This is a genomic window from Novosphingobium sp. HNCC26BN242, assembly GCF_057180525.1.
This window is the reverse complement of record NZ_JBXUGM010000001.1, coordinates 171,959-225,111: the sequence shown is the minus strand read 5'-3', so window position 1 is coordinate 225,111 and position 53,153 is coordinate 171,959. Positions and strand designations below refer to the sequence as shown.

The following is a 53,153-nucleotide window of genomic DNA, read 5'->3' as shown; positions in this document are numbered from 1 at the left end:
CAATCGAGCCATGGCGCAGCTCAAACCAGGCCGAGCGGCGCGATTTGCCGACGATCAGCTGCGTTGCGCGCGCTTCGGCAGCAAACTGCTTCAACCCCGCCAACACTGATTGTGCAGGCACGGTAGATATCTGCGCACCCAGTTGCGTGGCCAGATGCATCGTGGCGGCAAGGCTGCTGTTTTCAGCGTCACTGAACGCTGCACTGCGCGGCGTTTCGATGTGTACGGCGGTCAATGGCGCGCGAAGCGCATCGGCAAGCCGCTTGGCCGCGCGCACAAGTTCGTCCCCACCGGGCTGTTCGCTGATCGCCACGACCAGCCTGTCGCTAACCGCATAAGTCCCGCCAACCGCATTCGCCCGCATGTAGTCGAGCATCTGCGCATCGACCGCCTGCGCTGCCCGACGCAACGCCAGTTCACGAAGGGCGGAAAGATTGGACTTCGAAAAGAAATGGCCCAGCGCGCGTGATGCTTCGTCGGGCACATAGACCTTGCCCTCGCGCAGACGCTCGATCAGCTCGTCCGGCGGGATATCGACGATTTCAAGATCGGCATTTTCGATCACCCGGTCAGGCAGCGTTTCGCGCACACGGACCCTACTGAACGAGGCGATCAGATCGTTCAGGCTTTCAAGGTGTTGGATATTGAGCGTCGAATAGACGTCGATCCCGGCTTCGAGCAGTTCTTCGACATCCTGATAGCGCTTGTCGTGGCGGCTGCCCGGGGCGTTCGTGTGCGCCAGTTCATCAACCAGCACGATACGCGGCCTACGCTCCAGAATGGCGTCGATGTCCATCTCTGCCAGTTCATGCCCCTGATAGACGATCCGCTTGGGCGCAATGATCTCGAAGCCATGAACTTTGGCAGCCGTTTCGCGGCGGCCATGCGTTTCCACCACGCCAATCACCACATCCAGACCTGCATCGCGCCGCGCTGCGCCATCGCTCAGCATTTCATAGGTTTTGCCAACACCGGGTGCCGCCCCAAGGAATACCTTGAGGCGGCCTTTGCCTTCACGGGCAGCAACGCGCAAAAGCGCCTGTGGATCGGGCCGGACGTCGTTCATTCCGCCAAGTTTGCACCTGACGATGTCACGCTGTCGAGAGCAAGGTTCAGTTCAAGCACGTTGACGCGCCTCTCACCCAGAAAACCCGCCAGAGGTCCTTCGGTGTGTTCGGCCACCAGCTTGCGCACAACATCTTCGTGAAGCCCTCGCGCCTTGGCAACGCGGCTCAACTGAAAAAGAGCCGCCTCGGAGCTGATATGAGGGTCAAGCCCCGAGGCGGAAGTGGTCACCAGGTCAGGTGGGACAGGAACTCCCGGTGATGTCTGCAAAGCGGTGCGGCCAGCTGAAACGATATCGGCAGCGACGCGGTCGGCCAGCACTTTGCTGGCTGGCCCAAGGTTTGACCCGGCCGATGCCATCGCGTCATAACCCTTGCCCGCTGCCGAAGGGCGTCCGTGGAAATAGGCGTCCGACGCGAAGCCTTGGCCGATCAGGCGCGAGCCAATGATCTGCCCGCCGCGTTCGATCAGGCTGCCGTTTGCCGCTGTCGGAAGCAGCATCTGCGCCACGCCAGTGATGGCCAGAGGGTAGGCAATGCCCAGCAGCAGGGCGAACAGAGCGGTAAGCACCAGCGCGGGGCGAAGGGCTGCGCCAATATCCTTGGTCATGTCAGTTGATCCTCAAACGAGGTGGAGGCTGGCAACGGCAAGGTCGATTGCCTTGATGCCAATGAAGGGAGCGATCAGGCCGCCAAGGCCATAAACCGCCAGGTTGCGCGCCAGCATCGGGCCGGCACCCATCGGCTTGTAAGCCACGCCTTTCAGCGCAAGCGGCACAAGCGCCGGGATGATCAGCGCATTGAAGATGATCGCCGAAAGGATGGCGCTTTCGGGCGAGGCCAGCCCCATCACGTTGAGCACCTCAAGCTGCGGATAGAGCGCGAGGAACATCGCCGGAATGATCGCAAAGTATTTGGCAACATCGTTGGCGACCGAGAACGTGGTCATCGCGCCGCGCGTCATCAGCAGCTGTTTGCCAAGGCCTACGATCTCGATCAGCTTGGTCGGATCACTGTCGAGATCGACCATGTTGCCCGCCTCGCGCGCGGCCTGCGTGCCGGTATTCATGGCCACGCCAACATCGGCCTGCGCCAGCGCCGGGGCATCGTTAGTGCCATCGCCGCACATCGCCACCAGCTTGCCGCCCTGCTGCTCCTTGCGGATCAGTTCCAGCTTGTCCTCGGGTGTGGCCTCGGCGAGGAAGTCATCGACCCCGGCTTCGGCGGCAATGGCAGCGGCGGTCAGCGGGTTGTCGCCAGTGATCATCACGGTGCGGATGCCCATGCGGCGCAGCTCGGCAAAGCGAGCGCGGACACCGGCCTTGATCACATCCTTCAGCGCAATCACGCCCAGCAGGCGGCCATCCTTGGCCACGGCCAGTGGCGTCTGTCCGGCACGGGCAATCTCTTCCGATATGCGGCGAAGATCGGCGGCCTGCGGACCTTTGGCTGCGTCAGGATTGGCGCGCAGGATCGCATCGACAGCACCCTTTTGCACCAGTCCTGCACCACTCAGAACACCGGAAATGCGGGTCTGGGCGGTAAAGGGTATGATTTGCGCATCTTTTGGCAGGGCCTGCATCGCAACACCGTGCTTCTCGCGCGCCAGCACCACGACCGAGCGTCCTTCGGGCGTTTCGTCGGCAAGGCTGGCCATCATCGCAGCCTCTGCCAGCGTGTTGATCGACACACCGCTCAGTGCGCGAAAATCGCTGGCTTGCCGGTCACCGATGGTAATCGTGCCGGTCTTGTCGAGTAGCAGCACATCAACGTCACCAGCCGCCTCCACCGCGCGGCCCGATTTGGCCAGCACGTTGAAGCGGACAAGCCGGTCCATCCCGGCAATACCGATGGCCGAAAGCAGCGCGGCAATAGTCGTGGGGATCAGCGTGATCAGCAGCGCGGCCAGAATGGCCACCGGGATGCTACCGCCCGCGTAGCTGGCAAAGGCCGGAATCGTCGCCACCGCGATCAGGAAAATGATCGTGAGGCCTACCAGCAGGATCGTCAGCGCGATCTCGTTCGGCGTCTTCTGGCGTTCCGCGCCTTCGACCAGCGCGATCATCCGGTCCAGAAAGCCCTGCCCCGGCTCCTGCGTGATGCGGACCCGGATGGAATCCGAAATAACGCGCGTGCCTGCGGTCACAGCCGACCGGTCACCGCCTGCTTCGCGGATCACGGGCGCGCTTTCGCCGGTAATGGCGGCCTCGTTGACCGAGGCGACGCCTGCAATCACTTCACCGTCCGCCGGGATCAGATCACCGGTTTCGACCAGCACTTCATCCCCACTCCGCAATTGCGAAGCGGGAACCGTGCGGCCGTCGGGCAGCTTGGCTGAAAGCTCGCTCTTGGTCGCGCGCAGCGATGCCGCCTGCGCTCGCCCGCGCCCTTCGGCCAGCGCTTCGGCAAACGTGCCGAACAGCACCGTCAGCCACAGCCAGACGATAAGCTGCACTTGAAAGCCCAACGGCAACGGTTCAGCGCCGATCGCCAGCAGGATGGTAAGCAGCAGCGCCACTACCGCCGTGGTGAACAGCACCGGGTTTTTCACCAGGGCGCGGGGCGCAAGTTTGCGGAAGGCGTCACGGCAGGCTGGCACAACCAGCGCAGCCGAAAACATCGAGGTAGGTGTGCTCATGGCAACAGCCCCTTTTTAGAATTGCTGGCCGGAGATCATCGCGAGATGATCGGCAATGGGCCCCAGCGCGAGGCTGGGCAGGAACGTGAGTCCGCCAACGATCAGGATGATGCCGACCAGCAGGCCAATCCACAGCGGGCCCGTGGTGGGGAAAGAACCAGCGGACTCGGGAATTTGCTTTTTGGCGGCAAGGCTTCCGGCAATCGCCAGGGCAGGCACGATCATGAAGAAGCGCCCGATCCACATCGCCATGCCCAGCAGAGCGTTGTAGAACGGCGTGCCAGCGGTCAGCCCGGCAAAGGCAGAGCCATTGTTCCCCGCTGCCGATGAGAACGCATAGAGGATTTCCGAAAACCCATGCGGCCCCTTGTTCAACGGGCCGGCCAGCCCGGCAGGCAGCACGCTGGCAATCGCGGTAAACCCAAGGATACACAGCGGCAGAACCGCAATGGCCAGCACCGCCAGCTTCACTTCGCGCGATTCGATCTTCTTGCCGACATACTCAGGCGTGCGGCCAACCATCAGTCCGGCGATGAACACAGCCAGCAATGCGAACAACAAAAAGCCATAGATACCCGCGCCAACTCCACCGACGATGACCTCGCCAAGTTGCATGTTGAACATCGGGATCATGCCGCCCAGCGCGGTAAAGCTGTCGTGCATGGCGTTCACCGCACCACATGATGCAGCGGTGGTGACGACAGAGAACAGCGCGCTGGCAGCGATGCCGAAGCGGACTTCCTTGCCTTCCATGTTGCCACCGGCAACGCCCAGTTGATGCAGGATCGGATTGCCCGCAGCTTCCTGCCAGTAGGTGATGCTGACACCCGCCACAAACAGCACCATCATGGCAGATAGGATGGCCCAGCCTTGGCGCGTATTGCCCACGGCCTTGCCAAAGCAAAAGGTCAGGCCCGAACCGATTGCGAAGATCGAGAGCATCTGCACCAGATTGGTCAGCGCGGTCGGGTTTTCGAACGGGTGCGCGCTGTTGGCGTTGAAAAAGCCGCCGCCATTGGTGCCCAGCATCTTGATCGCTTCCTGACTCGCGACAGGGCCAAGCGCGATTGTCTGCGTCAGGCCTTCCAGCGTTGTCGCATCGATGCTGGTCGCCAGCGTCTGCGGCACCCCATTCGCCACCAGAAACAGTGCATAGATCACGCAAGCTGGCAGCAGCAGATACAGCGTCACGCGCGTGCAATCGGTCCAGAAGTTGCCAATGGAGCCGGTCTCACGCCGTGCAAAACCGCGAAACAGCGCAAAGGCCACGGCGATGCCGGTCGCGGCAGACAGGAAGTTGTGAATCGTCAGGCCCAGCATCTGGCTCAGGTTGCTCAGCGTGCTTTCGCCACCATACCATTGCCAGTTGGTGTTGGTCACAAAGGCAATGGCCGTATTCATCGCACCATCGCTGCCGACACCGGCCAGCCCGCGCGGGTTCATCGGCAGGACATGCTGCAAGCGCAACAAGGCATAGGTAAACAGCGTGAGCACCACCTGAAACACCAACAAGTGCAGCGCATAAGTGCGCCACGATTGCTCGGCCGCAGGATCAATCCCGGCAAGGCGATAGAATCCGCGCTCAACCGGTCCGAACACACGATGCATGATCGTGCGGCGCCCCTCATATAGCGCGAACAGATAAGTCCCGACTGGCTTGGCCAGCGCAATCGTCAGTCCGGTAAAAAGGAGGATCAACATCCAACCCTGAATGGTCATGGTTCTTCTCCGATCAGAACCGTTCGGGCCGCACGAGTACGGCCACGAGATAGACGAGCAAGCCTGCGGCAGTCAGTCCGGCGAGCAGAAGCGAAATGGTCATGCGGCCTCCTCAGGCTTTTTCACACAGCCGCACGAAGGCGAGTGTGAGCAGGAAAAGCACGCCAAGCAGAGCGAGCCAGGCAAGATCCGGCATCGGACGGTTCCTTTCAGGAAATCAGGGATCGTGTGGGAATCGGGACCCAACGCAACAGACCGGGCCCTTCGATGGTGAACGCAAGGCCGCAGGTCAGCGCCACAAACGCAACGGCGCAAAGGCCGAATTCCACGACCGTGGGTTCGTGTGACGGTGGCGTGGTCACTTGACGGTGCACCAGCAGCATGACCCTTCCGCATGCCGCCAGCAGCGCGATGCCTAGCGTTCTCAGGCCCAGTTCCGCCGACCAGCAGCGCTGGCCTCGTCGCAAGCGTTCAAAAACAGATGACATTACAAGCGCTCCCGCAGCAATCGCGGCCAGACACCTGCGCCTTCATCACGTTAAGATTCCACGGGGAATTTGCCCGGTCGCATAAAGATTCCGTAAAGTTCGTGGCAGCCGCGCGCACGCGCCTGTCCATCAGCCGCGTGATCGAACTGGGCAGTCAGGTTGAAATCAGAACTGAAGCAATCGATACTGACGCTTCAAAGACCTGACCTGCAGCGCAAACTGGCAGCATCCAGCAGTCTGACTGCGCACAAGAAATCCAGCTTTTCTTGAAGTGAGGGTAAACCCCCCGGCCGCAAACATGCGCCGGACCTTGCCTGGCAGATAGGCGGCCGGTAAAGCCGCCCGGCCTCTCACCGGCTTTTTGCGGCTAAAGGCCTGTTGGCGGGAACTGGCCGATGTTCCACCATGCCGCTTCCGTCAGGCAGCGGGTTCAATCGAGGCAAGGATGCTGCTCGCAGCCGTTACCGGTGCGTTCCTGTCCACCCGCTCCGAATAACGGTCCACAAGTTGCTCGGCATGAGGCCGCAGGAGAACGGTAAAGCGCACCAATTCTTCCACAACATCGACGATCCGATCATAGTAGCTCGATGGCTTCATCCGGCCTGCTTCGTCGAATTCCTCATAAGCTTTGGCGACGCTCGACTGGTTGGGAATGGTGAACATTCGCATCCAACGGCCGAGAATGCGCAAGGTATTGACGCTGTTGAAGCTTTGCGAACCTGCGCTGACCTGCATAACCGCAAGAGCGCGGCCTTGTGTGGGACGCATCCCTTTATAGGCCAAAGGCAGATGATCGATCTGGGTTTTCATGATCCCTGTAATCTGGCCGTGACGTTCGGGACTGCACCAAACCTGCGCTTCTGACCACAGCGAATGCGCGCGCAGTTCGGCCACGGCGGGGTGGTCATCATCTTTGACCTGATCGGGCAGCGGCAGGTCGCGCGGATCAAAGATGCGCGTTTCGCAGCCAAAGAACTGCAGGAGGCGTGCAGCTTCCTCGACGACAAGCCGCGAATAGGACCGTTCGCGCAAGGAGCCATAGAGCAGCAAGACGCGGGGCGGCGGATCAATTGCGCCAAGGCCAGAGGCCGGGCTGTGGTGGGCATATTCCGCCTTCAGAGCGGGCAGATGATCCGGGTCCACCAATGAGCGAAGGCGCTCGAAAGTCATGCCGGTCATGCCTCCGTCCCGTGTGCTGGCACGCTGTCCGGGAACCAGCGTCGTCCGAACCAGAAGGCGACATTGACCAGCAAGATCAGCACCGGAACTTCCACCAACGGGCCGATCACGGCGGCGAAGGCTACCGGCGAGGCCAGCCCGAACGCTGCAATAGCCACTGCAATCGCCAGCTCGAAATTGTTGCCCGCTGCGGTGAACGCCACTGCGGTGCTACGCGGATAGTCACTGGCGATCAGCTTGCCCATGAAGAAACTGATCGAGAACTGGACCACGAAATAGATCGTCAGCGGAATGGCGATACGAATGGTGTCGCCCGGCAGCGTGACGATCTCGCTTCCCTTTAGGCTGAACATGGCAACGATGGTGAACAGCAGCGCGATCAGCGTGATCGGGCCGATTCTGGGGAGGAAGCTGCCCTCGTACCAGTCGTTACCCTTGGCCTTGGCCAACCATTTGCGGGTGAGGAACCCGGCGAGGAAGGGAGCCCCGAGATAGATCAGCACGGCCTGGGCAATCGTCCAGAAGCTGACATCAATCACGCTGCTTTCCAACCCGAACAGCGGCGGCAGAAAAGCGAGGAAGAACCATGCGTAGACGCTGAAAAACAGAATCTGGAAGATCGAGTTGAACGCCACCAGCGCCGCGACATACTGGTTGTCACCCTTGGCCAGCTGATTCCAGACGATGACCATCGCAATACAGCGCGCAAGGCCGATCAGGATCAGGCCAGTCATGTATTCCGGCTTGTCCGAGAGGAAGATCACCGCCAGCGCGAACATCAACACCGGACCGATGATCCAGTTCTGTATCAACGAGATCACCAGCACGCGCTTGTCATCAAACACGCGTGGCAATTCTTCATACCGCACGCGCGCAAGCGGCGGATACATCATCAGGATCAGGCCGATGGCGATGGGAATGTTGGTGCTGCCCCACGACAGGCTGTCGATGGCCGCAGGCAGACCCTCGAACGTCGATCCCAGCCCGACGCCCAGCGCCATCGCGAGGAAGATCCACAAGGTCAGATAGCGATCAACGAACGACAGGCGTTCGCGCTTGGGCTGGGCTGTCATGAGTGTTCCTGCTTCAGCCAGCGACGCGATTGCCGGCGGCATCGACCACCTGTTCGCCGTCTTCCTTGGCAAAGGCGCCGCGCTGGTGCGCCGGGATCAGATCCAGCACTTCTTCCGAAGGGCGGCACAGCTTCACGCCAAGCGGCGAGACCACCAGCGGGCGGTTGATCAGGATCGGATGGCCCATCATCGCGTCGATCAACTGCGCATCGGTGAGATCGGGATTATCCAGCCCCAGGTCGGCGAACGGCGTGCCCTTTTCGCGCAGCAGCGCGCGCGGTGAGATGCCCGCGCGTTCGATCAGGCTTTCCAGCAAGGCACGCGATGGCGGTGTCTTCAGATATTCCACAACATGCGGCTCGATCCCGGCATTGCGGATCATGGCCAGCGCATTGCGCGACGTGCCGCATTCGGGGTTGTGATAGATCACGATGTCGGTGGTCATGGGTTTTCTCCAGCGCTTGCTTCGACGCTCGCTCCGGCACTGTAAGCCTTAAACCTGCCAGCACCGGGCTTGCTTATCACCGCTTCGCCCACAGTTACGCAGGCGCTGTTGTCGTTGCAAAGCAACAGGACACTGTAGGTCTTGTCAGCCATTTGGAACCTCAGGAATCGTGGGTTTGGGATGGGTTGCAGACCAGATCAGCCAGCAGATCGCCGCACATTTCTGGTGCCCCCTGGCAGCAGTCCTGCATCAGGAACATGAGCAGGCGGCGCATTCCAGGATAGTCGGCGCGGTAATGGATCAAGCGACTTTCGCGTGTCGACTGGACCAGCCCGGCGCGCTCCAGCGTAGCAAGGTGATGCGACATGGTGGATGGCGGCACGCCCTGATGTTCGGCGATGGCGCCTGCGATCATGCCCTCGGGACCGGTTTGAACCAGCATGCGGAACACCGAAAGCCGGGTTTCATGCGCCAGTGCGCCAAGCGCATCGACGGCCCAGACTTGCACATTGATTTCGTCCATCCATCCACCTTTCGAGAAAGATGGAAATATCTTCTTGAATGATCAAGTCAATCGACATTTCGAAAATCGTCAAATCATGAGGCGGCGTTCACCACTTTCAAATCGCATATGCGGATGAAGGCATTTAGGTGAGTTCTGGCGAACACCAGCGGCCAGCAAGCCGCAGCAACAACCCGAAATCAGTAGCTTTTTGAAGGTCTCGGCGGACGCTGGCGGACGTCGAAATGGAGCGGTGAAGGAAATCGATCCACGCTCGTAGCGCCCTGGCGCGGAGAGCCACAAGAATTCGAAGGTTCCCCGAAAGCGAACACTCGATCAATCTTCACAACACACTTGAATACATTGGAGCGGGTGAAGGGAATCGAACCCTCGTATTCAGCTTGGGAATGTTACCGATTGACAAAAATGACGGGTTTGCGTGGTCAAAACGATGCAAAAAGCCCTGTTATTGGAAGAAATGTTGGAAGGCTATGGATCATAGCAGCCAGCGCCAAGTCTTGCCTTTGCGCACATTGTCGACCGTTTGCCATGATACGTTCAGAAGCCGTGCGATGTCAGCGGTCGGCATGTCGCTGGTGCGAATGAAGCACGCCTGTTCTTCGTTCAACTTGGTATTTCCGGGCTGCATGCTGCCAAGCGATGCAGCAGCTTCATCCAGAGTCATGGCGGCGCGCTTTTGCATGCCTGCGCGCTCCTTGCCCCACATGTCCTGCATATTTTCAGTGTGCGTTCCCCAGCTTAAATGTCGCGGGTTTACGCACCGCGGATTGTCGCACGAGTGCATCGCTACATGGATCGGACTAGGGCGGGGTCGATTGTCGATTGCCAATGCAACATGCGTTGCTGGCGCTTTCCACTTCGAGCGCTTGGTGCCCCCGCCGATTTGTCCGTAGCCGCCTGTGGTGCGTGCGCCTTTCCAGTTCCAGCACGTATCCTCGCCGCGCCTATCAACCTTTGCCCAATAACGCTCCAGAACCCGGAGGATCATCCGGCTTGCTCCTGGCGGTGTGCTTCTTCGCTGGCGGTGCGCAGGGTGGATATGGCGATTGCGCGGGCAGCTCTTGCCGTGGTGCGGGGCATGTAGGTTTTAAGGATCTTCTGGGTTTCGTCGATATCGTGGCCGGTGACGCCTGCGATCAGGTGGGCGTCCATGCCGAGTTCGCCCAAGTAGACTACGCAGGTGCGGCGCAAGTCTCTGAACTGGATCTGGTCCAGCTCTTCGGCAAGATCTGCATTGCCTTCGCTGCGGGCGATGGCGGCGGCCCAATCGCGGATTTCGGCGAAGTCACGCTGGAAGCGGGTTTGACCGGCCTTGCCGTGGTAAGTGGCAATTGCGCCTGCATTGGTGCGGCGGGTGTCATCGAGCAGGATCGTGGTGGCGCCAGCGGCGCGGGCGCTTTCGATGTTGTTCTCTATCGCCCAGCGGACATTGCCGACAACGGGGACCGCGACCCATGCCTTGGTCTTTTGCTGGCGAATGCGCAGGCCGCGCACGATCCCGTCCGGTGCTATCGCTTGCAGCGTGCGGTAATCCTCTGGCTGCATGTCGTGCGGCTGCAGGATTACATACTGGCTTTGGCTGGCGGCAAGGTAATCTTCCTCGCGCTGGCCGGTGGCGAAGCCGAGCATGATGGCCAGCGCCATCGAGGGCATGCCCATATCGTAGGCGCTGAAAATCATGGCTTCGCGCGCGGGCGGGCTCCACACCTGTTCGCGCGGCGGCGGCGCGGCGAGATTGAAATTGCCGAAGGGGTTGCTGCCCTTGGCAATGATGTCCTCGCTCTCTGCAAAGCTGAACACCTGACGGCCGAGTTTCAGCGCCTGGTGCGCGGCGTGGTGGCCGATGCCCTGTTTCGGGTCCATCATCGCGTTCTTGAGCGCTTTCACGCGCTGGGGCGTGATGTAGGCGATGGGGAACGGCCCGGCCCATGCTTCGAGCTTCTTCAAGCTGGTGCGATAGGTGCGCGCGGTGGATTCGGCGATCAGGCGCTGGCCGTTGGGCTTCTTCCCCTCGATCACTTCCTTTTCATAGCGCTGCAGCAGGTGGCCGAAGGTGCCGAGCTTTTCGCGCTTTTTCACATCGCGCGGGCGTGCGCCGCCTGATTTCCATGCCTCGACTTCATCGTTGCGCCTTTCGGCGGCCTTGATGGCGGCGGACATATCCTTGCCCAGGGCAACGGCTTTCCATCCGGCCTTGGCCAAAGTGCTGCTGGGTTGCCAGTACCAGCTGGTGATACCGGCCCTGTTCGGTTTGCCAACCAGGCAGGGGATGCGGATCTGGGCCATGGGTTAGTCCTTAAGGCCGAGTTTGCGGGCCATGGCATCGACCTGTGCCTTGGGGATGCGCTTTCCGACCGATTGCTTGCCATCGTGCATCGGCGGGGCGTTGGCCTCGTTCAGGTTGCTGGCGAAGGCGGGGGAGAGTTTGCGTTCCAGCGCGCGGCATTCATCGGCGTGGGCGATCAGGGCCTTGGCCATGTCTTCCAGAATGCCCGCGTGCAGGCGGCGTTCTCCGGCGATGTACATGCGGACACTGCGGGAGCTGATGCCAAGAACGCGGGAGGTTTCCTCGTTGCCGCCGAGAAGCTGGGCGGCGCGCGCAAAGTATTGGCGTTGGGTTTTCGTGTCCATCGGACGGTCCTTTCTGACCATGTGCCCGGCCGATTGCCTGGGCGGTGGTGAGTTTGACTCGATGGTGGGCGGCGGTCAAGAGTCCGCCGCCCGGTAGGTGGGTCCGTTTTTGCTTTCTCGATTGCGAGAGCAAAAAGGGACCCGGAGTGTCAGCTTAGCAAATGGTGCTGAGTGCCGTGGCCGTCGATCGCGCGCGCTCCATCGGTGGCAGGGACGATTTCACGAACGTGCGGGATCTTTACCACTTTGCCGCTTTGCCAGTCTGCGCCGGTCACTGTGATGAAAGCGCCGCTGCGCTTGGCGGACCAGTTTTTGAGGGTTTCGTGCATTGGATACTCCATTCCTCGATGCCCGGTGCCGCCGGGCGCGGATAGCTGGACCCCGGATCAAGTCCGGGGTGACGATGAATTAGGTAGCCATCAAGCGGCGCATGGCGCAGCCGCGCCAGCTGGCCAGCAGCTGGGCGCTGGTGTTGCAGGTGGCCTGCCCGGTGATGCCTGCGCATTTGAACTGGTTGGTGCCGCTGGCGTAGCGAAGGACTGCGCCGTGGTCCTGAACCAGCTCATCGATGATTTCGGACGGAGAATGCCCGGCCTGAATCAGGCCCAGCACGAAATTGTAAAGTGGTTCCAAGCGCGCGCGGGCTTTGGGGGTGAGTGGTTTCAAAGGGCGAGCTCCTTCTGGTCGGCCGGCATGTAGCCTCTCGCTTGCATGACGGTGTGGTAGTGGTCCTGCCATTCGGCTTGCGCTTCGGCTTCGGCGGCGGTGGCGGGGGTGACGTTGAAGAGGATGCGCAGGCCGTTGCGGGCGTGCCAGTCCCAGCCATCGTCCATGAAATCGGCGATGGCAGAGAGGCGGCGGGTGGCCTTGTCGGCTTCGGCCTGTTCGAGTTTGCCGCGGGCAACCCAATCGGGATAGACGCGGGCGCGGTATTCGAGTTCGCGCGCGATGGCGGCGCGGCGCTGGTGCCAGGTGAAGCCGTGCTGTGCAGGCTGTGGCAGGCGAGTGGCGAGGAAGCGGCCCCAGCGGGTCATGTCCTCGATCAGGGCGTCGATCAGGGCGATCTGGTAATCAGCCTCTGGTTGCGTCATCTTGCCCAGCTGCACCTGGTGCGGATAAGTGCGCGTGCGGGCGGCGCGTTCGCGGCGCAGCTCGTCAAGCGCATCGGGCACGCGCACTTCGGGGTAGCGGGTGGAGAGTTCGGGGGTGACAGGACTTGTCATCCCTTTTCGTCCAGATATTCAAGCTCCCATGTCGGGTGGTAAAGGTTGGAAAAGCTATCTCCATCCATGCGGATGCGCAGGCGCGCGCCGTCTGCGCCGGTGATGGTTCCCAGCTTTGGCTTGCCACGTTTGGTGCAATCGCCCGTGTATTTGACGCGCTGGCCGCGATTGGCTGGAACATCGTAATAGTCGCGGATGTAGCGTAGGGTCATTAATCGATCCCCAGCGCGGCTTTGTAGGTTTCGAGGACCGCTTCCATTTCGCGGCGATCGTCGGGCTTCATTTTCCGCAGGCGGACGATCTGGCGCAGGATCTTGGCGTCGTAGCCGGTTGCGTGGGCTTCGCGGTAGATATCCTTGATGTCATCGCCGATGCCCTTTTTCTCCTCCTCCAGGCGCTCGATGCGTTCGATCAGCAGGCGCAGGCGGTCATCGGCGTTGCCGTTGCTGTAGGAATTGTCGCCGATGCCAGCGGACAGGCGCGGCGTGACAGGTTCAAACTCGCGCGTGCTCATTGGCGCGGGCCTTTGCGGTTGCGCAGGGATGCGAGGGGGACGCGGGTGATGGTGGGTTGGCCGGTGGGGCCGCCCTTGATCCATTCCACTGTGTCGGAAGAAGAAGCTGGACCCCGGATCAAGTCCGGGGTGAAGGTGGTGGGTGTCTCGACTTCGCTCGACACGAACGCAACGGGGGTGGTCATGCTGGTGCGCCTTCACGTTCCGCGATGAAGGCTGCCAGTTTGGCTTCGTCGTGCTCGAAGAAAATGAAGTCGCCATCTGGCTCCGTCGCGGCGATGCCGTGGCCCATGCCGCGCGCAGTGTCTCCTGCAATTTGCAGCTCGGCGCAGCTTTCGAGCTTGAACCGTGCGCCATCAATCGACCATTCAAAGCCCATGATGCCGCAGCCGATTACATTGATCGAATGGGCAGACTCCTGCGATTTGAACAGGCTCACGGCCTCGTCAACGGTGAGTAAAATCTGGGGCTGTTCACTCACAGCAAGGATCCTTTCGGTTCGGGGAAAAGGTGGGAATAGTCGGGGTAATCGCCTTCGCGTTCCAGCGCGCGGCGGGTGCCGGGTTTTAGCCAGCGTTTGCGGGTGTCGTGCTGCCCCGGAATCCAGATCATCCAGACGTAGCTGGTGGCGCTGCTGACTTTGCGGGGGTCGCCTTTTTCGTCCAGGTTGAACGGATCGGGCTTTCCGGCCTGTATCAGGCGGCCTTTGAGCATGGGGACACGTTCGCAGAAGACCAGCTCGTACGCGGGGCGATCTTCATCGGTGAAAAGGCTGGTGTAGCGTTCTGCGCCTTCGGCGAAGCTGCTGCGCACGAGCATGGCGACACCGCGCCGGGCGCGTTCGATGGCTTTTTGCACGAACCAATCGCCGATGCCGAAGGGCGGGTTGGTGATGATCCAATCGAATTCACCGTGACTTGGGCCATCGATCAGGAAATCGCAGATGCCGTGATCGGGCGTGTAGCGCACCACATCGGTGGCGTGGACGTGGGCGAAGTATTCGCGCAAGGGCTTTGCCATGTGCAGTTCGCCGCAGGCCGGTTCCCACACGCGCTGGATTTCCAGCGGCTCTGCCAGGTGCGCGGCCAGCCATTCGCACAAGGCGCGCGTGGCCCATGGCGGGGTGGGGAAATAGTCCAGCGCATCGCGCGGTTCGGCGCGTTGCTGCATGACGGCGCTTGATCGATTTTGGGGGCTGCGGTTGGGGCCGGTCATTTGGTGTCGCCATTGGTGGCGATCAGGCGGCCGCATTCGTCTGCAAAGTCGATCAGCAGGGCGGCGGCGAACATCGCGTGTTCTCGCTTTTTCGTCAGGAGCGTGTGATTTTCGGCACGGCGCGCTTCAAGGGTGCCGACGTGGAGGCGGCGCTCCCAATCCCATGCGGCATTCCATTGATCGGCATATTCTTCGATCAGATCGAGCACTTCGTGCTGGGTTGGCGTGACGCCTTGGCGAAGATCGGTCATTTGGTGCCTCAAGAAGCCAAGCCCCGTGTCAAGCACGGGGCGACGGGGATGTTAGAGGGATTGCCGGATGAGGTAGGCGAGGCTGGCCAGCGAGATGGCGGCGCAGATGGTCATCCAGCCCCAGGCGAAGTGGCGATCGATGTCGTTCACGCGCGGATCGGGGGCGTCGGGCCAGTCGTAATCGGGCACATCGAGCGGGAAGTCTTCGGACCAGTCGGGGCCAGATTGCGCCGGGGCTGGTTCCGCATTTTCGGAAGCGCTGTGCGCCAGTTGCAGGTAGTTTTCGCGGTAGGGGTTGGCCATAATTCAGCCTTTCTTTGCCAGAGTGGCGGCGAGTTGAGCGTTGGTTTGCGCGGCGTGGGCCGCGTCAAGACGATCAGCGATGGCGATGATATCGGTGGCGTATTGGCGCGCGCCTTCGGGTGTCAGGTGCAGGGCAAGGCCGCGTTCGCCCAAGGCCAGCGTCAACATCACAATGGGGCCGCGCGTGAGGCACGAGCTGTGCTTGGCCGCGCAATAGTGGATATCATCGAAGCGAAAGCAGCCGGGATTGCTGACATCAAGATCAGGATCATAACCGCGTTCGCTTTCGTACTGCGGCTTGGCTGGCAGCGGCTTGGCCGGATCATTCATGGTGCATCCCCTTCCAGTCGATCAGCGAAGGCCATGAGCAGCGCGCCGAGTTTTATGGTGCGGCGGCGCAGGCGTTCGGCGGGTTTGTTGAATTGCGCGTCTTCCAGAATGGCGCGCGCGCCGTTTTCGATATCGCGGGCCCAATCGAGCGTGGGCCGCGCGCGGTCCGCTTCGAGGCTGTGGCCGAATTTGTGGATCTGTTCGTGCCGGATCTGCAGCATGGCTTCCATGGCCGATACGGGGATAAAGTCTGGCAGCACGGCTTCCGGGATCACGGAAGAAGCCGCGCCGCCAGACGCCACCGATGAAGCTGAACAGACACCAACCGGGGGGTTGGTATCTTCACCGGTGGAAAGCGGGCGCATGTCCCCTTCCCCCGCTGATCCAAAATACGACTCGGACGGAGCATATTCAGCGGGGGAAGAAGACCGGGAATTCATGCTGCGGCCTGCTGATGAAGGGCGCGCTGGAGGTGGTTGTGGTAATCGGTGATGGCAGAGCGCTGCTGCTGGTGGCTTTCCAGCAGGTTGAGCAGGGCCTGCGCTTCGACATCGCGGCATTCGTTCAGCAGCTTTTGCACCAGGCGTTGCGCGGGGCCGCGCACGCGGTGGAAATTGTGGCCGGTGCGGGCGGTGGACAGGGCCCCGTCAGAAGATGATGCGGTCATGCGCCCAGCCCCGGAATGTAAGGCAGAGCCTGTGTGAGCAGCACGAGGATGACGATCCATGCGACAAAGGCGACGGCCTGCGGGATGGCCAGGGCGGCGCGCACGAAGGCGTCGATGGCGGCATTAACGGCGCGGTTCATGTCGTGGCCCCTTTGCGGCGCTGCTGGCGGACCTGTTCGGCGTGCATGCAGGCATCGATCAGCGCGCGGGCGGCGCGCATCTGGCAGAAAAACGGCGCTGGCCCGTGCAAGCCATCGCTGCTGCCGCGTGCGACAAGATCGGGGAAGTGGCAGCGCAGCCATGAGGTGCCGCCGCAGATCTGCACAAGGCTTTCCGGCGGCAGCGCGGCGGGCACTTCGATGATGCGGCCGGTGGCGGTTTCCACGCGGACCATCGGCGCTTGATCATCCCGGATATAGCCCATAGGCGTGATCGGGGTGGACAGGCCGAGGAAGGGGTTGGTGGCGGCGATCATGAGTTGAGCGCCCCGCCCACGCTGAACTCCACCTTGGCAAAGCCCATGCTTTCGGCAGCGGACTTCATTTCTTCGCCCATGCCGCGCGCCTGCTGTTCGAGCAACTGCAGGAAAATGCCATAGCCGAGCGTCCATGCTGGACCAGAAGGGATAGGCTCAAAGTATTCCTCGATGACAGCCATGACACGATCAACGCCTGCCAGCGCCATGGTGGCAGCGCGCTTTGCCTGGAGTGGCGGAACGCCAGAGGCGATCATGCCGCGCAGCAAATCGCTTTCGACGGTTTCGCGCGAGGCCTTCATGCCACGTCCCTCCCCGCGACAAGGCGCAGGTTTGATGCGCGGGCGTCCATGTCCATGGCGGCGGCGGCGAAGGCCTGCTGGTCCATGGTGGCCGCAATTGGCGGTGGCAGGGTGCCATCGAGCCATGCGTGGACCGCCGCGCGAATCCATGTGGAGCGCGGATGCACGCCGGTGGTGATGGTGCCTCCCCTTAGCAAAGCAGGCAGCGGTTTGGGGAAATCGTGCTGTTCGATCAGCGCGGTGAGATATTGCGCCATGCGGCGCGGGGTGAGCTTGTTCTGGCCCAGCAGGCCCTGAACATAACCGAAAGTGCAAGTGGGCTGCGCCGGGTCATCCGCAGCAAGAACACGCGATGCCATGATGGGCCTCCGTTGGTTTCAACGGGGCCTTGTTGGCGTATCGCTAACAGATAGTCAATAGGATGTTGTCATATCGACAACACGTCATTTCTTTTTAGCCATATCCCGCAGAATGCGCGCCTTCTCGGCATCGTAAACTTCCATCTGCGCATTGTACGCCGCGCGCCTTGCGTCAGCAGCGTCACGACGAACGGCTGCAAGATCAGGCGATGTTGCGGAGGTCGCCTGTCTCTGACGTTGGGCAAGATACTGGAGGCTTTGAACATCACGCTCAATTGCGGTTATCTGCCGATCAATTGCGTCAACCCGCGAAAGAAGTAGTTCATCGCGCGGCGGCCCCATCATCGGGTCGATGTAGGTGCGTTCATCCAGCTCGTCGACGGCACGGCTAAGCGCCATAACCTGATACTGCTGATAACCAAAAAGCCCGATGACTGCGGCGCACGACAGGTAAATTACAACTGCGCGCGCGCCGGGCAACTTCATGCGGCATTCCGCGCGAGGTCAGGTTCGATGGGTCTAAGTGGCTCCGGGCCCTCTACCGCAACATGACTTGATGGTGGCGCTGACACGCGGGTAATCAACTCGCGCTGCATGGCGTCGGCCGCGCGAAATTGCTTTACAAGGGTAAGTTCCTGCTCGTTCAAAATAACGACCTGGTCCTCTTCATTGAGCAGTTCAGCGGGGGCACAGCCAAGCGCTCGACCGATGCGACGCATATAGTCGACGGTCAGTTGCATTTTACCCGTCTCTAATTCGCTGATCGTGGGCTTGCTTACAAAAATCAAATCAGCAAGCTGTTGCTGCGACATGCCTTTTGACGTGCGAAAATCGCGGATACGGTTGGGCAAATCGGACATGCCCGGAAATTGGATGATGTCAGCGGTCATGCATAGAAGCTATTCACCAACTTGATTCTCCGCAAGGCTTGCGTAATGTTGGCGAAAAGCTAACATTACGATCATGTCGCAAAGCAAACAAAGTCACCCATTGGAAAAATGGCGAAAGGCCAATGGCTTAACGCTTGAAGCTGCTGCGGCTCTCGTCGGCACGACACGCCCAGTTTGGTACAACTGGGAAAAAGGTCGTCGCCGTCCAGCGGCGAACTTCATGCCGAAATTGCGCGCAGTGACCGGTTTGTCAGCAGATGAGTTTTTTCCTGATGTAAAGGACGCCGCCTGAATGTCTGGCTCGTTAGGAAATTGTGGGCATGGCGTACCGCTGGGGCTGCCTTGCGGCGCGTGCGATCCGACCGGTATTGACGCAACGCTGGCGGAACGCGGCGCGCGCTATGGCAAGTTTACCGAGCACGCGCGGATTGCTCAGGCAATCAAGGCGGCGATGGCGGACAGCCCTAACTGGCAAAGCTTGCAGCCTGATCAGCGCGAATGCCTTGAAATGATTGCGCACAAGGTTGCGCGCATTCTCAATGGCGACCCGGACTTTCACGATAGCTGGCACGATATCGTTGGCTACACCAAACTTGTGGCGGACCGATTGCTGGCGGTGATAACGCCATGACGCTGATTTCCGTGGCCGAGATCGAGCAGCAGCTGCGCGACAATGCGGAGAGCATTGGCAAGGAGCTTTTGCCCGGCGCGCACAAGGAAGGGGCGTACCTTAAAGCCGGGTCGGTGATGGGCGAGGCCGGGGACAGCCTGGTGTTGCACCTGCAAGGCACCAAGCAGGGCACCTGGCGCGATTATGCCGGGACCGATTATGGCGACATGCTGGACCTGATCCAGGCCACGCAAGGGCTGGACAAAAAGGGCGCGGTGGATTGGGCCAAGGGGCGGTTGGGCATTGTCGATGCCTGGACGCCTGCAGCGGTGCGCAGCGACCCGGAAACGATGGCGCGCAAGGCGGCCGAGCTGGCGGCGATGCAGCGCCAGCGGGACGAGGACGCGGCGGCCGAGCGCGACGTGCGGGTGCGGCGGGCGCGTGGGCTGTATCTTTCCGGCGCGGACATTGCCGGGACACCGGCGGCGGCCTATCTGCGCGGGCGCGCCATCACGCTTCGCGACGGGCAGGAATGGCCCGGATGCCTGCGATACCACGCCGAAGTGTGGAACAAGGACGAACGCTGCAAGATCCCCGCAATGCTGGCCCCGATCTATACTGCCGATGGCCAGCTGGTGGCGGTGCACCGCACGTACCTGCAGATCTGCCGCCAGCGTGGCTGGGCCAAGATCGACGGGAAGAACGCCAAGAAAGTGCTGGGCGCGATGTGGGGCGGGTTTGTGCCGATCAACAAGGGCGCAAGCGGCAAGAGCATGGCGAAGATGCCCGAGGGCGAGCCGGTTTATGTGACCGAAGGCATCGAGGACGCGCTGGTTGTGCGGATGATCAAGCCGGAACTGCGGGTGATTGCCGCTGTATCGCTGGGCAATATCGGCGCGATCGTGCTGCCGGAAAATGCGCGGCGCATCGTGATTGTGGCGGACCGCGACGAAAAGCCCAAGGCCATCGAGGCGCTGGAACGCAGCATTGCGCAGCAGCAGGCGCGGGGCATGGACGTGCGCCTGGTGATGCCACCTGCGCCGTTCAAGGATGTGAATGACTGGTTGCGGGGTGTTGGGGCTGGTCCTTCGACAGGCTCAGGACGGGCGGGATTTGATGGGCCGAAATTGGGCGGGGTAGCGGCGTGAGTGCGTTGCTGCGCTGGGGGTTTGACCGCAAGGCGGGGGCGAAGAAGCGGCCTGTGCCTTTGGTGCGGGTGTTTGTTTGGCCCAAGAAGGAAGCGGGACCCCGGATCAAGTCCGGGGCGACGGTAGAGGCAAAGGCCAAGCCCTGTGTTGAGCGCGGGGCGACGGTTGAGGAATTGAAACAGGCTGCAGTCATGCCGGTGCAGCCTGCCAGCGTGCCGGTGGCGGTGGAAGGTAGAGACCCCCCGCCAGCCCCATCGCCATCGGCGCGCGCACGGCAATTTGCCGAAAAGATCGACCTGGCGACCGCGCCGAGCGGCATGGAAATGGGCAGCCGTGCGCGGGTTTGGCACAAGCCGTTGCCGCCTGTGCCGTGTGAGGATGGCAAGCTGTGGTGCGAAGGGTGCGATGCGCGGAAGCCGGCATGGTTTGGCCGTGACTGCATCAGCGCCACCTGTTCCCTGAAAGGTTCCCAATGAGCGCACAAGACCTTGGGACGGCGCAAGAGATTGCCGACGCGCTGGACAATCCGGTGCGCGCGCCGGACATGGCCGAGGCGGGTGACCCCGGCCCGTTCTTTGAGCGCGGCAATGGTGACCGCCCCCCCTTCCCGCCCGGATCGCCGGTGCAGCCGCTGGGCGTTTCGGCCGGGCTGGATGGTTCGCAGAAGTGCTATTACCTTGACCGACTGGGCCAGATCGTGGGGCTGGAAGCCGGGAACCGGCATGGCAAGAATTCGCTGATCCACCTGTTTGGGCCGGATAGCGGATGGCTGGAAGAGAATTTTCCGCAATGGTCCGCGCCGGTCTATGAGGGGCGCGGCAAGGACCGCATGCTGGTGAAGCCGTCCGAGATCGTGGGCTTTGACCAGGCCGACGCAAGCCGCGCGATGATCGAGGAATGCGTGCGGCGCGGAATCTTCGACCCTGCAGGCCGGTTGCGCGGGCGCGGTGCGCATGCGCTGACCGGTGGCGGGCTGTTGCTGCACCTGGGCGACCGGTTGCTGGTGTTGCGCGCCAAGGCCAAGGGCGGGCTGCTGGCCCCAGAATGGGAAGATACGGGGCTGTTCGAGCGGTTCGTCTATCCCGCTGGTGCGCCGATACCGCACCCGTGGCACCAATCGACCAGCCTAAAGCCGGTGACCGATGTTATCGCGCTGCTGCGCACGTGGAACTGGAAGCGGCCCAAGCTGGACGTGCGGTTGCTGTTGGGGGCCATCGGGCAGGGCTTTATCGGTGGGGCGCTGCCCTGGCGCAGCAACGTGTGGATTACCGGCGACCGGGGCACCGGCAAGAGCGCGCTGAACGGGCGGCGCGGGATTGTGCCGCGCATGTATGGCGAAGCGCTGTTCCGTACGGGGCAGACATCGGCGGCGGCGCTGCGGCAATCGTTGCGCAATTCGACCGTGCCGGTGATGCTGGACGAAATCGAGCCGAGCGCGGACAACCGCAAGGTTACCGAAATCATCGACCTGGCGCGCATCAGCAGCAGCGGCGACAAGGTGCATCGCGGCGGGCAGGATCACCAGGCGCACGAATTCACGCTGCAATCGCCGTTCTGGTTTTCATCGATCAACATTCCGCCGATCGAGGCCAGCGACCGCAGCCGGTTGGCCATTCTGGAATTGCGGCCCTTTGCCGATGGGACGATTCCGCCCGACTTTGAAGCCATCGATTTTGAGGACATCGGGCGCAAGCTGCAGCGGCGCATGATCGAGATGTGGCCTATCCTTGCCCAGGTGAAGGCCAAGTTTCACGCGGCGCTGGCCAAAAAGGGCCACGACAGCCGGGGGTGCGACCAGTTCGGCACGCTGCTGGCCTGTGCGCATGTGCTGACCGATCACGAGCTGCCCGACGACGAGGAAGTGGAGCAGTGGGCGCATGAATGCGCGCCGTTCAAGATGGCCGAAGTGAACGATGCCATGAGCGATCAGGAAACCTGCCTGCGGCATCTGATGACATCGAGCGCGCAACCGCGCGGCAATGCCGAACGGCAGGTTATCGGGTCATTGATTGGTGAGGCGGTGGCCAAGGGGCTGAACCCCGAGCACCTGACGCCGGTAGAGCGCGAATGGATCGAGCAGCTGGGCCTGAAACTGGTCAACCCCAAGTGGAACGCCAGCAGCGGCAAATGGGGCGTGGAGCGTTTCCTGCCGCATGACGGGCCCGGCTATGTGGCGATCGCGGCCAAGCATGTGGCGCTGGATGAAGTGTTCCGGGGCACCAAGTGGCAAGGCGGGGTTTACAAGCAAACGCTGGTACGCGTGCCCGGCGCCATCGAAGTGGCGGCGGTGAAGATGGCGCGGCAGGCATACCGCGCGGTCCTTATCCCGCTGCACGAGATCCTGCACGAGAGCGAATTGCCTGCAGAGAGCCAGCCCGAAGCCGTGGCGGCATGGCGGGGCAAGATTGCGGCACAAGATCCGGGGGCGGCGGTTTGAGAGCGCCAGCGGCCTTTGGACAGCGGTGGGCGTTTGATAGGCGCGCCCGCCTGCGCCATGGCCGGGCTGTGGGAAGGTGCAACGACTTCCCCGGCCCGGCTGTGATGGGGTTAGATACGGCGGGCCATCTGCACCGCGCCAGCCTTTATCAGATCAAGGCGGCGGGCGAGAATTTCGCCAAAGCTGCGGCCGGGCAAGTTGTCCTTGTAGAATTCGACCGAGAGGCCGCACCGCACCATCTGGCACAGTTCCTGATCCTCTGCCGGGGTGAAGGGGCGGGTGCGGCGGTGGGTCCATGTGGGGTTGCGGCGGCGCATGGTTCAGGCCTCATCGATGACGTAAACAAACCGGACGTAGGCGCGGCAAGTATGCACATCGTGGCCGCTAGGGTTGTGCTGCCAGTAGACGACTTCGACCGTATCGCCAAAGCAATCCACCGTCATGAAGCTATCGCCCAGGGCGCGGCCAAGCGGCCTTTTGCCGCGCACATTGCCGAGCAGCTGGCCATCGCGGATGGTGGGGGTGAAGGTGGGCATGGTTCAGGCCTCCTCGCTAAGAATGTAAATCCACTGCGCAAATTGCTGAACGCGATCGAAGTCTTGCCCGGCGTAGTCGTTCAACGCCTCAGCTTGGTTGAGAAACTTGCGCATGTGATCACGGAGGTTCTGGCCTGCCGTGGTCTGCGCAGACAGCTTTTCTGCAATTGTCGCGGCTGCTTTGTTGTACATCGGTCGGACTCCTTTGCGACGGGCGACAGTGGCCGGTCATATGGCCGCTGGACACCTGCCCAGCGGCGCTATGACCGGTCAGAGGGCCATGGCCAGCTGCGCGGGTGCGGCGATGGGGGCCACGTCCTGGACAGGCTCAACGGGGGCTGCAGGGGCGGCAAGATCGGCATTGGCCAGCACCATGTCTGCAGCGGCCTGGGCCATGGCAGCGGCGCGGAAAATGGCGCGCTTGTCGTTCTTGAGGGCCTTCAACCAGCTGGCCAGATAGCTGGCGTGATTGTCGATGTGTTCGCCGACAAAACCCAGGCGCGCGCCGATGAAGGCAGCGCCGATTTCTGCAACCAGTTCCTCGGCCGCATAGTCCTTAGACCCGAAAGCGCCCTTTTGATCACGATCGAGGCGGTGCTTTGCGCCGGTCCAGTGGCACAATTCATGCGCCAGAGTGGCAAGGTAGCCGCTGGCGGTGTGGAAGCGGTCAAAGCTGGGCATGTTCACATAGTCCTGCGACGGGACATAGAACGCCTTGTCACCGCTTTCGCGGATATCGGCACCGCAGCTGCGCAGCGCGGCCTCGGCCGCTTCGTCGCGGTCCTTGCCGCCGACCAGCTCAACCTCGGCCGGGTAATACTTGGCGGGCAGGCCATCGATCTGTTCGACGTTGAAGACAAAGTAGGTGCGCAGCATGGGGATTTGCTTGTCCCGATCTTCGCCCGCTTCATTCTGTTCAGTAATCGTGAGCTTTTTAAAGAACACGATCATCGTGCCTTTTTCGCCCTTGCGGACAGCGCCGCCAAGTTCGAGCGCCTGCTTGAACGTCATCCATGTGGGGGCGCGGTACCCGCGATCTTCGGCCGTGGCCCACAGCAGCAGCACGTTGATGCCGCGATAGCATTCGCCATTGTGGCGGCGCGGCATGACCATGCCACCGCCAACGCCGCCGCTGATCCAGCGCGGGGCCCATGGCTTAACGCCGGACTCGAGGCGGGCGATGATGGCGTTCGTGACGGATTCGTACGTGTCGAGCTTTGCCATGGTGGCGGTCCTTCCTTGACCATGACCCCGGCCCTTGCCTGGGGTTTCAGTGGTTCCGAAAATACGGAACCTTTAATTAGTGTCAAGCGATTTTTTAGCGCGCGTATAAAGGGGGCGGATTGTGGGCGGTTTATGCCTGCGCGCGATTGCAGCCTTGACACGCGCCAGCGTGGCAAGGCGGTGCGCAATCGCCTGCACTATCAGCCTGTTACGCTGCGATCGATGATTGACCAGGGCGTGCGGTTGGCACCGACATGCGGCCGCAGCGGAGCCGCAGGCGAAGCGGTGCGCGGCCGCTCATCAATCACGCCCCGGCCCGCTGTGCAACGTATGGCTGGCGCGCCGAGTCGCGCCCTGTGCAGCGCTTTCCGTTTGACCCCGGCCCGTGGGGATGCGAATAAGTTGGTTGCCAGCCTTTGCGGTCTGATCGGGTCCGGGGTGGCGGTTGCAAGCGCAACCCGGCTGCAACCGTCCTGCAACTCTCAAAACATTGATATCATTGCGCTTTCCGTGGCGGTTGCACGGTTGCAGGCTGTGGCCTCGCGCTATGCGTGTGCGTGCGTAGGCGCGCGCGCGCACGTATCTAGGGGGGTTCTGAAATCTGCAACTTTGCAACCGGTTAATTATATCCATGTAGAACATTGGGTTAATGGTTGCAGAACGGTTGCAGCGCGGTTGCACTTGCAACCGGCATCGCAAAGCCTCGAAAGTCAGGGCCTGCGGGGCGTCCAGTTGAATATTCTGGTGGGCGGATATCGCTGCACGGTGCCGGATGGCCTCGCTAGCGGTGTGAAGGGCGGGCGCGGCGGCGAAAGTTTTGGCGATTTTGGGCCTGCCCGGGCGCTGGGCGGGGCGGTCGATCGGGGTGAGATCGAGCAGCTGGGCGCGTGGGGCGAGAATGGCCGATTTCTGCGGGTTTGCGGGGGTGCGTCGGGGCGTGTTGGAAGGCCGATGTTGGAAGGGTGGGCGCAAAGCGTTGGTTTTGCTGGACTATCGGACCTCGGGCATAAGCCTGTCAGGCTAACGCAGGGCGCGCCCTGGGCGCGGTCGGCAGGGGCCGGATCGGCAGGGGGGGGCCTCGATCGGGCCGGGCACCCCCCCTTGCCCCCAGCGCCATCGCGCGCGTCCCCTTGCACCTTCGCGCCCGCGATTTTCCAGATTTGGAACCGCAATTCGGGCCTGATCCTTAGCGGCGCTGAGCGCAAGGCTTCGGGAACCCGCCAAAGTGTGAGGCGCAGCAACGGGTCGGGGTTTGGGTGGGGAGTCCGCCAACCCGCAAAGCGGGCGCTGGGTCTGGGTGGGGGTCTGGCGGGAATGCCGCGTCGATTTTGTGACGGTAGCGTGAGGGTGAGTCATGTCAACTAACCCTGGTGGAAAAACCGTGGCGGACGACATGATCCGCGAAACCAAGGCGCTGGTCGAGCAGGCAGCGGCGCAAGAGGCCGAGCAGCTCGATCTGCTGGGCGTGCCGGATGCGGAAACGATGGTAGAGGCACGGGAGGCGTTAGGGCCGGGAGCGGGTTCGCTGGCCGTGCTGGCCGAAGCCCGGCGGCGGGGGCGGCCCAAGGGCGTTCGCAACCGGCGCACCGATGATTTCCGCAAGTATATCCTTAGCTTTGGCCAGCATCCGGCCATCACGCTGATGCAAATCCAGGACACGCCGGAAGAAGTGATGGTGGAGCAATCAGCGGCGATGGATCCGCCAAAGCGGCGCATGACGATTGGCGAGGCCAAGCAGCTGCGCGCGCGCTGTGCGGAATCGCTGCTGCCCTACATCGAGGGCAAGCAACCGGTGCGCGTGGACATGAGCTTTTCGGGCGTGGCGGATCTGATCATCGAGGGCGTGACGCACACGCGCGACGAGCTGGCGGACATCATGGAAGCGGATTTTGCGCCGCTGGATGATGAAGGGGAGGATGGGCTGTGAAAATGCCGTCGAAACCGCGCCGGTTGCGATCACCGGGGCCGGTGGCCGATGCGTTCATGCGCAGCCGGGCCTTCATCTGCAACATCATCGGGCCGGTGGGCTCTGGCAAAACCATGGCGGCGCTGCAGAAGGGCCTTCGTGTGGCCGCGATGCAGGGCGGGGTGCGGGACGATAACGGCATCACGTGGCGCAAGGCGCGCATCGGGGTGATCCGTGAAAGCTATCCAAGCCTGAAATCGACCACGCTCAAAAGCTGGTTCAATATCGTGCCCGAAGACGAGGGCAAATTTCTGTGGTCGGCGCCATTCACGCACAGCTTTCGCAAGATCCTGCGGCGCGATGCCGATGGGCGACCGATCGACGTGCTGGACGTGGAATTCGAGTTCCGCGCAATCGGCGATCAGACCGTGGAAGAGGCCTGCCGTGGGTGGGAAGTCAACGCGGTAATCGTTGACGAGGCTGACCTTCAACCATCGGACCTGGTGCCGTATCTGACGGGCCGTGTTGGCCGCTTTTCCGACCTTGATCCTTCGCTGGTAGTCGATCCGCAAATCATCATCTCGATGAACATGCCCGACATCGAGAACCACGCCTATGTGCTGGCGATGGACCGCGAGATTGAGGGCCTGACCGAGGACGACAAGGCGCAATTGAGCGATGCGCTGGGCGGGCGGCCGCTGGTGGAAACCTTTATCCAGCCCGGTGGCATGGAGCCGGATGCCGAAAACATCCACAACCTGCCCGGTGGGCGCGGTTACTACGTGCTGCAGGTGGCCGCGAACAAGCACAAGCCCGGATATGTGGACCGCATGGTGCACAACAAGCCGGTGGCCATGATGTTTGGCAAGCCGGTCAACGGCGAGTTTCAGCATTCGGCGCACGTGGGGCAGTGCGTGTATAACCCGCGCCGCAAGCTGATTGTGGGCATCGATCAGGGCCTGTTTGCGGCGGCGGCGGGGCTGCAGTTCGACGAATACGGCAATATCCGCACGCTGTTTGAGGTTGTGAACCTTTCGGACGATCGCAAGCGGCTGCTGAAAGTGGGGCCAACGGCGTTCGGCCGGAAGCTGCGCAACGCGATTATCGAGCGATATCCCGCCATCGAAAAGGACGAAATCCGGTTCGTGTGTGACCCTGCGGCCTTTGCGGCGGATGACCGCGAGGACAATGAGCACGATTGGGTGCTGGCCTGCCAGGCCGCGCTGGGGCTGGGCAAGATTCACAAGGCCAAAAGCAACCGTGCGGCATTGCGCAATGAGGCCATCTGGCGCGCGCAATCAACCCGCCACGGTTACCAAGTAGACCCATCGTGCCGCCACCTGATCAAGGCGCATTCGGGCGGATATCGCTACGAAAAAGAGGATCTGAAGACGGGCGAAACCAAGGGCCACGTCGAGATTGCCAACACGATCTTCACCCACGTGGCCGACGCCGAGCAATACGCCGCGCTGGAAGGCGAACACGTGATCCGGGACATCAGGGGCAAGCCGCGCCGGGAGCAAGGGCGGCAAGTGCGCAACGACAGCGAGTTCGATGTTTTCAGAGGAGTGCAGTGACATGAGTTTTCTTGGGAAAGTGGCGAAGTTCGTCATCAACGGCGGATTGCTAGGTGTCGGCCTTAATGCGCTGTTCAAGGGCAAGAAAAAGCCGCCAGCGGGCACGCCCATTCAGGCCACGCGCGACGATGCCGCGCGCATGGTGGAGCGCGATCAGGAGCTGGCGCGCCGGCGCGGTGCGGCGGCGGACATCATCACAGGGACAACCGGGGCGGAAGCCGCTGCCGGATCAATCGGCCGACTTGTGGTCGGCAGCTAAGGAGAAGAGACGTGGCAGAAACTGATATTGGTTCCGAAAATGCGGAAGCAGTTGTGGGCGAAAATGCCGAATTTGTCGACGCTGCGAAGGGCGAAGGCAATCAGGTTAGCGTGCCGGAAGAAGCGTTTATGGCGCTGGAAAGCGACCTGAACGAGGCGCGCGAAACCATCGCATTGCTGACCAAAGAGCGCGATGATGCTGTGGCCGAACGCGATGTGGCGCTGGCGAAGCTGGCCAAGATCGATGCGGCACCGCGCACGCGGACGGGCAAGGCCAAGGCGCGCAAGTGTGGGCCGATGTCGGACGCCGGGTTGCCTGCGCCGCACGAGCTGCTGGCTGAAATTCAGGCGGCTGATCTGGTGGAAATCGTGTTCTCTGACGGCAAGGCCGAAGTGGGCATTTCGCCCATTCTGCCATCGGGCAAGGTGTGGGCGGTGACGCCCGTTGGCCTGCAGCTGCGTGTGCCCGAATTGCCGGTGGAAGGGCCGATGGCAGGGCCGGTGAAACTGGCCGGATATGGCCTGTTCCTGAACGGTGAACAGGTGGCGTGGGGGCCGCGCGCCGATGTGCTGGACGTGATGCCGGGGCGCAAGATGGACATGCGCCACGATGTGGTTTTCCCGGCGGGCTGACCGATTGAGGGGCGCGCCGCGTGGCGCGTCCCCTTTCCCCCTCTGATTTTGACGGAGCGAGCGAATGGCTGACATGGTTGACAGGCTGCAGGATGACGCGCTGGCCAAGGACGATATCCGCGATCTGGAACGCCTTGCCGCCGAGCGCGCGCCCTATGAGAACGCCTGGCGCGAAATTGATGAACGGTTTCCCGATGGGGCGGGCGGATTCGACAAAAAAAGCGCGGGCGAAATCCGTGGCCAGCGCAACTATGACCCGACGCACATCATGGCGCTGGAACGCTTTGCGGCGGCGGGCGTGGCGATAACGACGCCTGAAGAAAAAGATTACATCAAGCCGGTGTTTCAGGACGAAAACCTGATGCGGCTGCGCAATGTGCAGTTGTGGTGCGAATATGCGGGTAAGCGGCTTTATGCGATCCGGCACGCGATGCAAACCGGGTTCGGTGTGGCCGCGCACGAGGATTGGGACCAGCTGGGCCGTTATGGCACTTCGCCGATGTGGCAGGAAGCCATCGGCGGGCGCGGCCTGATCTACCGCACGCTGCACCTGAGCGAATGCTACATCGATGTGGACGCGGCGGGGCTGGTGGATACCGTGCTGCGCAAGATCACGCGCACGGCAAGGCAGTGCGAGCAGCTGTTCGGCTATGCCAACCTGACGCCCAAGATGCTGAAGGCGCTGGAAGAGAACAAGCCCGAAACGCCATTCGAGCTGCTGCATGTGATCAAGCCCAACACGCGGTGGGACCGCGATGCGATGGACTGGCGCGGCAAGCCGATTGCTTCGCGCTATCTGGCCTGTGACGAGAAGATCTATGTTCGCCGCGGCGGGTTTTTCACCATGCCGATATCGGTGAGCCGCCACACGACCAGCCCCGGCGAAAAGTATGGCCGCAGCCCGGCGATAAAGATGATGCCGACGATCAACGGCGTGAACGCGATGCGCGCCACGACGCTGCGCGCCGGGCACAAGGCGGTCGATCCGGCGCTGCTGTTCTTTGACGACGATGGTATCACATCGCTTTCCACCAAGCCGGGCGGGCTGAATGCGGGATTGGTTACCAATGATGGCCGGTCGCTGGTGACGCGCATGCCGGGCGGCGAAGGCGCGCTGCCCTGGGTAACGCAGGACATCGAGAACGAACGCCAGATGATCCGCACGGCGTTTCTGGAAGAGTTCTACAAGATCCTGACGGACCCCAATTCGCGCATGACCACCACGGAAGTGCTGGAAGTGATGGCAAAGCAGGGCGTGCTGGTGCGGCCCTATGCCGGGCGCTATGCCATGGAAAAGCAGCATCCGGTGAGTAATCGCGATCTGGACCTGGCATTGCGCGCCGGGCAGATTGACCCCTTCCCGCCCGAAGTGATCGAGGCGGGCGCATGGCCGATGATCGATTATGAAAATCCGCTGGCGCAGATGGCGCGCGCGGAATCGACCGGAAAGACATTGCGCTTCATCGAAGGGCTGGGCGTGCTGGCGGGCATTGATCCGACTGTCATGGACGCGGTGGATGCCGATGCGGTGGCGCAGGGCCTTGGGCAGGCGCTGGGCGTGCCGCTGGCCTATGTGCGCACGCCCGATGCCATTGCCGCGCGCCGCGAGCAGCGGGCCGAAGCCGAACAGGCGGCGGCGGGCGTGGAGCAGCTGCAGGGTGCGGCGGGGGCATACCTCGATGTGGCCAGAGCCAATCAGATTAGCGAGGCGGCGTGATGGCGCGCGATACCTACAACAACCGGCTGCGCGAAAAGGCCATCGTGATTGCGCGCGAGTTCAAGGCGTTGCTGTTCGGGGTTCCCGAGCGGTTCCTTGCCCGGCTTGCCACGCGGTGGATCCTGCGGTGGCTGTTCCTTGGCCCCGATGGCAAGCCGCACCGCGCCGGGCGGATCGTGCTGCGCGATCTGGGGCAGTTTTGCGGCGCAGCTAGCAAGACGATTTTTCATGCAGACCCGCACCAACTGGCGCGGCGCGAGGGGCGGCGCGAAGTGTTCGTGCGGATCTGCATCATGCTTAACCTGGACGAATACGAAGTCCGCAAAATGATGGAGCTCGACGATGGCCAATGAAAGTGAACAAGACGGCGGCGCTGGCGCTGGTGGAGCAGGAACGGGCGGCGCTGGCGATCTTCTGGGCGGTGCCGGTGGCAGCGCGAGCGGTGGCAGTGGTGACCAGCAGCAAGGGGCGGGCGATCAGGGTGCTGGCGGCCAAGGCGGCGATCAGGGCGGTGATGGCCAGCAGCAGCAGGGTGCAGACGGCCAAGGCGCGGCTGATCCTGACTGGTATCAGAACATTTCCGCCGAAGTTGGCGAAGGGGAAAAAGCTTCGCTGCGGGACTGGATGAAGGCGAAGGGCTTCAAGGATCTGAACAGCGTGGCCAAATCGCTGCGGGCGGCCGAACAGGCCATCCATGACAGCGGGCGCGTGAAAGTGCCGGGCGAAGGGGCCACGCCAGAGGAAATCGCGGCCTATCGCAAGGCGGTGGGCGTGCCCGAAGCGCCCACGGGGTATGAGTTCAAGCCGCCGGTGGGCGAGGACGGGCAACCGCTGGAATTGAATTCGGCCACGCTCGATCGCATTGCGACTTTTGCGCACAAGCACGGCCTGCCCAAAGGGCCGATGGAAGCGCTGGTGAGCGATTACATCCAGGGCGAGCTGGACGATCTGAACACCCGGACGCGCGCCCTAGACACCGAGGCGGCGACGTGGATCAAGGCGCAAGGCAATGAAGCCAATGCCAAGATTGCCGCGATCGACAAGGCCGCAACGGCGCTGGGCCTGACCAAGGGAGATCTGCAGGGCCTGCGCATGGCATGGGGGCCAGAAAAGGCGCTGACCGTCATGGCCAAGCTGGGCGCGGGCATGGCCGAGGACACGCTGATTGGCGGTGGCACGGGCAAGTTCGGCGTGACTGGTGAACAGGCCAAAGTTGAGCTTGATAACCTGATGGGCGATCAGGAGTGGGTGAAAAAGGCGATGACGGACGGAACGCCGGAAAACGCGCGCTACAAGCGCTTGAGCGACGCGATGGCCGATGCGGCGGAGCGCAAGGCGCGCGCTGCCTAAACCACTTGACGGCAGGCCGGTGATGGATCATTTTCCGGCCTGTCGTTTCGCGCAGGGTCGATCAGAAAACTGCGCAAGAGCGGGCAAGCCCCAAGTGGCCCCGACAAAGCTGTAGAATCAGCCGCCGATCGCGGGCGTAAAACGATAGAGGGCCCGGAGCTTCCGGCAAGCCTTTCGACAAATCGGACAATCCAACCCATTTGACGAGAGGCGAGAGCCATGTCGATGAACGTATCGCCTGCAATGCAGGTCAAGTATTCGAACAACGTGAAGCTGCGCGTGCAGCAGACCAAGCCCAAAATGATCGAGTGCATTACGTGGCAGAGCGATATTTCGGCTGAAAAGGTCAAAGTTCAGGATCTGGTGGGCCACAACGAGGGTTTTGAAGGCGATACGCGCCACGGCGACACGCAGTTCAGCAACCCCACCTATGACGGCGTGTGGATCCCGAAGCCGAACGAGCTGTATGACGCGGTGCTGGTGGATAATGCCGACAAGCTGGGCACAGCCATCGATCTGCGGGGCACGGCGACGATGACGATCAGCGCCACGATCAATCGCTTTAAGCGCCGTCGCATCCTTGAAGGGTTCTATGGCCCGATCATCAGCGGCAAGGACGGCACCACGGTTACCGCGTTCCCCAGCGGGCAGATTTTGCCGGTGACGATCGGCGGTGCCAGCGGCGCACAGAAAATGAACACGATGAAGCTGCGTTCGGCCAACAAGCTGCTGGATGAAGGCTATGCAGACGAAGAAGAAGCGCTGAACATGGAGCGCTGGATGCTGCTGACGCCGGACGACAACGACGCGCTGCTTTCCGAAGTGCCTGCGACCAGCAGCGACTTCAAGGGCGCGTTCGGCGGCGAATTCGTCAACGGCAAGATCATGCGCATGCTGGGCTGGAACTTCTTGCACATGAAGCTGGACAACCCGCTGCTCAAGACCATCCCTGATCTTGCCACCGATGGCAGCGGCTATCGCAAGACGCCGTTCTGGGTGAAGGGCGGCATTCGCGGCAACTGGTGGCAGCAGGAGCGCACCTGGACGGCTGAAATGCCAACAAAGATGGGCTCGATTGCCTGTTTTGGCGGCACCACGCTGGGCGTTACGCGCACCGAACCCGAGCTTTCGGGCATCATCCTCAACGCCAAGGGCTGATCGCGCTGGTGGGTGGCCATGCGCCACCTGCCACCAATCGCACTTCCTGACACAAGGAAACACAGGACATGGCAAGGTTTTATGCAGCGCAGCAGGTGGGCGTTCTGGACGGGGCCAAAATCCCGGCTGATCGTGTGGACGGCCGCCAAGTGGGCGCGGGAAAGAAAGTGACACTGGCCAGCAAGGTGCCCGGCACCGTGTGGGCCGTGGGTGATGACGTGGTGCTGGGTAAGCTGGCACCGGGCGAAAAACTGACGGCGGTGCGCATCTGCACCGATACCAGCCTTGGCACATCGACCATTGCCATCGGCATTCCGGGCAGCACTGGCAAGTATGTGGCTGCGCGCACGTTCACCGCTCCGCTGGATGCGCCGACCGTGATCGGTCCGCGTGCCAGCACGCTGGACGACGCGCCGCTGGAAGATGACGAGCTCATCCTGCTGACCGTGGCGGTGGCAAACATCGCGGCGGGAACGCTGCTGACCATCGAACTGGAAACCTGCAGCGTCAACTGATCGCAACGGCGCGCCCATAGCGCGCGGTTGCAGGGCGGGAAGCATGGCACCGCGTCGATGCTCCCCACGCTTCCCGCCCCTCCTTCCTTCAGACAAGTGAGGTCCGACAATGCCAGCAGCAAAATGGACGGTACAGCGCGGCAAGGTGAACCTTGCAGACGTGGCTGTGGCCGCTGGTTCTGCCGAAGCGCAGAATGAGACGATCAGCCTGAACGTGGATTACAACACGATCAGCAAGGGTGAGGTGCTGATCCTGATCGATGCGATCAAGGCGCGCATTTTTGCCGGACCATGGCCGCCGCTGGCATAAGGGCGGCGCGCCGTGGCCAGCGAAACCGAGATTGCCAACATGGCAGCGATCAAGATGGGGGCTAGTGCCACCATCCTTTCGCTGGATGATGACCGCAAGGTGGCGCGGACGCTGAAAGCCGTGTGGGCAGCGCAGCGGCGCGCGACGATCCGCGAAGGATCGTTCAACTTTGCCGCGCGGCGGGGGCCGCTGGCCCAGCTTTCGGCCGTGCCTGCCACCGAAATCTATCCCTTTGCCGCCGCGTTTGAACTGCCAGCAGACGCCCTGCGCCTGTTCGAGATCCTGAACAGTGAAGCGCGCGACAAGTACCAGCTCGAAGGAGGGCGGGTGCTGTGCGATGCGACCGGGCCGCTTTATGCGCGCTGGGCCATTGACGTGCCCGAACCGGCCAATTGGGACGATGCCTTTGCCGAAGCCTTTGCGTGCCGCCTGGCGTGGAAGTGCGGGCGCGAGGTGCAAGGCGCGGACTTTGATGTGCGCATGGCCTGGAACGAATATCAGGAAGCGCTGAGCGGCACAAAGCGGGTGGACGCGCGCGAGAATCCGCCGATCAATCAAGAAGAAAGCAGCTGGATCCTTGCCCGCTATGGCGCGTGGGTAGGCTGACATGGCTGTCCGCGTGATCCGGCACCTGTTGACCGCCTTTACCGCCGGGGAGATATCCCCGCTGCTGTATGGGCGCGTGGATACGCAGCAGTATCAGTTTGGCCTGCAGGCCTGCGAAAACTTTGTGCCGGTGAATGAAGGCCCGCTGGTGAAGCGGCCCGGATTTGAATTTATCCGCGATGCCGATGCCACGGCGGTGTGGCTTTCTGCCTTTCGCTTTTCGGTGACCCAAGAATACGCGATCGAGTGGGGCGATGCATCGGCGCGGTTCTATACCAATGGCGGGCGCATCGAGATATCGCCGGGCGTCGCCTATGAAATCACCACGCCCTATGCGGCGGCAGACGTTCCGCAGCTTTCGATCCAGCAAAGCTTTGACCGGATCTACATCGATCATCGCAGCTATCCGCCTGCATCGATCACGCGCACCAGCGCAGTGACATTTGTGCATGCGGCCAGCACGTTCAAGAGTGGGCCGTTTACCGATGTGAACACGAATGAAGCGGTGACGGTGACCGCTTCGGGCGTGACCGGTTCAATTACGGTCACAGCGAGTGCCGCGATTTTCAGCGCCGGGCATGTGGGCAGCCTGTTTCGCATCGAGGCCAAGGATTTTTCCGACATTCCCGCATGGGAAGCGCTGCACAAGGACATCACGGTTGGCACCCTGCGGCGCAGCGATGGCAAGGTTTACAGCGCCGCCGTGGCGGGGGTGACAGGCAGCATTCCGCCCACGCATGACAGCGGCACCGAGTGGGACGGATCGAACACCAAAACGCATGACGATGGCGGGCCGTTTGGCGTGCCGTGGACATACCTGCATGACAGGTTCGGCATCGTGCAAATCACGGCGGTGGCCGGTGATGGGGAAAGCTGCACGGCCACGGTGCTGCGGCGGTTGCCGGGCAGCACAATCACCGTGCCGACATTTCGCTGGGCGCATTCGGTGTGGAGCGCGGCGGCCGGATATCCGCAAATCGTGCTGCATGCCTTTGGCCGACAGGTGCATTTCAAGGATTATGACCTGTGCGCCAGCGTGAGCGGCGATTTTCTGAATCATCAGGCGTTCACATCGGCGGGCACGGTGGCGGCGGACATGGCCTTTCGGCGCAGATTGGTGGCAGACAATCCGCCAATATGGGCGCTGGCAGACCGCAAGGCGATGCAGGTGGGAACGGCATCGATCGAGCTGGCCATTGCACCGGTCAATGCGCAAGCGGCGGTGAGCGGAGACAACATCGATTCATCGCCGCAAAGCTTTTATGGCAGCGAACCGGTGTGGCCAGTGCAGGTTGGCAGCGAGGCCGTGTTTGTGGAGCGCGGCGGGCGCAATTTGCGCAGTGCCGCCTACGATTTTGGCAGTGACCGCTATCTGGCAACGGACCTGACCGCAGCCGCAGGGCACATTACCGCGCCGGGGCTGGTCCAGCTGGCCCCGCAGCGAAGCGGGCGCATGCTGCACGCCGTGCGCGAAGATGGCCAGATTATCACGCACCCGATCAATCGTGGTGATGTGAAAGGTTTTGGCCGGTTGATCCCCGGTGGTAATGCCCAAGTGCTTTCTGCCGTGTGCGTGATGGGCGATGATGGCAAGACCGATGACCTGTGGGTGCTGGTCAGCCGCGACACACCGGGCGGCGCACGCAAGGAAGTGTGGAAGCAATCGCGCTGGCGCGACCTGGGCGATGCTCTGGATCAATCGTTCTTCGTGGATGCGGGTGTGCGCGTGGAAGCCAGCGCCGGGCAGAATGTGTTTTCCGGGCTGACGCACCTTGCAGGGCAGGCGGTGGCGGTGCTGGCCGGTGGCGGGGTGATTGCCGGGCAGAGTGTGGCGAGCGACGGCACATTGACCCTGCCTGCAGAGCTGGTGCCGGTGGCAGCCTATACGCTGATTGTGGGCCTGCCCTATACCGCGCGGGCGGTGACGCTGCGCCCCTATGTGAACGCGCCGGGGGGCTGGCAGGGCTTTTTGCAGAAAATCAGCAATGCCTTTGCGCGGTTGATCGAGACGGTGGGCATGCTGGGCGGGGCGACGGGCGAACGGTTGGAAGACGTGATCGACCGGCCCGCGAATGCCGCGATGGATGCGCAAATCCCGGCCTATACCGGCGATGTGATCGTGCAGGTGACCAGCGACCCGGACCGCGACACGACGATTACGATGGAAAGCGCAACGCCCCTGCCCGCGACCATCGCCATGTTGAGCTTCAAGATCGAAAGCGGGGACCGGTGATGGAATTCCGCAAGCTTGTGCCATCGGACCTGACCGAAATCGTGCTGCAGCCAAGCCAGCGGGTGCAATATGGCCTGCCATTGGAATTCGATGCCGACCAAGCCGAAGCGCTGGCGCAGGAAAACGACGCCTGGACGGCGCTGATCGACGGGCGCGTGGTGTGCTGCATCGTGATTGGCGAGACATTCCCCGGCGCGGCCGGCGTGGCCATGGCGCTTTTTGCGCAAGGGATTGGCGCGCATCACGTGAAGCTGACGCGCTTTGCCCGGTGGCTGGTGGCGCAAAGCCCCCTGCCCCGCATCGAGGCCGTGGCCGAAGCCAACGATGCCGAAGCGATCCTGCAGCGGTTCCCGCACCTTGACCCCTATCAGCTGCTGACCGCCGTGATGGTGGACCCGACGCCGCCGTGCCGGTGGGCGATGATGACAGGGCTGCAGCCGGTGGCGGTGCTGCGCAAGTATGGCGCGCTGGGGCAGACGCACGTGCTGTTCGAGAGGATCCGCTGATGTCGTTCCTTGGCCCCGTGCTGGCCGTGGCAGGCCCGATCATCGAAGGCATTGGCCGTTACAAGGCGGGCCGCGCCAATGCCAAGGCGCTGGACCTGCAGGCGGTGGAAGAAGCCAATGCAGGGGCGGCGCAGGAGCTGGACCTGCGCAAGCAAGCGCGCGAGGCGATTGGCCAGCAGGTGGCGGCGCAGTTTTCGGGCGGGTTCATGGGTGGCACGGGCAGCGCGCTGGATAGCCTGCGCGAAAGCCAGATCAATGCCGCGCTAGACGTGCTGCGCATCCAGCGTGAAACGCAGGTAAAGGCCAAGACGCTGCAGACGCAGGCGGGCGTGCAGCGCAGCCAGGCCGGGTTTGCGCTGGCCAGCGGGCTGATTGGCGGGGCCTCTGCTGCGCTGGGCATGAAAGGTGATTGGGCGGCGGCGCGCAGCGGCACATCAGCGGGGATCAGCGGCTGATGGCGGTGGAGCGCGTCTATCAGCAACAGGTGGGCGCGCGGGCGCAGGACGTGGCGGTGCAGACATCGCCCGATGCCTTTGGCGCAGGCCTTGGCCGCGAGATTGGCCAGCTGGGCCAGACGATGAACCGCGCCGATATGCAGGCCTATCAGGTGGAGCGGCAGGCGCGCGCCGATACCGAGGCGGCGGATTTTGCGCGGCGGTTTGCCGAAGCGCGCATGGGGCTGGATGAAACGGTGCGCACCACGCGCGCTGCAGCGGCACCGGGTGGCGCTGGGCACCGGGAAACGATCAAGGCCGCGTTCGACAAAAGCCGGGAATCATTGCTGGCAGGCATTACCGAAGACCGCGTGCGCAACGCGGCGCTGCAGCAAATCAGCGGGTTTGAGGCGAGCCTGATCGAGCGCGAATCGACGTGGCAGGAAGGGCGGCGGGTGGCCAAAGTGGTCACCGATACGCAGACATTTTCCGATATCGGCGCAAACCGTGTGCGGTATCTATCAGACCAAGGCGCGTATCAGGATGAAGTGAGAGCGGGCTACGCCTACATCAATAGCCTGAGTGTGGACGACGACACCAAGGCCAAGTTGAGCCGCGAGCTCGTCGACCAGAAATACACCATCGCATTTTTTAACGGAATGAACGAGCGCGATCCTTTGGCGGCCAAAGGAATGCTACTTTCAGGCCAGTTTGACGATGCACTGGATCCTGCACAAAAAGAGCAATTGCTTGGCGGCGCGGATGTAGAGATCCGACGCGCTATGGCTGCGGCTGAGCATGAAGCCAACATGCAAAAGGCGGGCGTGCGCGAGCAGATGGCCACGCTGGAAGAAATGGACCGGCAGGGGTTCGAGATTCCGCCCGAGCAATTCAAGCAGGTGCGCGATGCGATGCTTGCGATGGGCGATACATCGGCGGCGCTGAAAATCGACGGCATGATGGCCAACAATGCCTATGCCAAGATCTATCGCGGGCAAACGCCCGTGCAGCGCGAAGCGCGCGTGGCGGCATTGAGCGGCAAGGACAAGCGCACGGCGACCGAGCAGCGCGAACTGGAATGGCTGCGCAGCCATGCCGGGCCGCTGGATGGCGAATTCAATTCCGACCCGGTGGGCTATGCCGCCAAGTACGGCACTGGTTCAAGCGTGCCGCCGCCGATTGATCCGGCTGACCCGCAATCGGTGGCCGCGCGGCTGCAGTGGCGGCGGCAATACTCGCAAGCGACGGGCAGGCCGGTGCCGGTGTTTTCGGACAACGAACTCCTGCCCTTGCGCGAGCGGGTGCAGAGCGGTGCGCCGGGGCGGCTAGACGTGTTGCGCGAGCTTGATGCCATGCCCGACGCTGAGCGTGCTGTAGCTGCCGCGCAGATCGCGCCGGGTGACAGGTCATTTCGCTACGAGGCATTGGTCAAGCCTGCCGCGCGGGCCACGATCTTTGCTGGTCGGGAAAGGCTTTCGGCCGACCGTGGGTTTATCCGGCCAGACGTTAAGCTACGTCAGGGCGAACAAGCTGCAAAGCTTTTGGCAATCGCCGGGACAGAAATCGACACTGCGCTACGCGGCATGCACACCGCAGAAGCCGTGGCGGTCAAGCAAATCGCCGAACAGTGGCTGGTGGGCGCGCTGACTGCCAAAGGGCGCGACATAAATTCAATTACGCCCACAGATATCAAAGATGCGGCGACCATCGCTCTTGGCGGTGAAGTGCAAAATGGAACTTATATCGGCGGGTTAGCACATTGGGCTGGTGGTCAGGTCTATGTCGTACCTGACGGCTTTAGCCACACAGGCTTTCAGAATTTCGTAACGCGCCGCCGCTTGCAGGATGACAAGAAAGGCATGGGGCCCGTCGATGATAACGGGCAACCTGCCAATTTGAATTTCGCATATCCGGTGCTGGTAGGGCCGGACACGTATCGGTGGGAAACGCCGGGCGGTTCAACTGTCATGAACGCAAAACGCCAACCTTACCTCACGCGATTTAACCGCAGTGGGGCGCGTCCATGAGTGTTGTCGCTGCCATGCAGCCGCGTCTCGACCAAGAGGCTATGCGGCCACAAAGGCCGATGACGGCTGAAGAAAATGGCGCACCGGGACCAAGTTTTCTCGACAGCCTGACGGCCAGTTTTCGCGCGGCGCGGGATGACATTCCGAACGCGACACAAGAGCAACAGGACAACGCCTATGCCGAACTCGCGGCGCAGCTGGCCGAGCGCGGGCAGGATGCCGCCAAGTATCTGAACACCGGGCGCGGCGGTGAAGGTGTGCGATCGCTGCAGGTGTGGGCCGACATCGAGGCCGAGCGGCGCAAGGATCCTGCGGCCTTTCCCGGCGTACTGCGCACCAAGGCCGAATTCGATGCGCAGTGGCAGGCCAAGATGCGCCAGCGCATGGAACGCGATGCCGGAACTGTGGCGCGCAGCGGGTGGACGCCCTGGCTGCTGGGTAGCCTTGGCGCGGGGCTGACCGATCCGGTCAACATGGGGGCCATGCTGATGACCGGTGGCGGTTCGACCGTGCTGGGCGCGGCCGGGCGTGAAGCCGTGGCCAATGTGGTGACCGAAGCCATCCAGCTACCGGCGATTGCAGCGCAGCGGATCGAGCAGGGCCGCCCTGCCATGACGGCGGGCGAAGCGGCCAGCAACCTTGCCATGGCAGGCGTGGTGGGCGGCGTGTTTGGCGGCGCGATGAAGGGTGCCGAGATTGGCGGGCGCGCCGCCTATGACAAGCTGGTGCCGTTGGACGTGCGCGCGGCGCGGGCGCTTGACCAGGCGGTGCCGCGCCATTTGCGCACGCCCGATGTGAACGCGGCGATCAACGTGGGGCTGGCCGATGCGGAAATGCGGGCAAGCAGCCCCTATGTGCCGACATACGAAGGCGTGGACGCACACTTTGCCAAGCTGAACGAAACGCTGGCCAAGATGCAGAACGGCGTGAAAATCGACGTGGTGCCGCCTGTGGCGCGTCCTGTGGCGCAAGATATGGGCGCGGCGATCGACAGCTACATGGCGGCGGCGCGCGCGCAGGAATCGGGCGGGAATGACGGCGCGCGCAGTGCGACATCAACCGCAGCGGGCCGGTATGGCTTCATCGATTCAACGTGGGTGACCTATTACCGCAAGGCCTTCCCCAACACCGGGCTGGATGATGCGCGCATCATCGCGCGCAAAAGCCATGGTGAGGCGCAAGAGCGCGTCATGCGCGCGTTCACCGCGGACAATGCTGCATGGTTGCAGCGCAACGGCATAGAGGCCAGCCCCGGCAATCTTTACGTGGTGCATCACATGGGCACCGGTGGCGCGGGGAAGATCTTCCGTTCGGCCCCTGACGTGCCGCTAGCGCGAATCCTGACCGATGAAGTGATGGCAGCAAACCCGCACCTGCGCGACATGACGGCGGGGGAATTCCGGCAATGGTCTGCCCAAAAAATGGGCGGCGAAGCGGGGGCGGTGGCGGCGGTGCCGGACGCTGCCCCGGTGGTTCGGCCTGCCGCGCTCGATGCCGAACGGCCCATTGTCGATCAGCCCGCGCAGATAGACATTGCAGAAATTGCGCCCGAACCGCCATTGCGGCCCGAAGTTGTGGCCGATGGCTTGCTGACGGCCATGCGTGCAGCGGTGGATAACCGGGCGATATCACTGAACGATTTGCCGCGCCTGGCGCGCGAGCTGGGCACCGATGAAGACAGCCTTGTGCCCGCGTTGCAGCGCATGGTGGATGAAGGGCGGCTGACCCTGACCAAAAGCGGGATCTATCGGCGCAGCACGCGGCAGGGACCGGAAGATGCGCTGACCTTTATCGCGCGGCGGGGCGGGATTTCCTATGACGGGATCGATCCGGCGTTTCGTGACAAGGTGAGCACCAAGGGCCACGATCTGCGCAACAGTGGCAACCTGAACTACTTTGTGCCGCAATCGGGCCCGCTGCTGCGACCCAATGGGCGCGGCCTGGACAACATGGCCGAAGCGCTGTGGGATGCGGGGTATTTCGGCCCGCCAGAGGTGACGCCACGACCAAGCGAAACCGAACTGATCACGTGGCTGGACGACGTGATTCGGCGCAAGGAAAAGCGCTACAGCTTTTTTGATCAGGCACCGGAGCCGAAGGCAAAAGCCAGTGATTTCGAGGCACCGGATGAAGATGCAGTGGCGGCTGCGCTGGAAGCCGAAAGGGATCGCGCCTGGGCGCGGTATGACCGGTGGAACGAAGCGGCTCAAATCATCGGTTCGCGCCCGTTCGGCATGGTGGACATGCCACGGCTTGAAGCGTTGCTGGCCGAAGGAACCGATGTGTTGCCTCCCTGGCGCGGCGAGGATTTGCCGGATGCAGAGACGCTTGCGCCCTACCTGCTAGAAGTGATAAACCGCGACATCGATGACGTGCTGGAAGCGGCATATCTCGAAATCGAGGATCCATACTATGATCTCGCCAGTGAAGCTGCAGAAATTGCAGAAGGCGGCGCAGGACGAACGCCTGACGCCGGAACTGCGCCAGCAGGCACAGGCAATGCTCGATCGCTTGCAGCCAGCCCAAAAGACCTAGACGAAATCGACGCGGCGGGGCTTGGCCCTGCTGCCTTCGATGAACAGGCGCACGCCGCCTTTGACGATCCTGCAGGCGATGGCATTGCGGCGGTAGCTGACAGCGCCTGGCACGATGTGCGGGCGGAAGCTGACCCCAACATTGCCGCACTCAACCGCCAGCGGGCGCAGCTGGCCGCCGAAGCGCCAATGCGCGCGAAGGCCGAGCAGGATGGCACGATGGGCACGCCGCTGTTCGATGCGGCGGACCAGCCCACGTTCGATCTGGGCGACGGAAAAGGCCCGCGCACGATCAAGGACATCGAGGATGAAATTGCCGCCGATGAAGCGGCGGTGGAAGCTATCAGGAGCTGTTTGCTGTGAGCCTGCGCCCCTGCCTTCCCGGCCTCGTGAACGATGGCAAGATCACGCAAGAGCAAGCGGACCGCGCGGGTGCGCTGTTCGATGAACTGGCGCAGGATCTTCGCCGCCAGTTTGGCGACCAGGCCGCCGATGCCATGGCGACCGAAGCCACGCTGAAAGCCATGGCGGCCGATGCGGCGCGCAAAAAGTTTCTGGCGGCGCAGACGATCAAGACGCGGCAGCGCATCGAGGCCGATCTGCGCGGCTTTGGAGGGGGCCGCAACGGCGGCACTGGCAACGCGGGGCGTGGTGGCGGCGGCGGGCCGATCGATCCGCGTGCCGGGCCTGCGATGCTGGGCGGGGACGGCCGCGCCACCTATTCCAATGTGGAAGGCCGGTGGCGCGCGGTGCGCGGGCGGGCGCATGCGATGATCGACAAGCTGCTGGCCGACCATTCCAGCAACGTGCTGGGCCAGGTGCGCAATCCGGCACAGCTGGCCGATATCGTGCGCGAGGCCTTTGGCGAGGCCACCGGCAACCTGAACGCGCGCGAGCTGGCCGACGCATGGAGCCGCGCTGCCGAAATGCTGCGCCAGCGCTTCAACGCCGCCGGGGGCGATATCGGCAAGCTGGAAAAGTGGGGCCTGCCGCAGACGCATGATTCGCGCGCGGTGCGGGCGGCGGGATATGAGGCATGGCGGGCCGAGATCCTGCCGCGCCTGTCGCTGGAAAAGATGATCGACAACCGCACGGGGCGGGCGTTCACGCCGCAAAGCCTTGAGCTGGCGTTGCGCGATGTGTTCGAGACGATCCGCAGCGACGGGTGGAAGGATCGCGCGCCGGGCGGGATGGGCAGCGGCGCGCTGGCCAATCGGCGCGGCGATGCGCGGTTCCTGATCTTCAAGAGCGCCGACGACTGGATGGCCTATGCCGACAAGTTCGGCGCGGGATCCGCGTTCGATGCGATGATGGGCCACATCGATGGCATGTCGCGCGATGTGGCCATGCTGGAAGTTCTGGGCCCCAATCCTTCCAACACCGTGGAATGGATGAAAGACCTGATCCGCAAGGAAGCGGAAATGGACGCCGCGCCGAACAGCAAGGCGGTGGACCGGGTGCCGTCAAAGCTAAAAGACATTGATCGCATGTGGAACGAACTGACCGGAGCCAGCAACCGGGCAGAGAATCGCAATGTTGCCATTGGTTTTTCCAGCGTGCGGTCGTGGTTTACATCGGCAAAGCTTGGCGGTGCGTTCTTGTCTGCGCTGGGTGACACGGCTTTTCAGGCCAGCACGAGAGCGTACAACGGCCTGCGCCAAGCCACACTGATCGGCGATTACATCGAGCTGTTCAAACCGGGCGCGCTGGAAGATCAGCGCATGGCGGTGCGGCGCGGGCTGATTGCCGAAGAATGGGCAAGCCGCACAGCCGCGCAAAGTCGATATCTGAGCCAAGAGCTTAGCGGGGAAACGTCGCGCCGCCTTGCTGAAGGGGTTTTGCGAGTTTCTGGCCTCGCTCGATGGACACAGGCGGGCCGCTGGGCTTTCGGTATGGAGTTTTTGAGCACGCTGACCGAACAGCGTGGCAAGGCGTTTGGCGCGCTCGATCCTGCCTTGCGCGGGGCCATGGAGCGCTACGGCTTCAACGCTGCCGATTGGGATGAAATCCGCACATCGCCCTTGACCATGGACCGGGGCGTTGATTGGCTTTCGCCCACGGATATGCCGAACCAGCAGCTGGGCGACCGCTTGCTCGAAATGATTGCGCGTGAGACCGACCATGCTGTGCCGGTGCCTGACCTGCGCACGAAAGCATGGGTAAGCTCGATTGCGCCAAAGGGGACGATACCGGGTGAATTAATCCGTAGCGCCTTCTTGTTCAAAAGCTTCGGCGTTTCAGTGATGATCACGCAATCACGCAGGATCATGGAACAAAGCGCGGGCAACGCTGCAAAATACGCAGCCGGGCTGGTGATCGGCACAACCGTCATGGGCGGACTCACGCTGCAGCTTAAGGCCTTGGCAAATGGCAAGGACACCCGCGACGCCACAACACCGGAATTCTGGGGTGCGGCAATGCTGCAAGGCGGCGGCTTCGGCATTTTCGGCGACTTCCTGCAGAGCAGCACGAATGCCTATGGCAACGGCTTTGCAGAAACCGCAGCGGGGCCGCTTGTCTCCGATTTCCAAGCAGTTGCCGATATCGCAAAGTCTGAAAACAAGGCGCGGGGCACGATCAAGCTAATTCGCTCGCAGCTTCCGGGTGGTTCGCTCTGGTATGCCAAGACCGCGTTCGATCGGCTTGTCACAGACCAAATCCAGCGCGCGATCGATCCCAACTATGACCAATCCTGGCAGCGCATGAGCGACTTTGCGCGCGAGCAAGGGACCGATTTCTGGTGGGCTCCGGGCGATGCCGCGCCCGGGCGTGCGCCGAATTTCCAGAATGCGATTGAGCCTGCGGAAGGAGAACTTGCCCAATGACCGTTGCCGCCGAAATACCGCTGGCGCTTTATGATGGCGACGGGGTGACCGTGGCCTTTCCCGCGCCTTGGCGATACCTCGACACCGCGCACCTGCTGGTGGAAGTGATCGATGCCGATGGCGTGGCCACGGCCAAGACGCTGGGCACGGATTACACAGCCACGGCCGGGCCGACCGATGCCGGCGGCACAGTGACGATGGTGGCCGCGCCTGCAGCGGATGAATCATTGAGCATCCGGCGCGTGACGCCATTGGCGCAACCCACGGCCTATCCCACGGCGGGGGCGTTTCCGGCAGCGAGCCACGAGCTGGGGCTGGACCGCCTGATGATGGCGGCGCAGGAGCAAAGCCGGGAGCTGGGCCGAACGCCCAAGGTTCCACCTGGTGCGAGCGCGCCGAAGCTGGCCGACCTTTCGGGCGCGGCGCAAAACTCTGTGCTGGCCTATGACACGGCAACGCAGCTGTGGCGACCGGTGGGCATTGGCGATTGGGAAGGCTGGCGCGACAGCGCGATTACCGCGATCACCGATGAAGGCGACACGCAAGTCGAGCGCGTGAATGAGGCGGGCGCGATCATCCTGGACGCGGCGGCGGCGGTCAAACAGGTGTTCACGTTCGGCACTTATCAAATTGTGGAAGGGGCCTGGTATTTCATGCCGGGCATACCCTTTGACACCAATCTGGACACCGTGCGGTTCTTTCTGACCGGCAGCGGGACGCTCGACCTCTACATCAACGCGGCGGACAACAACATCATTGGGCCGCTGGCGGTGACCACAGAGGACGGCGGCGAAACTGTGACCGTGATGGTGCCGCGCGGAAGCCGCATGTCTTTTCAAATCGCCAATATTACCGGCGCTCCCACGGCGGTACTGGGCACCATTGAAGGATTTGTGGCGGCATGACGATCATTTATGGCAACGGCCAAGCCCCCAACGCGCCCTCGATCACGCTGAACCCCGGCCCGACGTTCCGCGATGACTTCGACACATCGGGCAACCTGAACGGCCGCACCGGTTGGACCGTGGCGACACGGACGGGTTTTGCTGCGCAAGCCAACTCAATCAGCGCGGCCAATGGCGCGGCGGGTGGAACCACCGGCAGCGCGGCCTATGCCTTTACGAATACGGCCATCGTCAACGCAGTGGTGCAGCGCCGCATGGGCATAGGGCCGATGGGGCCGCAGGCGATTGCGGACCATGTTTCGGTTTCCGGCACCGCCAACCTGATCAGCATGGATAGCAGCCACACGACGCTGAACAATGTGCCGACAGGTTCCTTCAACGTGCGATCCATTGTGGCATCGGGTGCGCCGGGGTTGGCCCGTGTGTTCAACAATGTGCGACAACTGAACGGCGATGTTTTCACTTCGATCTATTACGATGTTGGCAGCGACAAGCGACTGGCCGTGTTTCAGAATGGATGGCCGATTGGAAACAATCTGGATGCTGACCCATCTGTGATCGTTTCCGGCCGGAGCGTACCTTTTTCGGGCGCGTTTGGCTTTATCGGCAATACCGGCGCAGCAACGTGCCGGGAAATTACGGTGACCGATCCTGCAACCGAGGAATGGATCGAAGTGATCCATGGAAACCGCGTGGCGGCGCGAAATGCCGATGGCAGCATAACCCTGCGACTGAAGGTGCGCTACAACCTCACGCCGCCGGCGCAATTGCTGTATTCGCTGTTCGACGCAGCGACCGATCAGGACGTGCCGATTTCCGGCTATCAGGACGTTCCCTATGATTTCGTGGCAGAAGATGGCTTTGCCATTGGCGAAGTCACGATTCCATCAGGTGTCGTGCCTTCTGGTCCGTGGGTCTACCGGATCGAGCGGCGGCGTATGCTGGGCGGCGATTCAGCGTTCGCATGGTCCTGCTATTTGCGAGACGGCCATATCTACGCGGGCAACGGGCAGAGCGTGGAGGTGAACGCAGGGCGTCAGAACATCACGACCGGCACGTGGACGGCACCGGCCAATTCCACGCATATCAACGGTGAGCCGACCAATACCACGACGCTTGGCCCTGTGCATGGCCGAAGCGTGCTGGGGATGGGCAACAACACGACAGCGGCGGCATTCGCTGAAACATTCAACGCCCTGTCTGGCAGGCCTGTCACAGTGATTTCCGGTGGCAGGTCTGCCGAACCGATTGCAAATCGCTCGGTTGGATCGGTTACGCATATGGCGTTTCTGGAAGCCATTGATCGGGCTGGCGGGCGCATTAACGGCGTGAACCACACCTGCGGCCAGAGCGACGTAGGGTTGAGCCTTCCCGCCTATATCGATCATATTGACGCCATCTATGATGATCTGGACGCGAGGCTGGGTTACCAAGTCCCTGTCTTTGTTAACCCCATGGCGGCGGCTTGGAAGAGCATTGGCTGGGGTGATATCGCGGCGCAGGCCATGCGGCGCACGCACTGGCTTTTGCCACAGCTTCGCCCGGAGCGATATGTCTATGGCGCGCACACGCTGGACGTGCAGCACGACAACGTGACACTTGCCAACGGTGTTCTCCACCTTCAGCACTTTGACGGTTATGCCGAGTTCGGGCGGCGACGCGCCCATGTGGCGCGCAAGCATCAGGGGCTTCAGGCGCATGATCGCAACGGGCCATCGCTGGCCAGCGTGAGCAAGATCAGTAGTTCTGAATTGCGTATCGTTTGCAACCTGAACGGCTTTGATAGCCTGACCTTGGCCAACACGAGTTACGCGGGTGACTTCAACGGCGGCTTGATCATCAGCACGTCGCCTGCGCTGACCAGCACGACCATTGCCACCAAGATAACAGCGACCGGTGCGACTGTGGACGCATCACCTTCGGGCGGACAGCAGGGGCTTAATCTGACGTTCCCGTCGGGAACGCTCCCCGGTTCGGTGTTCGTATGGGCGGCGTGGGGCATTAACCCGTTCAACCCTGCTGACAACGGGACGCTTTCCGACCCGGTGAACCTGCTGATGGCGACCCGCGCAAGCATGATCCAAGGCGTCAAATCCGGGGAGCCGAACGTGGCGTTGCAGCCCTACTTCACGGCTGACGGGCTTGATTACATGGTGGCAGCATGAGCGGGGATCGCAACCTGACCGACGCCGATGTTTCAGCCATCGTGGACAAGCTGAAAGATGAAATCGCGCGCGACCTGTTTGCCGAGGCGGGCAAAGGGTTGTGGCAGTGGCTGCGCAAGACGCTGATCTGGGCCATGCTGATCTTTGCGGCCTATCACCTGACGGGCGGCAAGCCGCTGCCCGCCATAATGCAGGCGGTGAAATGATGAACCTTTCCCCCAACTTCACACTGGCCGAAATGATCCGCAGCTCCACCGCATCGCGGCGGGGCATCGACAACACGCCTTCGCCCGCCATCATCGAGAACCTGCGCCGGTTGTGCGAGCGTGTGCTGGAACCGGTGCGCAGCCATTACAAGCGGCCGGTGATCGTCACCAGTGGCTATCGCAGCCCGGCGCTGAACAGTGCCATCGGCGGCAGCGGCACGAGCCAGCACAGCCAGGGCGAAGCGGCCGACTTTACCGTGCACGGGGTGAGCAACCTTGAAGTGTGCCGGTGGATGGAAAAGACGCTGACCTATGACCAGCTGATTTATGAGTTTGGCGAGGATGGCTGGATCCACGCCAGCTGGTCGACCAAGCGGCTGCGCAACATGGAGCTGACGGCGCGGCGGGTGAACGGGCGGACCGTATATCTTGCGGGGCTGCTACCATGAACCGCGACACGGTGCGCAACCTGCTGGGGGGCTGGTTTGCCGGATCATTCATCGGCGCGCTGGGGGCACTCTATTGGCTGCCGATCCCGCCCGAGAACAAGGATCTGATCGTGTTCATGCTGGGCCAGCTTTCCGGCTTCACCGGGGCTGTGGTGGCGTTCAACTTTGGCACAAGCAAGGGTAGTGCCGACAAGGACCAGATGCTGGCGCAACGGGCCGATGCTGACATGCGCGGGACGGTGGAGTCATGAGCGGACTTCGATCAACGCTGATCGCGGCGGCGGTGGCGCTGGTGCTGGCATTGCTACTGCTTGGTCAGTGTCAAAAGGCGCGCACGGCGGGCGCAGAGGCCGATTTAAGCGCGAAGACGGGCAAGGCGCAGGGGCAGGCGGGGGCCGATGCCGTGAACGCTGCTGGAGCGGCTTCTGAGCGGCAATCTGAAACCGACAAGATCACGAGGGAAAACGATGCAAAGATTCGTAGCGCTGCTGGCGCGGACCAGCCTGTTGATCCTGCTGTTGGCGATGCCGGGCGTATGGGGCTGTGCAGGCGCGCCGCGTATCGAGGCAAGCCCGAGTGCATGCGCTTCACTCCTGCCCAGGGCGTGGCGGGAGACAGTGCCGGGCGCGCCCCTGCCCCTGACGGATAAGGTGGGCGAGTGGATAGCCTTTGGCGATGCGCAGACCGGCCAGCTGGACAAGGCGAACGATCGCACGCTGTCATCGATCGAGATCGTTGAGAACTGCGAGAAGCGATACCGCGATGCGGTGGCCAGTGCCAAGCGGCCCTGGTGGAAGATTTTTTGAAAGGACGCGACGATGGCAACTCCGAGAGTAATGGCAACGGTGGGCACTACGTGGGCAGCGGTGGAAGGCGCGGCCGCAAGCGTGGCGGGCGTGACCTGGCAAAACGTAGGACAGGATGAAGCATTGATTGCGTTCACCACGGCAGCGCCGGTCGATGGTGCTACCGATGCCGTGCATCTGCTTAAGCGCGGTGACATGTTCTATGACAAAAATGGGTCAGCCAAAGTCTGGGCGCGCTCCATGACGCCGGTGGGGGCAAGGCTTTCTGCAACATCCGATGCCTGACCATGTTGGAAAGGTTGTTGGAAGGATGTTGGAAGGATCAGGGGTTTAGGCCGCTAAACCCCTGATTTTATTGGAGCGGGTGAAGGGAATCGAACCCTCGTATTCAGCTTGGGAAGCTGCTGCTCTACCATTGAGCTACACCCGCGCACGGCCATTTAAAGGCGCATGGTCCTGCCAGTGCGGACGGCTGCCCTCTGCCATGGTCAGGGGCTCTTCGTCAACCTCAAGGCGCTACCCAGAAAGCATTAGCCCAGATGGTATTGGCCCAGATGGTATTGGCCCAGACGGCATTTGGGCAACATCGAACGAACCGGATCGGATGTCCTGCGCGAACGGCGTATGGATAAGTGGCTAAATTCCAGCGATGCCGGGCAAGGCGTGCAACGTCGAGAGCATTTCGCACATGCAAACAAAGGCGTTGACGAACTTTTGACGCTTGTCCAGTCTTTCTCCGTCGCCGTTTTCGACTCAGGTCGATTGCGGCAAGCCTCTGGGGGAATATGCGACCATGAGCGTGGCCCAAACTGTTGAGCATGAACCCGCAGCCCGCACGGCATCTTTTGCCAATAAACGCCCGCTACGACGACATCTGTTCCAGTTTCTCGCGCTCACGGCCCTGCCCGCCACCATCGTGCTGGCGCAGGCCGCAAAGGAACCTCCACGCGATCCGTCGAACCCGGTCGAGACCGAAACCGGCATTCCTGTGAAAGACACGCTGGTCGTCGAAAAGTGCGGCACATGTCATACGGCAGATGCCAAGGGCAACCTCTCGCGCATATCCTGGGTGCGCACCACGCCTGAAGGCTGGGCGCAAGTGATCCGCCGCATGTCTGCACTCAATGGCCTGTCGCTGACGCCGGTTGAAGCGAAGGCAGTGATCCGGTCGCTTTCGGCCAGCCACGGCCTTGCGCCTGAAGAGGCCAAGCCGGTGTCCTACTTCGCCGAACACCGCATCATCAACGAAACCAACATCCCCAACGAAACGATCCGCCAGTCCTGTGCGGCGTGCCATGGCTTTGCCCAACCGCTGTCATGGAGGCGTTCGAAGGCGGAATGGAGCCTGCTGCGCAACCTGCACGTGGCGATGTATTCGCAGGCCGACGCGCAGTTCCGCAAGCCCGTGGAAGACCCGACGCAGCCGGTGCCCGCCAATGGAGCGCCCAAGCCGCTGCCGGTCGAAGTGGCGCTCGAATATATGAACAAGGTCGCGCCGCTGACCACGCCCGAATGGACCAAGTGGCAGGCACGCCAACAGTCGGCCAAACTGGGAGGCAAGTGGCTGATCAACGCCATGCTGCCCGGCAAGGGGCTTTACGTGGGCGAAATGGTCGTCACGCCAGCAGGGGCCGAAGATGACTATACCACGGCTATCACGCTGAAATCGCTGGCCGATGGCTCCACCCTCACCCGCAGTGGCAAGGCGCTGGTCTATACGGGCTATTCCTGGCGCGGCACGTCTTCCAGCGGCGCCAAGGGCACGCGCCCTGATGCTCCGGCGGACCACGAAACGCGTGAGACCATGCAGTTTGCGCCCGATCGCAAGTCTGCCGAAGGGCGCTGGTTCTGGGGCGAATACCTGGAGTTCGGCTTCAACGTAAAGCTGACCCGCGCTTCGGCTGAACCCACAGTCACCGCCGTGTGGCCCTATGCGCTGCAGGCCGGAAGCAAGGGCGCATCGCTCAAGTTGATCGGCGATGCCTTCCCGGCCGGGCTGAAGCCCTCGGACATCGATCTGGGCAAGGGCGTGACGGTGACCAATGTCGTCTCGGCCAGCCCGACCGAGGCGGTGCTGATGGTCGATGTGGTGGCAGACGCTGCGGTTGGCGCGCACGATGTGGGCATCGGCGGAACGGTGCTGGCCGCCGGCCTGCCGATCTTCAAGAAGGTTGATTACATCAAGGTCACGCCGGAAACCGCCATCGCCCGCCTTGGCGGCAGCGAAAAGCACACCCCCGGCCATGCCCAATTCGATGCCATCGGTTATGACGCCGGGATCGACGGCAAGCCCTATACCACTGACGACGTGGCGCTCGGCCCCATCGATGTGACCTGGGGCATGGAGGAACTGCAGACCGTCTATTACGACGATGACGTGAACTATGTCGGCAAGTTGAACCAGACTGCGCTGTTCACCCCTGCCATCGATGGGCCGAACCCCGAACGCAAATGGGGCCGCAACAATTATGGCGAAGTCTGGGTGGTGGCGACTGCGAAGAACGCCTTTGACTCGCTGGGCAAGCCTCTGAAAGGCAAGTCGTTCCTGCTCGTTACCGTACCTGCATACAAGCGCTGGGATCAGCCGGAGGTGGCCAAGTGACAACGACCCTTGCCCCCAAGTATCGCCGTGGTGACATCCACCTGTTCGAAGCCGAAGGCGCAGGGTTCGTCTACCTCGCTTCGGCTGGCGCGATCTTCGCGCTCGATGAAGGCGCGGCCAGTGTCATGGCCGTGCTGGGTGAGCGCCAGATGGCCTATGGCGAAATGGTAGCCGCGCTGATCGAGAAGGGCTATTCGCGCGCTGATGCCGAAGACCTGATCCGCGAATTGCGCGCGGTGCGCGGCATCGTTTCGGACGAGATCCGCGAAGCGCCGCTTGCTCCGCCTGCCCCGCCTGAGGATTATCCGCTGCAAGCGCTGGTGCTGAACGTCACCAACCAGTGCAATCTGGCCTGCACCTACTGCTACGAATTCGGCGCGGACAAGATCGCCACGCCTGCGGGCAAGCCGAAGTATATGACGCTGGAAACCGCCAAGACATCAGTCGATTTCCTGCTGAAAAGTTCAGGTGACCGCGAGGTGCCGCACATCACGTTCTTTGGCGGTGAAACGCTGATGAACTTCAAGCTGCTGCGCGATGTTGTGCTCTATGCCAACGAAGCAGCGGCGGCGGTGGGCAAGCGCATGACCTACAGCCTGACTACCAACGCCACACTGCTGACCGACGAGATCATCCAGTTCCTGTCCGATCAGGCGGTGGGCGTCACCGTATCGATGGACGGCCCGCCCGACCTGCAGGACAAGCGCCGCGTCTACAAGAACGGCAAAGGCTCCTACGCAGTGATGGAACCGCGCCTGCGCAAGCTGATCGCCGGGCACAAGACCCGCGCGATCACCGCACGAGTTACGCTGACCGAAGGCGTGACCGATGTGATCCGCATCTACCGCCACCTGAAAGACGATCTGGGCTTTCACGAAGTCGGCTTTGCGCCCGTCACCGACTCCGGCGAGCAGACCTACACGCTCGACAGCGATGGCATGGACACCGTGGTTTCGGCGTTCCACGAACTCGCCGCCGAGTGGCTGGCCTATGCGCTGCGGGGCGAGATGCACGGCTTTTCGAACGTGTCCGAGACGATAAGCGAGGTGATCCAGGGGACCAACAAATCGCATCCTTGCGGCGCGGGGCTTGGGTTGGTGGGTGTCAGTCCTTCGGGTGACATTTCGCCCTGCCACCGCTTCACCGATGCCGATACGCATGTGCTGGGCCACGTGACAACGGGCCTC

General features: G+C 62.3%; 68 protein-coding genes and 1 tRNA gene (2 of these 69 running past the window's edge). 32 read left to right on the top strand and 37 right to left on the bottom strand.

What is annotated here, in order from left to right:
* From AC2A1F_RS01100 to AC2A1F_RS00945, 32 genes are all read right to left on the bottom strand, one after another.
* A protein-coding gene (locus AC2A1F_RS01100) for a DUF4118 domain-containing protein (protein WP_484206941.1) crosses the window boundary here: on the bottom strand, positions 1-1,066 show its 5' end (the start). The gene continues 1,607 nt to the left of window position 1, outside the view; 1,066 of the gene's 2,673 nt are visible here — the first part of the coding sequence; it begins with the start codon at positions 1,064-1,066; the stop codon falls past the left edge of the window.
* A complete protein-coding gene (kdpC, locus tag AC2A1F_RS01095; protein WP_484206940.1) occupies positions 1,063-1,674 on the bottom strand; it encodes a potassium-transporting ATPase subunit KdpC in 612 nt (203 codons plus the stop codon). The genes AC2A1F_RS01100 and kdpC overlap by 4 nt, the downstream gene beginning before the upstream one ends.
* Before the next feature lie 12 nt (positions 1,675-1,686).
* Entirely contained in the window at positions 1,687-3,702 is a 2,016-nt protein-coding gene (gene kdpB, locus AC2A1F_RS01090) for a potassium-transporting ATPase subunit KdpB (RefSeq protein WP_484206939.1), read from the bottom strand.
* 15 nt (positions 3,703-3,717) lie between these two features.
* On the bottom strand, positions 3,718-5,421 hold the full coding sequence (gene kdpA / locus AC2A1F_RS01085; RefSeq protein WP_484206938.1) for a potassium-transporting ATPase subunit KdpA: 1,704 nt from the start codon (positions 5,419-5,421) through the stop codon (positions 3,718-3,720).
* A gap of 13 nt (positions 5,422-5,434) precedes the next feature.
* Positions 5,435-5,524, bottom strand: a complete 90-nt coding sequence (locus tag AC2A1F_RS01080; RefSeq protein ID WP_484206937.1) for a potassium-transporting ATPase subunit F — start codon at positions 5,522-5,524, stop codon at positions 5,435-5,437.
* A gap of 106 nt (positions 5,525-5,630) precedes the next feature.
* Positions 5,631-5,909, bottom strand: coding sequence for a hypothetical protein (locus tag AC2A1F_RS01075; RefSeq protein WP_484206936.1), 279 nt, complete (start codon positions 5,907-5,909; stop codon positions 5,631-5,633).
* A 417-nt stretch (positions 5,910-6,326) separates the two neighbouring features.
* Positions 6,327-7,088, bottom strand: a complete 762-nt coding sequence (arsH, locus tag AC2A1F_RS01070; protein ID WP_484206935.1) for an arsenical resistance protein ArsH — start codon at positions 7,086-7,088, stop codon at positions 6,327-6,329.
* A complete protein-coding gene (gene arsB / locus AC2A1F_RS01065) occupies positions 7,085-8,161 on the bottom strand; it encodes an ACR3 family arsenite efflux transporter (RefSeq protein ID WP_484206934.1) in 1,077 nt (358 codons plus the stop codon). The genes arsH and arsB overlap by 4 nt, the downstream gene beginning before the upstream one ends.
* Positions 8,162-8,174: 13 nt before the next feature.
* A complete protein-coding gene (gene arsC / locus AC2A1F_RS01060; RefSeq protein WP_484206933.1) occupies positions 8,175-8,606 on the bottom strand; it encodes an arsenate reductase (glutaredoxin) in 432 nt (143 codons plus the stop codon).
* A gap of 160 nt (positions 8,607-8,766) precedes the next feature.
* Entirely contained in the window at positions 8,767-9,129 is a 363-nt protein-coding gene (locus AC2A1F_RS01055; RefSeq protein WP_484206932.1) for an ArsR/SmtB family transcription factor, read from the bottom strand.
* A 475-nt stretch (positions 9,130-9,604) separates the two neighbouring features.
* Complete coding sequence (locus AC2A1F_RS01050; protein WP_484206931.1) at positions 9,605-9,811, bottom strand: hypothetical protein; 207 nt, start codon at positions 9,809-9,811, stop codon at positions 9,605-9,607.
* Between the two features lie 302 nt (positions 9,812-10,113).
* Positions 10,114-11,415 carry a hypothetical protein gene (locus tag AC2A1F_RS01045; protein ID WP_484206930.1) on the bottom strand — a complete coding sequence of 434 codons (1,302 nt, stop codon included), beginning with the start codon at positions 11,413-11,415 and terminating at the stop codon, positions 10,114-10,116.
* 3 nt (positions 11,416-11,418) lie between these two features.
* Complete coding sequence (locus AC2A1F_RS01040) at positions 11,419-11,760, bottom strand: hypothetical protein (RefSeq protein WP_484206929.1); 342 nt, start codon at positions 11,758-11,760, stop codon at positions 11,419-11,421.
* A gap of 149 nt (positions 11,761-11,909) precedes the next feature.
* The gene (locus tag AC2A1F_RS01035; RefSeq protein WP_484206928.1) at positions 11,910-12,089 is read right to left on the bottom strand and encodes a hypothetical protein; all 180 of its coding nucleotides are present in this window, start codon (positions 12,087-12,089) and stop codon (positions 11,910-11,912) included.
* A gap of 79 nt (positions 12,090-12,168) precedes the next feature.
* Positions 12,169-12,426, bottom strand: coding sequence for a hypothetical protein (locus AC2A1F_RS01030; protein ID WP_484206927.1), 258 nt, complete (start codon positions 12,424-12,426; stop codon positions 12,169-12,171).
* Entirely contained in the window at positions 12,423-12,983 is a 561-nt protein-coding gene (locus tag AC2A1F_RS01025) for a hypothetical protein (protein WP_484206926.1), read from the bottom strand. Before AC2A1F_RS01025 ends, AC2A1F_RS01030 begins: the two co-directional genes overlap by 4 nt.
* A complete protein-coding gene (locus AC2A1F_RS01020; RefSeq protein ID WP_484206925.1) occupies positions 12,980-13,195 on the bottom strand; it encodes a hypothetical protein in 216 nt (71 codons plus the stop codon). The genes AC2A1F_RS01025 and AC2A1F_RS01020 overlap by 4 nt, the downstream gene beginning before the upstream one ends.
* A complete protein-coding gene (locus AC2A1F_RS01015) occupies positions 13,195-13,449 on the bottom strand; it encodes a DUF2312 domain-containing protein (protein ID WP_484208136.1) in 255 nt (84 codons plus the stop codon). The genes AC2A1F_RS01020 and AC2A1F_RS01015 overlap by 1 nt, the downstream gene beginning before the upstream one ends.
* A gap of 44 nt (positions 13,450-13,493) precedes the next feature.
* Positions 13,494-13,682 carry a hypothetical protein gene (locus AC2A1F_RS01010; protein ID WP_484206924.1) on the bottom strand — a complete coding sequence of 63 codons (189 nt, stop codon included), beginning with the start codon at positions 13,680-13,682 and terminating at the stop codon, positions 13,494-13,496.
* Positions 13,679-13,978: a hypothetical protein gene (locus AC2A1F_RS01005; RefSeq protein ID WP_484206923.1), complete on the bottom strand. Its 300-nt coding sequence runs from the start codon at positions 13,976-13,978 to the stop codon at positions 13,679-13,681. Before AC2A1F_RS01005 ends, AC2A1F_RS01010 begins: the two co-directional genes overlap by 4 nt.
* Positions 13,975-14,712, bottom strand: coding sequence for a hypothetical protein (locus AC2A1F_RS01000; RefSeq protein WP_484206922.1), 738 nt, complete (start codon positions 14,710-14,712; stop codon positions 13,975-13,977). Before AC2A1F_RS01000 ends, AC2A1F_RS01005 begins: the two co-directional genes overlap by 4 nt.
* The gene (locus AC2A1F_RS00995; RefSeq protein ID WP_484206921.1) at positions 14,709-14,963 is read right to left on the bottom strand and encodes a hypothetical protein; all 255 of its coding nucleotides are present in this window, start codon (positions 14,961-14,963) and stop codon (positions 14,709-14,711) included. The genes AC2A1F_RS01000 and AC2A1F_RS00995 overlap by 4 nt, the downstream gene beginning before the upstream one ends.
* Before the next feature lie 51 nt (positions 14,964-15,014).
* Positions 15,015-15,266 carry a hypothetical protein gene (locus AC2A1F_RS00990; protein WP_484206920.1) on the bottom strand — a complete coding sequence of 84 codons (252 nt, stop codon included), beginning with the start codon at positions 15,264-15,266 and terminating at the stop codon, positions 15,015-15,017.
* 3 nt (positions 15,267-15,269) lie between these two features.
* Positions 15,270-15,596, bottom strand: a complete 327-nt coding sequence (locus AC2A1F_RS00985; RefSeq protein WP_484206919.1) for a hypothetical protein — start codon at positions 15,594-15,596, stop codon at positions 15,270-15,272.
* Positions 15,593-15,961 carry a hypothetical protein gene (locus AC2A1F_RS00980; protein WP_484206918.1) on the bottom strand — a complete coding sequence of 123 codons (369 nt, stop codon included), beginning with the start codon at positions 15,959-15,961 and terminating at the stop codon, positions 15,593-15,595. Before AC2A1F_RS00980 ends, AC2A1F_RS00985 begins: the two co-directional genes overlap by 4 nt.
* 71 nt (positions 15,962-16,032) lie before the next feature.
* Entirely contained in the window at positions 16,033-16,263 is a 231-nt protein-coding gene (locus tag AC2A1F_RS00975) for a hypothetical protein (protein ID WP_484206917.1), read from the bottom strand.
* Positions 16,260-16,403 carry a hypothetical protein gene (locus AC2A1F_RS00970; RefSeq protein WP_484206916.1) on the bottom strand — a complete coding sequence of 48 codons (144 nt, stop codon included), beginning with the start codon at positions 16,401-16,403 and terminating at the stop codon, positions 16,260-16,262. Before AC2A1F_RS00970 ends, AC2A1F_RS00975 begins: the two co-directional genes overlap by 4 nt.
* The gene (locus AC2A1F_RS00965; RefSeq protein ID WP_484206914.1) at positions 16,400-16,738 is read right to left on the bottom strand and encodes a hypothetical protein; all 339 of its coding nucleotides are present in this window, start codon (positions 16,736-16,738) and stop codon (positions 16,400-16,402) included. The genes AC2A1F_RS00970 and AC2A1F_RS00965 overlap by 4 nt, the downstream gene beginning before the upstream one ends.
* Positions 16,735-17,040, bottom strand: a complete 306-nt coding sequence (locus AC2A1F_RS00960; protein ID WP_484206913.1) for a hypothetical protein — start codon at positions 17,038-17,040, stop codon at positions 16,735-16,737. Before AC2A1F_RS00960 ends, AC2A1F_RS00965 begins: the two co-directional genes overlap by 4 nt.
* Positions 17,037-17,399, bottom strand: a complete 363-nt coding sequence (locus tag AC2A1F_RS00955; protein WP_484206912.1) for a hypothetical protein — start codon at positions 17,397-17,399, stop codon at positions 17,037-17,039. The genes AC2A1F_RS00960 and AC2A1F_RS00955 overlap by 4 nt, the downstream gene beginning before the upstream one ends.
* A gap of 84 nt (positions 17,400-17,483) precedes the next feature.
* Positions 17,484-17,885, bottom strand: a complete 402-nt coding sequence (locus tag AC2A1F_RS00950; RefSeq protein WP_484206911.1) for a hypothetical protein — start codon at positions 17,883-17,885, stop codon at positions 17,484-17,486.
* The gene (locus AC2A1F_RS00945) at positions 17,882-18,289 is read right to left on the bottom strand and encodes a helix-turn-helix transcriptional regulator (protein ID WP_484206910.1); all 408 of its coding nucleotides are present in this window, start codon (positions 18,287-18,289) and stop codon (positions 17,882-17,884) included. Before AC2A1F_RS00945 ends, AC2A1F_RS00950 begins: the two co-directional genes overlap by 4 nt.
* 73 nt (positions 18,290-18,362) lie before the next feature.
* On the opposite strand from AC2A1F_RS00945, the gene AC2A1F_RS00940 reads away from it, so the two are divergent.
* Genes AC2A1F_RS00940 through AC2A1F_RS00920 form a run of 5 tightly spaced genes read left to right on the top strand, consistent with a single transcriptional unit; the run spans position 18,363 to position 22,484 of the window.
* Complete coding sequence (locus AC2A1F_RS00940) at positions 18,363-18,581, top strand: helix-turn-helix domain-containing protein (RefSeq protein ID WP_484206909.1); 219 nt, start codon at positions 18,363-18,365, stop codon at positions 18,579-18,581.
* Positions 18,582-18,920, top strand: coding sequence for a DUF6378 domain-containing protein (locus tag AC2A1F_RS00935; protein ID WP_484206908.1), 339 nt, complete (start codon positions 18,582-18,584; stop codon positions 18,918-18,920). It begins immediately after the preceding gene.
* The gene (locus AC2A1F_RS00930) at positions 18,917-20,047 is read left to right on the top strand and encodes a DUF7146 domain-containing protein (RefSeq protein ID WP_484206907.1); all 1,131 of its coding nucleotides are present in this window, start codon (positions 18,917-18,919) and stop codon (positions 20,045-20,047) included. Before AC2A1F_RS00935 ends, AC2A1F_RS00930 begins: the two co-directional genes overlap by 4 nt.
* Positions 20,044-20,523 (top strand): hypothetical protein, encoded by a 480-nt coding sequence (locus AC2A1F_RS00925; RefSeq protein WP_484206906.1) that lies wholly within the window; start codon positions 20,044-20,046, stop codon positions 20,521-20,523. The genes AC2A1F_RS00930 and AC2A1F_RS00925 overlap by 4 nt, the downstream gene beginning before the upstream one ends.
* Positions 20,520-22,484: a hypothetical protein gene (locus tag AC2A1F_RS00920; protein ID WP_484206905.1), complete on the top strand. Its 1,965-nt coding sequence runs from the start codon at positions 20,520-20,522 to the stop codon at positions 22,482-22,484. The genes AC2A1F_RS00925 and AC2A1F_RS00920 overlap by 4 nt, the downstream gene beginning before the upstream one ends.
* Positions 22,485-22,594: 110 nt before the next feature.
* Here AC2A1F_RS00920 and AC2A1F_RS00915 read toward each other — a convergent pair whose 3' ends face one another.
* The 4 genes from AC2A1F_RS00915 to AC2A1F_RS00900 all read right to left on the bottom strand — a co-directional run bounded on the left by AC2A1F_RS00915 (position 22,595) and on the right by AC2A1F_RS00900 (position 24,244).
* Positions 22,595-22,801, bottom strand: a complete 207-nt coding sequence (locus tag AC2A1F_RS00915) for a hypothetical protein (protein ID WP_484206904.1) — start codon at positions 22,799-22,801, stop codon at positions 22,595-22,597.
* A 3-nt stretch (positions 22,802-22,804) separates the two neighbouring features.
* Positions 22,805-23,020 carry a hypothetical protein gene (locus tag AC2A1F_RS00910; RefSeq protein WP_484206903.1) on the bottom strand — a complete coding sequence of 72 codons (216 nt, stop codon included), beginning with the start codon at positions 23,018-23,020 and terminating at the stop codon, positions 22,805-22,807.
* Between the two features lie 3 nt (positions 23,021-23,023).
* Positions 23,024-23,212 carry a hypothetical protein gene (locus AC2A1F_RS00905; protein WP_484206902.1) on the bottom strand — a complete coding sequence of 63 codons (189 nt, stop codon included), beginning with the start codon at positions 23,210-23,212 and terminating at the stop codon, positions 23,024-23,026.
* Positions 23,213-23,290: 78 nt separating this feature from the next.
* Complete coding sequence (locus AC2A1F_RS00900) at positions 23,291-24,244, bottom strand: ArdC family protein (RefSeq protein WP_484206901.1); 954 nt, start codon at positions 24,242-24,244, stop codon at positions 23,291-23,293.
* A gap of 1,354 nt (positions 24,245-25,598) precedes the next feature.
* Between AC2A1F_RS00900 and AC2A1F_RS00895 the strand changes: the two genes are divergently transcribed.
* From AC2A1F_RS00895 to AC2A1F_RS00775, 25 genes are all read left to right on the top strand, one after another.
* Positions 25,599-26,171: a hypothetical protein gene (locus AC2A1F_RS00895; RefSeq protein WP_484206900.1), complete on the top strand. Its 573-nt coding sequence runs from the start codon at positions 25,599-25,601 to the stop codon at positions 26,169-26,171.
* Between the two features lie 2 nt (positions 26,172-26,173).
* On the top strand, positions 26,174-27,727 hold the full coding sequence (locus AC2A1F_RS00890; RefSeq protein ID WP_484206899.1) for a hypothetical protein: 1,554 nt from the start codon (positions 26,174-26,176) through the stop codon (positions 27,725-27,727).
* Position 27,728: 1 nt separating this feature from the next.
* On the top strand, positions 27,729-27,986 hold the full coding sequence (locus AC2A1F_RS00885) for a hypothetical protein (RefSeq protein WP_484206898.1): 258 nt from the start codon (positions 27,729-27,731) through the stop codon (positions 27,984-27,986).
* A gap of 11 nt (positions 27,987-27,997) precedes the next feature.
* Positions 27,998-28,618 (top strand): hypothetical protein, encoded by a 621-nt coding sequence (locus tag AC2A1F_RS00880; protein WP_484206897.1) that lies wholly within the window; start codon positions 27,998-28,000, stop codon positions 28,616-28,618.
* 64 nt (positions 28,619-28,682) lie between these two features.
* Positions 28,683-30,335 carry a portal protein gene (locus tag AC2A1F_RS00875; protein ID WP_484206896.1) on the top strand — a complete coding sequence of 551 codons (1,653 nt, stop codon included), beginning with the start codon at positions 28,683-28,685 and terminating at the stop codon, positions 30,333-30,335.
* Positions 30,335-30,688, top strand: a complete 354-nt coding sequence (locus AC2A1F_RS00870; RefSeq protein WP_484206895.1) for a Bbp19 family protein — start codon at positions 30,335-30,337, stop codon at positions 30,686-30,688. The genes AC2A1F_RS00875 and AC2A1F_RS00870 overlap by 1 nt, the downstream gene beginning before the upstream one ends.
* Positions 30,678-31,685: a hypothetical protein gene (locus tag AC2A1F_RS00865; protein WP_484206894.1), complete on the top strand. Its 1,008-nt coding sequence runs from the start codon at positions 30,678-30,680 to the stop codon at positions 31,683-31,685. Before AC2A1F_RS00870 ends, AC2A1F_RS00865 begins: the two co-directional genes overlap by 11 nt.
* Before the next feature lie 219 nt (positions 31,686-31,904).
* Complete coding sequence (locus tag AC2A1F_RS00860; protein WP_484206893.1) at positions 31,905-32,843, top strand: phage capsid protein; 939 nt, start codon at positions 31,905-31,907, stop codon at positions 32,841-32,843.
* 68 nt (positions 32,844-32,911) lie between these two features.
* The gene (locus tag AC2A1F_RS00855) at positions 32,912-33,358 is read left to right on the top strand and encodes a hypothetical protein (RefSeq protein ID WP_484206892.1); all 447 of its coding nucleotides are present in this window, start codon (positions 32,912-32,914) and stop codon (positions 33,356-33,358) included.
* 109 nt (positions 33,359-33,467) lie between these two features.
* Complete coding sequence (locus AC2A1F_RS00850) at positions 33,468-33,668, top strand: hypothetical protein (RefSeq protein WP_484206891.1); 201 nt, start codon at positions 33,468-33,470, stop codon at positions 33,666-33,668.
* A gap of 12 nt (positions 33,669-33,680) precedes the next feature.
* Positions 33,681-34,274: a phage connector family protein gene (locus tag AC2A1F_RS00845; protein ID WP_484206890.1), complete on the top strand. Its 594-nt coding sequence runs from the start codon at positions 33,681-33,683 to the stop codon at positions 34,272-34,274.
* A gap of 1 nt (position 34,275) precedes the next feature.
* Complete coding sequence (locus AC2A1F_RS00840; RefSeq protein ID WP_484206889.1) at positions 34,276-36,507, top strand: phage tail protein; 2,232 nt, start codon at positions 34,276-34,278, stop codon at positions 36,505-36,507.
* A complete protein-coding gene (locus tag AC2A1F_RS00835; protein ID WP_484206888.1) occupies positions 36,507-37,013 on the top strand; it encodes a hypothetical protein in 507 nt (168 codons plus the stop codon). The genes AC2A1F_RS00840 and AC2A1F_RS00835 overlap by 1 nt, the downstream gene beginning before the upstream one ends.
* Positions 37,013-37,468 (top strand): hypothetical protein, encoded by a 456-nt coding sequence (locus AC2A1F_RS00830; RefSeq protein ID WP_484206887.1) that lies wholly within the window; start codon positions 37,013-37,015, stop codon positions 37,466-37,468. The genes AC2A1F_RS00835 and AC2A1F_RS00830 overlap by 1 nt, the downstream gene beginning before the upstream one ends.
* A complete protein-coding gene (locus AC2A1F_RS00825; RefSeq protein WP_484206886.1) occupies positions 37,423-39,474 on the top strand; it encodes a hypothetical protein in 2,052 nt (683 codons plus the stop codon). Before AC2A1F_RS00830 ends, AC2A1F_RS00825 begins: the two co-directional genes overlap by 46 nt.
* Positions 39,471-42,371 carry a hypothetical protein gene (locus AC2A1F_RS00820; RefSeq protein WP_484206885.1) on the top strand — a complete coding sequence of 967 codons (2,901 nt, stop codon included), beginning with the start codon at positions 39,471-39,473 and terminating at the stop codon, positions 42,369-42,371. The genes AC2A1F_RS00825 and AC2A1F_RS00820 overlap by 4 nt, the downstream gene beginning before the upstream one ends.
* Positions 42,368-44,833, top strand: coding sequence for a hypothetical protein (locus tag AC2A1F_RS00815; RefSeq protein ID WP_484206884.1), 2,466 nt, complete (start codon positions 42,368-42,370; stop codon positions 44,831-44,833). The genes AC2A1F_RS00820 and AC2A1F_RS00815 overlap by 4 nt, the downstream gene beginning before the upstream one ends.
* Complete coding sequence (locus AC2A1F_RS00810; RefSeq protein ID WP_484206883.1) at positions 44,830-45,738, top strand: phage tail fiber domain-containing protein; 909 nt, start codon at positions 44,830-44,832, stop codon at positions 45,736-45,738. The genes AC2A1F_RS00815 and AC2A1F_RS00810 overlap by 4 nt, the downstream gene beginning before the upstream one ends.
* Positions 45,735-47,903 carry a hypothetical protein gene (locus tag AC2A1F_RS00805; RefSeq protein ID WP_484206882.1) on the top strand — a complete coding sequence of 723 codons (2,169 nt, stop codon included), beginning with the start codon at positions 45,735-45,737 and terminating at the stop codon, positions 47,901-47,903. The genes AC2A1F_RS00810 and AC2A1F_RS00805 overlap by 4 nt, the downstream gene beginning before the upstream one ends.
* The gene (locus tag AC2A1F_RS00800; RefSeq protein ID WP_484206881.1) at positions 47,900-48,109 is read left to right on the top strand and encodes a hypothetical protein; all 210 of its coding nucleotides are present in this window, start codon (positions 47,900-47,902) and stop codon (positions 48,107-48,109) included. The genes AC2A1F_RS00805 and AC2A1F_RS00800 overlap by 4 nt, the downstream gene beginning before the upstream one ends.
* Positions 48,106-48,558 (top strand): D-Ala-D-Ala carboxypeptidase family metallohydrolase, encoded by a 453-nt coding sequence (locus tag AC2A1F_RS00795; RefSeq protein WP_484206880.1) that lies wholly within the window; start codon positions 48,106-48,108, stop codon positions 48,556-48,558. Before AC2A1F_RS00800 ends, AC2A1F_RS00795 begins: the two co-directional genes overlap by 4 nt.
* A complete protein-coding gene (locus AC2A1F_RS00790; RefSeq protein WP_484206879.1) occupies positions 48,555-48,809 on the top strand; it encodes a hypothetical protein in 255 nt (84 codons plus the stop codon). Before AC2A1F_RS00795 ends, AC2A1F_RS00790 begins: the two co-directional genes overlap by 4 nt.
* Entirely contained in the window at positions 48,806-49,207 is a 402-nt protein-coding gene (locus AC2A1F_RS00785; protein WP_484206878.1) for a hypothetical protein, read from the top strand. The genes AC2A1F_RS00790 and AC2A1F_RS00785 overlap by 4 nt, the downstream gene beginning before the upstream one ends.
* A 1-nt stretch (position 49,208) precedes the next feature.
* Positions 49,209-49,364 (top strand): hypothetical protein, encoded by a 156-nt coding sequence (locus AC2A1F_RS00780; protein ID WP_484206877.1) that lies wholly within the window; start codon positions 49,209-49,211, stop codon positions 49,362-49,364.
* A gap of 12 nt (positions 49,365-49,376) precedes the next feature.
* Complete coding sequence (locus tag AC2A1F_RS00775; protein ID WP_484206876.1) at positions 49,377-49,649, top strand: hypothetical protein; 273 nt, start codon at positions 49,377-49,379, stop codon at positions 49,647-49,649.
* Between the two features lie 71 nt (positions 49,650-49,720).
* On the opposite strand, the gene AC2A1F_RS00770 is transcribed toward AC2A1F_RS00775, so the two are convergent.
* A tRNA-Gly gene (locus AC2A1F_RS00770) sits at positions 49,721-49,794 on the bottom strand.
* Between the two features lie 363 nt (positions 49,795-50,157).
* Between AC2A1F_RS00770 and peaA the strand changes: the two genes are divergently transcribed.
* Both peaA and peaB read left to right on the top strand, forming a co-directional pair.
* Positions 50,158-51,966 (top strand): quinohemoprotein amine dehydrogenase subunit alpha, encoded by a 1,809-nt coding sequence (peaA, locus tag AC2A1F_RS00765; protein WP_484206875.1) that lies wholly within the window; start codon positions 50,158-50,160, stop codon positions 51,964-51,966.
* Positions 51,963-53,153: the 5' portion of a quinohemoprotein amine dehydrogenase maturation protein gene (peaB, locus tag AC2A1F_RS00760; protein WP_484206874.1), read on the top strand. Its footprint extends 264 nt past the window's final position; only the first 1,191 of its 1,455 coding nucleotides appear in the window; the start codon lies at positions 51,963-51,965; the stop codon falls past the right edge of the window. Before peaA ends, peaB begins: the two co-directional genes overlap by 4 nt.

Excerpts from the sequence above, each read along its gene's own strand:
- kdpC (WP_484206940.1), bottom strand. The coding sequence starts at position 1,674 with ATGACCAAGGATATTGGCGCAGCCCTTCGCCCCGCGCTGGTGCTTACC.
- kdpB (WP_484206939.1), bottom strand. The coding sequence starts at position 3,702 with ATGAGCACACCTACCTCGATGTTTTCGGCTGCGCTGGTTGTGCCAGCC.
- kdpA (WP_484206938.1), bottom strand. The coding sequence starts at position 5,421 with ATGACCATTCAGGGTTGGATGTTGATCCTCCTTTTTACCGGACTGACG.
- AC2A1F_RS01080 (WP_484206937.1), bottom strand. The coding sequence starts at position 5,524 with ATGACCATTTCGCTTCTGCTCGCCGGACTGACTGCCGCAGGCTTGCTC.
- AC2A1F_RS01075 (WP_484206936.1), bottom strand. The coding sequence starts at position 5,909 with ATGTCATCTGTTTTTGAACGCTTGCGACGAGGCCAGCGCTGCTGGTCG.
- arsH (WP_484206935.1), bottom strand. The coding sequence starts at position 7,088 with ATGACCGGCATGACTTTCGAGCGCCTTCGCTCATTGGTGGACCCGGAT.
- arsB (WP_484206934.1), bottom strand. The coding sequence starts at position 8,161 with ATGACAGCCCAGCCCAAGCGCGAACGCCTGTCGTTCGTTGATCGCTAT.
- arsC (WP_484206933.1), bottom strand. The coding sequence starts at position 8,606 with ATGACCACCGACATCGTGATCTATCACAACCCCGAATGCGGCACGTCG.
- AC2A1F_RS01055 (WP_484206932.1), bottom strand. The coding sequence starts at position 9,129 with ATGGACGAAATCAATGTGCAAGTCTGGGCCGTCGATGCGCTTGGCGCA.
- AC2A1F_RS01050 (WP_484206931.1), bottom strand. The coding sequence starts at position 9,811 with ATGCAAAAGCGCGCCGCCATGACTCTGGATGAAGCTGCTGCATCGCTT.
- AC2A1F_RS01045 (WP_484206930.1), bottom strand. The coding sequence starts at position 11,415 with ATGGCCCAGATCCGCATCCCCTGCCTGGTTGGCAAACCGAACAGGGCC.
- AC2A1F_RS01040 (WP_484206929.1), bottom strand. The coding sequence starts at position 11,760 with ATGGACACGAAAACCCAACGCCAATACTTTGCGCGCGCCGCCCAGCTT.
- AC2A1F_RS01035 (WP_484206928.1), bottom strand. The coding sequence starts at position 12,089 with ATGCACGAAACCCTCAAAAACTGGTCCGCCAAGCGCAGCGGCGCTTTC.
- AC2A1F_RS01025 (WP_484206926.1), bottom strand. The coding sequence starts at position 12,983 with ATGACAAGTCCTGTCACCCCCGAACTCTCCACCCGCTACCCCGAAGTG.
- AC2A1F_RS01020 (WP_484206925.1), bottom strand. The coding sequence starts at position 13,195 with ATGACCCTACGCTACATCCGCGACTATTACGATGTTCCAGCCAATCGC.
- AC2A1F_RS01010 (WP_484206924.1), bottom strand. The coding sequence starts at position 13,682 with ATGACCACCCCCGTTGCGTTCGTGTCGAGCGAAGTCGAGACACCCACC.
- AC2A1F_RS01000 (WP_484206922.1), bottom strand. The coding sequence starts at position 14,712 with ATGACCGGCCCCAACCGCAGCCCCCAAAATCGATCAAGCGCCGTCATG.
- AC2A1F_RS00995 (WP_484206921.1), bottom strand. The coding sequence starts at position 14,963 with ATGACCGATCTTCGCCAAGGCGTCACGCCAACCCAGCACGAAGTGCTC.
- AC2A1F_RS00990 (WP_484206920.1), bottom strand. The coding sequence starts at position 15,266 with ATGGCCAACCCCTACCGCGAAAACTACCTGCAACTGGCGCACAGCGCT.
- AC2A1F_RS00985 (WP_484206919.1), bottom strand. The coding sequence starts at position 15,596 with ATGAATGATCCGGCCAAGCCGCTGCCAGCCAAGCCGCAGTACGAAAGC.
- AC2A1F_RS00980 (WP_484206918.1), bottom strand. The coding sequence starts at position 15,961 with ATGCGCCCGCTTTCCACCGGTGAAGATACCAACCCCCCGGTTGGTGTC.
- AC2A1F_RS00975 (WP_484206917.1), bottom strand. The coding sequence starts at position 16,263 with ATGACCGCATCATCTTCTGACGGGGCCCTGTCCACCGCCCGCACCGGC.
- AC2A1F_RS00970 (WP_484206916.1), bottom strand. The coding sequence starts at position 16,403 with ATGAACCGCGCCGTTAATGCCGCCATCGACGCCTTCGTGCGCGCCGCC.
- AC2A1F_RS00965 (WP_484206914.1), bottom strand. The coding sequence starts at position 16,738 with ATGATCGCCGCCACCAACCCCTTCCTCGGCCTGTCCACCCCGATCACG.
- AC2A1F_RS00960 (WP_484206913.1), bottom strand. The coding sequence starts at position 17,040 with ATGAAGGCCTCGCGCGAAACCGTCGAAAGCGATTTGCTGCGCGGCATG.
- AC2A1F_RS00955 (WP_484206912.1), bottom strand. The coding sequence starts at position 17,399 with ATGGCATCGCGTGTTCTTGCTGCGGATGACCCGGCGCAGCCCACTTGC.
- AC2A1F_RS00950 (WP_484206911.1), bottom strand. The coding sequence starts at position 17,885 with ATGAAGTTGCCCGGCGCGCGCGCAGTTGTAATTTACCTGTCGTGCGCC.
- AC2A1F_RS00945 (WP_484206910.1), bottom strand. The coding sequence starts at position 18,289 with ATGACCGCTGACATCATCCAATTTCCGGGCATGTCCGATTTGCCCAAC.
- AC2A1F_RS00940 (WP_484206909.1), top strand. The coding sequence starts at position 18,363 with ATGTCGCAAAGCAAACAAAGTCACCCATTGGAAAAATGGCGAAAGGCC.
- AC2A1F_RS00935 (WP_484206908.1), top strand. The coding sequence starts at position 18,582 with ATGTCTGGCTCGTTAGGAAATTGTGGGCATGGCGTACCGCTGGGGCTG.
- AC2A1F_RS00930 (WP_484206907.1), top strand. The coding sequence starts at position 18,917 with ATGACGCTGATTTCCGTGGCCGAGATCGAGCAGCAGCTGCGCGACAAT.
- AC2A1F_RS00920 (WP_484206905.1), top strand. The coding sequence starts at position 20,520 with ATGAGCGCACAAGACCTTGGGACGGCGCAAGAGATTGCCGACGCGCTG.
- AC2A1F_RS00915 (WP_484206904.1), bottom strand. The coding sequence starts at position 22,801 with ATGCGCCGCCGCAACCCCACATGGACCCACCGCCGCACCCGCCCCTTC.
- AC2A1F_RS00910 (WP_484206903.1), bottom strand. The coding sequence starts at position 23,020 with ATGCCCACCTTCACCCCCACCATCCGCGATGGCCAGCTGCTCGGCAAT.
- AC2A1F_RS00905 (WP_484206902.1), bottom strand. The coding sequence starts at position 23,212 with ATGTACAACAAAGCAGCCGCGACAATTGCAGAAAAGCTGTCTGCGCAG.
- AC2A1F_RS00900 (WP_484206901.1), bottom strand. The coding sequence starts at position 24,244 with ATGGCAAAGCTCGACACGTACGAATCCGTCACGAACGCCATCATCGCC.
- AC2A1F_RS00895 (WP_484206900.1), top strand. The coding sequence starts at position 25,599 with ATGTCAACTAACCCTGGTGGAAAAACCGTGGCGGACGACATGATCCGC.
- AC2A1F_RS00890 (WP_484206899.1), top strand. The coding sequence starts at position 26,174 with ATGCCGTCGAAACCGCGCCGGTTGCGATCACCGGGGCCGGTGGCCGAT.
- AC2A1F_RS00885 (WP_484206898.1), top strand. The coding sequence starts at position 27,729 with ATGAGTTTTCTTGGGAAAGTGGCGAAGTTCGTCATCAACGGCGGATTG.
- AC2A1F_RS00875 (WP_484206896.1), top strand. The coding sequence starts at position 28,683 with ATGGCTGACATGGTTGACAGGCTGCAGGATGACGCGCTGGCCAAGGAC.
- AC2A1F_RS00870 (WP_484206895.1), top strand. The coding sequence starts at position 30,335 with ATGGCGCGCGATACCTACAACAACCGGCTGCGCGAAAAGGCCATCGTG.
- AC2A1F_RS00865 (WP_484206894.1), top strand. The coding sequence starts at position 30,678 with ATGGCCAATGAAAGTGAACAAGACGGCGGCGCTGGCGCTGGTGGAGCA.
- AC2A1F_RS00860 (WP_484206893.1), top strand. The coding sequence starts at position 31,905 with ATGTCGATGAACGTATCGCCTGCAATGCAGGTCAAGTATTCGAACAAC.
- AC2A1F_RS00855 (WP_484206892.1), top strand. The coding sequence starts at position 32,912 with ATGGCAAGGTTTTATGCAGCGCAGCAGGTGGGCGTTCTGGACGGGGCC.
- AC2A1F_RS00850 (WP_484206891.1), top strand. The coding sequence starts at position 33,468 with ATGCCAGCAGCAAAATGGACGGTACAGCGCGGCAAGGTGAACCTTGCA.
- AC2A1F_RS00840 (WP_484206889.1), top strand. The coding sequence starts at position 34,276 with ATGGCTGTCCGCGTGATCCGGCACCTGTTGACCGCCTTTACCGCCGGG.
- AC2A1F_RS00835 (WP_484206888.1), top strand. The coding sequence starts at position 36,507 with ATGGAATTCCGCAAGCTTGTGCCATCGGACCTGACCGAAATCGTGCTG.
- AC2A1F_RS00830 (WP_484206887.1), top strand. The coding sequence starts at position 37,013 with ATGTCGTTCCTTGGCCCCGTGCTGGCCGTGGCAGGCCCGATCATCGAA.
- AC2A1F_RS00820 (WP_484206885.1), top strand. The coding sequence starts at position 39,471 with ATGAGTGTTGTCGCTGCCATGCAGCCGCGTCTCGACCAAGAGGCTATG.
- AC2A1F_RS00810 (WP_484206883.1), top strand. The coding sequence starts at position 44,830 with ATGACCGTTGCCGCCGAAATACCGCTGGCGCTTTATGATGGCGACGGG.
- AC2A1F_RS00805 (WP_484206882.1), top strand. The coding sequence starts at position 45,735 with ATGACGATCATTTATGGCAACGGCCAAGCCCCCAACGCGCCCTCGATC.
- AC2A1F_RS00800 (WP_484206881.1), top strand. The coding sequence starts at position 47,900 with ATGAGCGGGGATCGCAACCTGACCGACGCCGATGTTTCAGCCATCGTG.
- AC2A1F_RS00795 (WP_484206880.1), top strand. The coding sequence starts at position 48,106 with ATGATGAACCTTTCCCCCAACTTCACACTGGCCGAAATGATCCGCAGC.
- AC2A1F_RS00790 (WP_484206879.1), top strand. The coding sequence starts at position 48,555 with ATGAACCGCGACACGGTGCGCAACCTGCTGGGGGGCTGGTTTGCCGGA.
- AC2A1F_RS00785 (WP_484206878.1), top strand. The coding sequence starts at position 48,806 with ATGAGCGGACTTCGATCAACGCTGATCGCGGCGGCGGTGGCGCTGGTG.
- AC2A1F_RS00775 (WP_484206876.1), top strand. The coding sequence starts at position 49,377 with ATGGCAACTCCGAGAGTAATGGCAACGGTGGGCACTACGTGGGCAGCG.
- peaA (WP_484206875.1), top strand. The coding sequence starts at position 50,158 with ATGAGCGTGGCCCAAACTGTTGAGCATGAACCCGCAGCCCGCACGGCA.